At 56.5% G+C, this 56033-nt stretch carries 55 protein-coding genes and 1 riboswitch (2 of these 56 running past the window's edge); of the genes, 30 read left to right on the forward strand and 25 right to left on the reverse strand.

Annotation, left to right across the window (positions count from 1 at the left end):
- Positions 1–456 carry the beginning of a DUF4331 domain-containing protein gene (locus tag FFI90_RS12965; RefSeq protein WP_144778494.1) on the reverse strand. It extends 1017 nt beyond the left edge of the window, so only the first 456 of its 1473 coding nucleotides appear in the window; its start codon is at positions 454–456; its stop codon lies beyond the left edge, outside the window.
- 151 nt (positions 457–607) lie between these two features.
- On the opposite strand from FFI90_RS12965, the gene FFI90_RS12970 reads away from it, so the two are divergent.
- From FFI90_RS12970 to FFI90_RS12995, 6 genes are all read left to right on the forward strand, one after another.
- Positions 608–1711, forward strand: a complete 1104-nt coding sequence (locus tag FFI90_RS12970) for a PLP-dependent cysteine synthase family protein (RefSeq protein ID WP_144778495.1) — start codon at positions 608–610, stop codon at positions 1709–1711.
- Positions 1712–1786: 75 nt separating this feature from the next.
- A complete protein-coding gene (locus tag FFI90_RS12975; protein ID WP_144778496.1) occupies positions 1787–2344 on the forward strand; it encodes a sigma-70 family RNA polymerase sigma factor in 558 nt (185 codons plus the stop codon).
- Positions 2341–3054 (forward strand): anti-sigma factor, encoded by a 714-nt coding sequence (locus FFI90_RS12980; protein ID WP_144778497.1) that lies wholly within the window; start codon positions 2341–2343, stop codon positions 3052–3054. The genes FFI90_RS12975 and FFI90_RS12980 overlap by 4 nt, the downstream gene beginning before the upstream one ends.
- 80 nt (positions 3055–3134) lie before the next feature.
- Positions 3135–4142: a methionine ABC transporter ATP-binding protein gene (locus tag FFI90_RS12985; RefSeq protein ID WP_144778498.1), complete on the forward strand. Its 1008-nt coding sequence runs from the start codon at positions 3135–3137 to the stop codon at positions 4140–4142.
- Positions 4142–4807 (forward strand): methionine ABC transporter permease, encoded by a 666-nt coding sequence (locus tag FFI90_RS12990; RefSeq protein ID WP_096782767.1) that lies wholly within the window; start codon positions 4142–4144, stop codon positions 4805–4807. Before FFI90_RS12985 ends, FFI90_RS12990 begins: the two co-directional genes overlap by 1 nt.
- 194 nt (positions 4808–5001) lie before the next feature.
- Positions 5002–5784, forward strand: a complete 783-nt coding sequence (locus tag FFI90_RS12995; RefSeq protein WP_144778499.1) for a MetQ/NlpA family ABC transporter substrate-binding protein — start codon at positions 5002–5004, stop codon at positions 5782–5784.
- Positions 5785–5859: 75 nt separating this feature from the next.
- Here FFI90_RS12995 and FFI90_RS13000 read toward each other — a convergent pair whose 3' ends face one another.
- On the reverse strand, positions 5860–6513 hold the full coding sequence (locus FFI90_RS13000) for a peroxiredoxin (protein ID WP_144778500.1): 654 nt from the start codon (positions 6511–6513) through the stop codon (positions 5860–5862).
- A gap of 217 nt (positions 6514–6730) precedes the next feature.
- On the reverse strand, positions 6731–8092 hold the full coding sequence (locus FFI90_RS13005) for an alanine/glycine:cation symporter family protein (protein ID WP_144778501.1): 1362 nt from the start codon (positions 8090–8092) through the stop codon (positions 6731–6733).
- Positions 8093–8305: 213 nt separating this feature from the next.
- On the opposite strand from FFI90_RS13005, the gene FFI90_RS13010 reads away from it, so the two are divergent.
- Both FFI90_RS13010 and fghA read left to right on the forward strand, forming a co-directional pair.
- Positions 8306–8737, forward strand: a complete 432-nt coding sequence (locus FFI90_RS13010; protein ID WP_144778502.1) for a CBS domain-containing protein — start codon at positions 8306–8308, stop codon at positions 8735–8737.
- A gap of 52 nt (positions 8738–8789) precedes the next feature.
- On the forward strand, positions 8790–9635 hold the full coding sequence (gene fghA, locus FFI90_RS13015) for an S-formylglutathione hydrolase (RefSeq protein ID WP_144778503.1): 846 nt from the start codon (positions 8790–8792) through the stop codon (positions 9633–9635).
- A 13-nt stretch (positions 9636–9648) separates the two neighbouring features.
- On the opposite strand, the gene FFI90_RS13020 is transcribed toward fghA, so the two are convergent.
- Positions 9649–10788, reverse strand: a complete 1140-nt coding sequence (locus tag FFI90_RS13020; RefSeq protein ID WP_144778504.1) for an HD-GYP domain-containing protein — start codon at positions 10786–10788, stop codon at positions 9649–9651.
- Positions 10789–11016: 228 nt separating this feature from the next.
- On the opposite strand from FFI90_RS13020, the gene FFI90_RS13025 reads away from it, so the two are divergent.
- Positions 11017–12045 carry a GGDEF domain-containing protein gene (locus tag FFI90_RS13025; RefSeq protein ID WP_144778505.1) on the forward strand — a complete coding sequence of 343 codons (1029 nt, stop codon included), beginning with the start codon at positions 11017–11019 and terminating at the stop codon, positions 12043–12045.
- On the opposite strand, the gene FFI90_RS13030 is transcribed toward FFI90_RS13025, so the two are convergent.
- Positions 12034–13437, reverse strand: coding sequence for an MATE family efflux transporter (locus FFI90_RS13030; protein ID WP_144778506.1), 1404 nt, complete (start codon positions 13435–13437; stop codon positions 12034–12036). The genes FFI90_RS13025 and FFI90_RS13030 overlap by 12 nt on opposite strands.
- Before the next feature lie 176 nt (positions 13438–13613).
- On the opposite strand from FFI90_RS13030, the gene FFI90_RS13035 reads away from it, so the two are divergent.
- From FFI90_RS13035 to msrB, 5 genes are all read left to right on the forward strand, one after another.
- Entirely contained in the window at positions 13614–14531 is a 918-nt protein-coding gene (locus FFI90_RS13035) for a carboxylate/amino acid/amine transporter (protein WP_144778507.1), read from the forward strand.
- Positions 14532–14593: 62 nt separating this feature from the next.
- Positions 14594–15991, forward strand: coding sequence for a sodium-dependent transporter (locus tag FFI90_RS13040; protein ID WP_144778508.1), 1398 nt, complete (start codon positions 14594–14596; stop codon positions 15989–15991).
- Positions 15992–16191: 200 nt separating this feature from the next.
- Positions 16192–16893 carry a response regulator transcription factor gene (locus tag FFI90_RS13045; RefSeq protein ID WP_144778509.1) on the forward strand — a complete coding sequence of 234 codons (702 nt, stop codon included), beginning with the start codon at positions 16192–16194 and terminating at the stop codon, positions 16891–16893.
- A gap of 3 nt (positions 16894–16896) precedes the next feature.
- A complete protein-coding gene (locus tag FFI90_RS13050; protein ID WP_144778510.1) occupies positions 16897–18402 on the forward strand; it encodes a sensor histidine kinase in 1506 nt (501 codons plus the stop codon).
- 78 nt (positions 18403–18480) lie between these two features.
- The gene (msrB, locus tag FFI90_RS13055) at positions 18481–19677 is read left to right on the forward strand and encodes a peptide-methionine (R)-S-oxide reductase MsrB (protein ID WP_144778511.1); all 1197 of its coding nucleotides are present in this window, start codon (positions 18481–18483) and stop codon (positions 19675–19677) included.
- Positions 19678–19699: 22 nt separating this feature from the next.
- Here msrB and FFI90_RS13060 read toward each other — a convergent pair whose 3' ends face one another.
- Both FFI90_RS13060 and FFI90_RS13065 read right to left on the reverse strand, forming a co-directional pair.
- Positions 19700–20428 carry a 3'-5' exonuclease gene (locus FFI90_RS13060; protein WP_144778512.1) on the reverse strand — a complete coding sequence of 243 codons (729 nt, stop codon included), beginning with the start codon at positions 20426–20428 and terminating at the stop codon, positions 19700–19702.
- Entirely contained in the window at positions 20421–22295 is a 1875-nt protein-coding gene (locus FFI90_RS13065) for a DUF294 nucleotidyltransferase-like domain-containing protein (protein ID WP_144778513.1), read from the reverse strand. Before FFI90_RS13065 ends, FFI90_RS13060 begins: the two co-directional genes overlap by 8 nt.
- 189 nt (positions 22296–22484) lie before the next feature.
- On the opposite strand from FFI90_RS13065, the gene cobU reads away from it, so the two are divergent.
- Entirely contained in the window at positions 22485–23000 is a 516-nt protein-coding gene (cobU, locus tag FFI90_RS13070) for a bifunctional adenosylcobinamide kinase/adenosylcobinamide-phosphate guanylyltransferase (RefSeq protein ID WP_144778514.1), read from the forward strand.
- Between the two features lie 12 nt (positions 23001–23012).
- Here cobU and FFI90_RS13075 read toward each other — a convergent pair whose 3' ends face one another.
- Both FFI90_RS13075 and cobT read right to left on the reverse strand, forming a co-directional pair.
- Positions 23013–23633, reverse strand: a complete 621-nt coding sequence (locus FFI90_RS13075; RefSeq protein ID WP_246123577.1) for a histidine phosphatase family protein — start codon at positions 23631–23633, stop codon at positions 23013–23015.
- Positions 23630–24700 carry a nicotinate-nucleotide--dimethylbenzimidazole phosphoribosyltransferase gene (gene cobT, locus FFI90_RS13080; RefSeq protein WP_144778515.1) on the reverse strand — a complete coding sequence of 357 codons (1071 nt, stop codon included), beginning with the start codon at positions 24698–24700 and terminating at the stop codon, positions 23630–23632. Before cobT ends, FFI90_RS13075 begins: the two co-directional genes overlap by 4 nt.
- 151 nt (positions 24701–24851) lie before the next feature.
- Between cobT and cbiB the strand changes: the two genes are divergently transcribed.
- The 9 genes from cbiB to FFI90_RS13125 all read left to right on the forward strand — a co-directional run bounded on the left by cbiB (position 24852) and on the right by FFI90_RS13125 (position 35178).
- A complete protein-coding gene (gene cbiB / locus FFI90_RS13085) occupies positions 24852–25799 on the forward strand; it encodes an adenosylcobinamide-phosphate synthase CbiB (RefSeq protein ID WP_246123579.1) in 948 nt (315 codons plus the stop codon).
- Between the two features lie 2 nt (positions 25800–25801).
- Positions 25802–26818, forward strand: a complete 1017-nt coding sequence (cobD, locus tag FFI90_RS13090) for a threonine-phosphate decarboxylase CobD (protein WP_144778994.1) — start codon at positions 25802–25804, stop codon at positions 26816–26818.
- A 29-nt stretch (positions 26819–26847) separates the two neighbouring features.
- Positions 26848–27057: riboswitch (cobalamin riboswitch) on the forward strand.
- 161 nt (positions 27058–27218) lie between these two features.
- Positions 27219–29039, forward strand: a complete 1821-nt coding sequence (locus tag FFI90_RS13095; RefSeq protein WP_144778516.1) for a TonB-dependent receptor domain-containing protein — start codon at positions 27219–27221, stop codon at positions 29037–29039.
- A gap of 146 nt (positions 29040–29185) precedes the next feature.
- The gene (locus tag FFI90_RS13100) at positions 29186–29962 is read left to right on the forward strand and encodes a cobalamin-binding protein (protein WP_144778996.1); all 777 of its coding nucleotides are present in this window, start codon (positions 29186–29188) and stop codon (positions 29960–29962) included.
- 33 nt (positions 29963–29995) lie between these two features.
- The gene (locus tag FFI90_RS13105) at positions 29996–30955 is read left to right on the forward strand and encodes a FecCD family ABC transporter permease (RefSeq protein WP_144778517.1); all 960 of its coding nucleotides are present in this window, start codon (positions 29996–29998) and stop codon (positions 30953–30955) included.
- On the forward strand, positions 30955–31746 hold the full coding sequence (locus tag FFI90_RS13110; RefSeq protein WP_144778518.1) for an ABC transporter ATP-binding protein: 792 nt from the start codon (positions 30955–30957) through the stop codon (positions 31744–31746). Before FFI90_RS13105 ends, FFI90_RS13110 begins: the two co-directional genes overlap by 1 nt.
- Positions 31747–31749: 3 nt before the next feature.
- Entirely contained in the window at positions 31750–33078 is a 1329-nt protein-coding gene (locus FFI90_RS13115) for a cobyrinic acid a,c-diamide synthase CobB (protein ID WP_144778519.1), read from the forward strand.
- Positions 33071–33682 (forward strand): cob(I)yrinic acid a,c-diamide adenosyltransferase, encoded by a 612-nt coding sequence (cobO, locus tag FFI90_RS13120; RefSeq protein ID WP_144778520.1) that lies wholly within the window; start codon positions 33071–33073, stop codon positions 33680–33682. The genes FFI90_RS13115 and cobO overlap by 8 nt, the downstream gene beginning before the upstream one ends.
- Before the next feature lie 2 nt (positions 33683–33684).
- Complete coding sequence (locus tag FFI90_RS13125; RefSeq protein ID WP_144778521.1) at positions 33685–35178, forward strand: cobyric acid synthase; 1494 nt, start codon at positions 33685–33687, stop codon at positions 35176–35178.
- On the opposite strand, the gene FFI90_RS13130 is transcribed toward FFI90_RS13125, so the two are convergent.
- On the reverse strand, positions 35170–36603 hold the full coding sequence (locus FFI90_RS13130; RefSeq protein ID WP_144778522.1) for an ATP-binding protein: 1434 nt from the start codon (positions 36601–36603) through the stop codon (positions 35170–35172). The genes FFI90_RS13125 and FFI90_RS13130 overlap by 9 nt on opposite strands.
- A complete protein-coding gene (locus FFI90_RS13135) occupies positions 36594–37280 on the reverse strand; it encodes a response regulator transcription factor (protein ID WP_144778523.1) in 687 nt (228 codons plus the stop codon). The genes FFI90_RS13130 and FFI90_RS13135 overlap by 10 nt, the downstream gene beginning before the upstream one ends.
- A gap of 235 nt (positions 37281–37515) precedes the next feature.
- Between FFI90_RS13135 and FFI90_RS13140 the strand changes: the two genes are divergently transcribed.
- From FFI90_RS13140 to FFI90_RS13150, 3 genes are read left to right on the forward strand one after another with little or no spacing between them, the layout of a single operon-like run.
- Positions 37516–38208, forward strand: coding sequence for a thermostable hemolysin (locus FFI90_RS13140; RefSeq protein WP_144778524.1), 693 nt, complete (start codon positions 37516–37518; stop codon positions 38206–38208).
- Positions 38192–40363, forward strand: coding sequence for an AMP-binding protein (locus FFI90_RS13145; RefSeq protein WP_144778525.1), 2172 nt, complete (start codon positions 38192–38194; stop codon positions 40361–40363). The genes FFI90_RS13140 and FFI90_RS13145 overlap by 17 nt, the downstream gene beginning before the upstream one ends.
- A complete protein-coding gene (locus tag FFI90_RS13150; RefSeq protein ID WP_144778526.1) occupies positions 40350–41132 on the forward strand; it encodes an SDR family oxidoreductase in 783 nt (260 codons plus the stop codon). The genes FFI90_RS13145 and FFI90_RS13150 overlap by 14 nt, the downstream gene beginning before the upstream one ends.
- 45 nt (positions 41133–41177) lie before the next feature.
- Here FFI90_RS13150 and FFI90_RS13155 read toward each other — a convergent pair whose 3' ends face one another.
- Genes FFI90_RS13155 through FFI90_RS13215 form a run of 13 tightly spaced genes read right to left on the reverse strand, consistent with a single transcriptional unit; the run spans position 41178 to position 52595 of the window.
- Entirely contained in the window at positions 41178–42077 is a 900-nt protein-coding gene (locus FFI90_RS13155) for a F0F1 ATP synthase subunit gamma (RefSeq protein WP_144778527.1), read from the reverse strand.
- Positions 42061–43653 (reverse strand): F0F1 ATP synthase subunit alpha, encoded by a 1593-nt coding sequence (locus FFI90_RS13160; protein WP_144778528.1) that lies wholly within the window; start codon positions 43651–43653, stop codon positions 42061–42063. Before FFI90_RS13160 ends, FFI90_RS13155 begins: the two co-directional genes overlap by 17 nt.
- Positions 43654–43688: 35 nt before the next feature.
- A complete protein-coding gene (locus tag FFI90_RS13165; RefSeq protein WP_144778529.1) occupies positions 43689–44459 on the reverse strand; it encodes a F0F1 ATP synthase subunit B family protein in 771 nt (256 codons plus the stop codon).
- Between the two features lie 8 nt (positions 44460–44467).
- On the reverse strand, positions 44468–44746 hold the full coding sequence (locus tag FFI90_RS13170) for a F0F1 ATP synthase subunit C (protein WP_144778530.1): 279 nt from the start codon (positions 44744–44746) through the stop codon (positions 44468–44470).
- The gene (locus tag FFI90_RS13175; RefSeq protein ID WP_144778531.1) at positions 44743–45441 is read right to left on the reverse strand and encodes a F0F1 ATP synthase subunit A; all 699 of its coding nucleotides are present in this window, start codon (positions 45439–45441) and stop codon (positions 44743–44745) included. The genes FFI90_RS13170 and FFI90_RS13175 overlap by 4 nt, the downstream gene beginning before the upstream one ends.
- Positions 45432–45755, reverse strand: coding sequence for an ATP synthase subunit I (locus tag FFI90_RS13180; protein ID WP_246123581.1), 324 nt, complete (start codon positions 45753–45755; stop codon positions 45432–45434). The genes FFI90_RS13175 and FFI90_RS13180 overlap by 10 nt, the downstream gene beginning before the upstream one ends.
- Complete coding sequence (locus FFI90_RS13185; RefSeq protein ID WP_144778532.1) at positions 45752–46054, reverse strand: AtpZ/AtpI family protein; 303 nt, start codon at positions 46052–46054, stop codon at positions 45752–45754. The genes FFI90_RS13180 and FFI90_RS13185 overlap by 4 nt, the downstream gene beginning before the upstream one ends.
- Positions 46051–46461, reverse strand: coding sequence for an ATPase (locus FFI90_RS13190; protein ID WP_144778533.1), 411 nt, complete (start codon positions 46459–46461; stop codon positions 46051–46053). The genes FFI90_RS13185 and FFI90_RS13190 overlap by 4 nt, the downstream gene beginning before the upstream one ends.
- Positions 46458–47837 carry a F0F1 ATP synthase subunit beta gene (atpD, locus tag FFI90_RS13195; RefSeq protein WP_144778999.1) on the reverse strand — a complete coding sequence of 460 codons (1380 nt, stop codon included), beginning with the start codon at positions 47835–47837 and terminating at the stop codon, positions 46458–46460. The genes FFI90_RS13190 and atpD overlap by 4 nt, the downstream gene beginning before the upstream one ends.
- A gap of 51 nt (positions 47838–47888) precedes the next feature.
- Positions 47889–48812, reverse strand: coding sequence for a carbamate kinase (gene arcC, locus FFI90_RS13200; protein WP_144778534.1), 924 nt, complete (start codon positions 48810–48812; stop codon positions 47889–47891).
- 34 nt (positions 48813–48846) lie between these two features.
- Positions 48847–49848, reverse strand: coding sequence for an ornithine carbamoyltransferase (locus FFI90_RS13205; protein WP_144778535.1), 1002 nt, complete (start codon positions 49846–49848; stop codon positions 48847–48849).
- A gap of 18 nt (positions 49849–49866) precedes the next feature.
- Positions 49867–51096 (reverse strand): arginine deiminase, encoded by a 1230-nt coding sequence (locus tag FFI90_RS13210; protein WP_144778536.1) that lies wholly within the window; start codon positions 51094–51096, stop codon positions 49867–49869.
- 14 nt (positions 51097–51110) lie between these two features.
- A complete protein-coding gene (locus tag FFI90_RS13215) occupies positions 51111–52595 on the reverse strand; it encodes a YfcC family protein (protein WP_342779383.1) in 1485 nt (494 codons plus the stop codon).
- 229 nt (positions 52596–52824) lie between these two features.
- On the opposite strand from FFI90_RS13215, the gene FFI90_RS13220 reads away from it, so the two are divergent.
- Together FFI90_RS13220 and FFI90_RS13225 are read left to right on the forward strand one after the other, a co-directional pair.
- The gene (locus tag FFI90_RS13220) at positions 52825–53493 is read left to right on the forward strand and encodes a DNA-3-methyladenine glycosylase I (RefSeq protein ID WP_144778537.1); all 669 of its coding nucleotides are present in this window, start codon (positions 52825–52827) and stop codon (positions 53491–53493) included.
- Between the two features lie 89 nt (positions 53494–53582).
- Positions 53583–54143 carry a lipid-binding SYLF domain-containing protein gene (locus FFI90_RS13225; RefSeq protein WP_144778538.1) on the forward strand — a complete coding sequence of 187 codons (561 nt, stop codon included), beginning with the start codon at positions 53583–53585 and terminating at the stop codon, positions 54141–54143.
- A gap of 25 nt (positions 54144–54168) precedes the next feature.
- Here the strand turns inward: FFI90_RS13225 and cobS are convergent, their stop codons facing one another.
- Positions 54169–54933, reverse strand: a complete 765-nt coding sequence (cobS, locus tag FFI90_RS13230) for an adenosylcobinamide-GDP ribazoletransferase (protein WP_144778539.1) — start codon at positions 54931–54933, stop codon at positions 54169–54171.
- A 192-nt stretch (positions 54934–55125) separates the two neighbouring features.
- Between cobS and FFI90_RS13235 the strand changes: the two genes are divergently transcribed.
- Positions 55126–56033, forward strand: partial view of a sensor domain-containing diguanylate cyclase gene (locus tag FFI90_RS13235; protein ID WP_144778540.1) — the 5' portion only. It continues 601 nt past the right edge of the window; 908 of the gene's 1509 nt are visible here — the first part of the coding sequence; its start codon is at positions 55126–55128; its stop codon lies off the right edge, out of view.

A 56033-nucleotide genomic window follows, 5' to 3' on the forward strand; every position in this document is an offset into this window, starting at 1 on the left:
AGAAACCGTGTATTCCTGGCTGAACTGGACGTTGGCACTGTTGGTGGCATCGCCAATGTTTTTCAGGGGAACTGAGACCATTCGCTGGTCGCCAGCGGGGCCGACCGGTAACTGGATGTCGTTCAAAGTGTTGGAGAACTGAAAGCGGAACGTAAGGTTTTCCTGGGCGTTGCCACTGTTGTCGATGTGGATTTCGTATACCGCGTCTTCATCAAGATCGAAATAGTTGGGGCCGCCATACGCATCCTGCAGAGGCAGGTAATTCGCGATCAGCGTGACAAAATCGTCGCGGCCGGTTTCGTAACTGCGAAACATGTAAAAGTCGGTTCCGTCGACTTTGGGTACTTCGGTGATAAATGGAGCTTCGCGATGGCTGGACGCGTTTGCTGAGCCGGCATTGATACAGAGTCCGGCAACCGCAATGGCGAGGCCGGAGCGTTTCAGAAAAGTTTTCATTCCGTTTTCCTCTTCTATTGTTGGTCTTGCAGAAGAGTTAACGGAGCGGTTGCGGAAAAAGATGCAGGTACTATCAAATTTTTTATCAGGACGCTTTTGTGGGCTACTCTTGAGCAGTGCACTTGGAAGATAACCATCAGGATTAACAACCATGTTTAATCGCGCCCAGTGGCTGTCCGATGCCATCGCCCGTATTGATGCGGACTTCAATCGTTCATCGGACACCCATCTGATCAAGCTGGACTTGCCCGGGCTGCAGCACATCGATATCTATCTCAAGGATGAATCAACCCATCCCACGGGCAGTCTCAAGCATAGGTTGGCGCGCTCGCTGTTTCTGTTCGGGCTCTGTAACGGCTGGATCACGCAGAGCACACCGGTCATCGAAGCCTCCAGTGGTTCCACGGCGGTGTCCGAGGCGTATTTCGCCAAGCTCCTGGGGTTACGGTTTATAGCCGTGATGCCCAGAACGACCTCGGCCCAAAAAATTGCCAAGATCGAATTTTATGGCGGTGAGTGCCATCTGGTTGATAACGGCAGCGAGATCTACACCGAATCGCAGCGCCTGGCCCATGAGCTGGGCGGTCACTATATGGATCAGTTTACTTACGCCGAGAGGGCGACGGACTGGCGTGGCAACAACAATATCGCAGAGAGCATTTTCGACCAGTTGCGGCGAGAGCCTCACCCCATACCTCGCTGGATTGTTGTCAGCGCCGGCACCGGCGGCACCTCCTCAACTATCGGGCGCTATATCCGGTACGGCGGCCACCTCGCCCAGGGCTGTGAGCTGTGCGTGGCCGATCCTGAAAATTCGGTGTTCTATGAGGCGTATGCCAGTGGCCGGTCTGATATTACCGGCCAGTGCGGCTCACGCATCGAGGGCATCGGCCGGCCAAGGGTGGAGCCCTCCTTCAACCCCTCGGTGATCGATCGCATGGTGCGCGTGCCCGATGCGGCCAGTTTTGCTGCGCTGCGCTATCTGGAACGCCACTTGGGGAGGCGTTGCGGCGGGTCTACCGGTACCAATCTGATCGCTACCTTGAATCTGGCCAGCGAGATGCAAAAAGCCGACGAAACAGGCTCGATCGTCACACTTCTGTGTGACGGTGGCGATCGTTACATCGATACCTATTTTAACCCCATCTGGGTTGCCAATCAGGGCCTGGGTTTAACGGAATGGGAGGCGGCACTGGATAGCTTTGACCTCAACGGCCTGTTTGAGCCGGGTCTGGAAACCAAGTCCACAGGTTAACCTGCGTGCATCTTTGTTTGAACGCCGTTCGTAGTGTTGTAGAAGACTCTGAAAACAAGACAAGGGATAGCAAAGATGGTGGCCAGCAACTCTGAACAGGATGAATTGATGGGGCTGTTAATTGCAGTTTCCCGCGAGGACCGGCAGGCCTTTCAGCAGCTTTATAAAAAAATTTCCGGCCGCATGTTCGGGCTTTGCCTGAAACTGGCGAGCCAGCAGGAGCTTGCGGAAGAAGCCTTGCAGGACGCCTTCATACAGATATGGCACCGCGCAGCAGAATACCATAGCGATCGTGGTGCCCCCCTGAGTTGGATGATGACTATTGCCCGGTATCGCACGCTTGATCTGATGAGGTCCAGAAAGGCAAAGCAGACGTCTGGTGACAGCTATCTGGAGCATGTGGAGGATCAGCGCGAAGGCCCGCTGGATGTCTCGCTCCGCAGCGCGGGGGCTGCGGAACTGACAGGCTGTTTTAACGAGCTATCCGATGTGCAACGGGACAGTATTCTGTTGTCCTACTACCGGGGCTTTACCCACGATGAAGTCTCCGAGGCTTTGAGCTCTCCCATTGGAACCGTTAAAAGCTGGATTCGCCGCGGGCTGATGGTTTTGAAGAGGTGTCTGGAGCGATGAAAAAGACACCTGAACGCATTGAAAGACTTGCCGCCGAGTATGTTCTCGGCTCCCTTCATGGCCTTGCCCGAAAGCGCTTCGAAAGCTGGATGATGGAATCCGCAAAGGTGCGGGAAGAAGTCTGGTTTTGGGAGCGAAAGTTTGGCCAACTACTTGGTGAAGTGCCCGAAGTCACGCCGCCGACTTCTGTATGGAGCTCTATCGAACGCCGGTTATGGCCGGCTGAGAGTCTGGTAGAGAGCCCGGCTGGCAAAGCCCAATCCCGTGCCAGCCAGCGCTGGTTCTGGCCCAGTTGGAGCATTTTGGCGACGGCAGCCGCCCTGGTTATGGCGGTTGTATTGATGCAGCCAGCGCCCCAGAGTTCCCAGGCGCAATTCTCAGGCGCGATTGTTCAAGCTGATACCAAGGACCCGCTTTGGCTGGTTAGCGAAACCGGGCAAGGTAACCTGCTGAAATTGCGTTCTGTCGCCGCCAGTGCCGCCGAAACGGGTAAGGATTACGAGCTCTGGATAGTGCCGGAGAATGGCCAGCCCCTGTCGTTGGGCGTCATTCCGGTCGGGGGGCTGCATCAGGTAACCCTGACAGACACGGCCAGGCAAGCGTTGTCACAAAGCCGCACCCTTGCCATCAGCCTGGAACCCGTCGGAGGCTCGCCAACAGGCAAACCGACCGGGCCGATTCTGCACGTAGCGCAGCTGTACGAGCTATAGTGTTGATATGTGGGTTCGGGTTTGGCCGGTGAATACGTTATAATCGCCGGCTTTATTCTTGCACCCACAAGGCGCTGATCGTGATTGTATTTGACCAGGTACAAAAGTCGTATCAGGTGGGCGGCCGGGCGATCCCCGCGCTGCACCCGACCGATATGACCATTGAAACCGGCGAGGTGTTCGGTATTGTCGGGCATTCCGGGGCGGGAAAATCCACTCTGGTACGCCTGATCAACCTGCTGGAACCTCCCACCGACGGTAATATTCTGATCGATGGCGAGAATATCACCCGTTACAACGCCACTGAACTGCGTGCCTTTCGCCGTAAAGTCGGCATGATTTTCCAGCACTTCAATCTGCTGTCTTCAAAAACTGTGTCGGATAATATCGCCTTCCCCATGAAGCTGGCGGGCATCTATTCCAAGGCGGAAATCCGGGATCGGGTGCAGGAGCTGTTGGCTCGCGTCAGCCTCACGGATCACGCCACCAAATACCCTTCCCAGCTGTCCGGCGGTCAGAAGCAGCGTGTGGGTATTGCCCGGGCACTGGCTTGCAGGCCAACAATATTGCTGTGCGACGAAGCCACCAGCGCGCTGGATCCACAAACAACCCAATCGGTGCTGCGCCTGCTGGCGGAAATCAACAAGGAACTTGGCCTTACCATCGTACTCATCACCCATGAGATGGACGTGGTGCGGCGTGTGTGTGACCGGGTTGCAGTGATGGACGGCGGCCGCGTGGTGGAGATGGGCGCCGTGAGTGACGTCTTCCTGCATCCGAAACATCCCACCACCCGGGATTTCGTGTTTGAAAGCGAAAGCATCGACAGCCAGGAGCGTCAGGAAGATCTGCAAAAGGCCAATGGCCGTATACTGCGCCTGACATTCAAGGGCGAATCCACGTACCAGCCTTTACTGGGTAGCGTGGCGCGCGCCTCTGGCGTGGATTTCAGCATTCTCTCGGGCCGAATCGACCACATCAAGGACACGCCATACGGCCAGTTGACGCTGTCTTTGGTAGGCGGTGATCTGGCGGTTGCCATGAACGCACTGGAAGCGGCGGATGTTCACGTGGAGGTGTTGCGCTGATGGAAGCTTTACTGAGTAACGTGGACTGGCCAGAGATTGGCATAGCGAGCTGGGACACCTTGGTGATGGTGGGCATGTCGCTGCTGTTCAGCGTGTTGGCGGGGCTGCCGATTGGTGTGCTTCTGTTCCTGACCGGCAAGCGTCAGTTGCTGGAACAGCCGGTGGCTTACGCTGTGCTGTCATTTGTAGTGAATGTGCTGCGCTCGGTGCCGTTCATCATCCTGTTGATCGTGATGATCCCGTTCACCGTAATGCTGATCGGCACCTCTTTGGGTGTGGCAGGCGCGATTCCGCCGCTGGTTGCCGGCGGTGCGCCGTTCTTTGCCCGACTGGTGGAAACGTCCCTGCGGGAAGTCGACCGCGGTATCATTGAAGCCACCCAGGCCATGGGCGCCAGCGTGCGTCAGATCATCTTCGGCGCCTTGCTGCCCGAGGCGCTTCCGGGCATCATCGCCGGCATTACGGTCACCGCCATTACGCTGGTGTCCTATGCGGCCATGTCCGGCGTGATTGGCGGCGGCGGCCTGGGTGACCTGGCGATCCGTTTTGGTTACCAGCGGTTTCAGACCGACGTGATGGTGATTACCGTGGCCTTGCTGGTAATTTTCGTGCAAGTGCTGCAGATGGTAGGTGATCGTCTGGTTCTGTATTTTAGCCGTAAATAGATTTTGAGTAAGCCTGCGATGGCATAGCCCTTCCGAAAAGCGCCCGTAAATACGTCCTTGTAGGGCTCGGTCGCGCCATCCCTGGCGCTCCACGTTTTCGGAAGGGCTATGCCATCGCAGGCTCAGAGTTGCGAGTAACCCTCATTTTAAAGCAAGTAAAAAATAGTCTCGTTTATTTACAGGAGAGTGTGTTTATGAACTTCAAAAAAGCCTTTGTAGCCCTGGCTGCCGCATCTGTTTTTTCTGCGGCGGTATCCGCTGAGAAGCTATCCGTAGCCGCAACGCCGGTACCCCATGCCGAACTTCTGGAATTTGTGAAGCCGAAGCTGGCGGAACAGGGCGTAGAGCTGGAGGTGAAGGTGTTCACCGACTATATCCAGCCGAATGTTCAGGTAGACCAGAAGCGCATGGACGCAAACTTCTTCCAGCACCAGCCTTATCTGGACGAGTTCAATGACGGCCGTGGCACCAGCCTCGTGACCGTTGCCGGTATTCACGTTGAGCCGTTTGGCGCCTATTCAAACAAGATCAAGTCTCTGGATGAGCTGAAAGAGGGTGCAGTCGTCGCGATTCCGAACGACCCCACCAACGGTGGCCGGGCGTTGTTGTTGCTGCAGAAAGCCGGGCTGATCACATTGAAAGAAGGCAGCAAGATCACCGCAACCCCGCGTGATATTGCCGATAACCCGAAAGATCTCGATTTCAAGGAACTGGAAGCTGCTACGTTGCCACGAATTCTTGGCCAGGTGGACGTTGCCCTCATCAATACCAACTACGCGCTGGAAGCGGGCCTGAATCCGTCGGAAGATGCGCTGGTGATCGAAGGTTCCGAGTCTCCGTATGTAAACATTCTGGTAGCTCGTCCTGATAACAAAGACAGCGAGGCTATGCAGAAGCTGGCGGCGGCGCTGAAATCGGATGAAGTTCGTGACTTCATCAAGGAAAAGTATAAAGGCGCGGTGGTTCCGGCGTTCTGATCAGAGTATAAGCCACAAAAAAGCCGGGCAGCTTGCGCTGCCCGGCTTTTTTGCATCAGGAGTTGGCACTGTTAATCAGTCGCCGCTCCAGTTGGTTGTGGGGTCCGGTGTCATCCGCAGGTAAGACTTAACTTTCTTGTATCCTTTCGGGAAGCGCTTCTTGATCTCTTCCTCATCCTGAAGTGATGGCACAATAACCACGTCTCCGCCGCGTTCCCAGTTGCCCGGGGTGGCGACTTTGTGTTCGTCGGTCATCTGCAGGGAATCAATTACCCGCAGAACTTCATTGAAATTACGACCGGTGCTGGCCGGGTAAGTGATCATCAGACGAACCTTTTTGTTCGGATCAATCACGAACAGAGAACGCACTGTAAGTGTGCTGTCGGCGTTGGGGTGAATCATGTCGTACAGCTCGGCAACTTTACCGTCGTGGTCAGCAATAATCGGGAAGTTCACCGCGCAGCCCTGGGTTTCGTTAATGTCTTTGATCCACTCATGGTGGGAATCAACGGGATCAACGCTCAGCGCGATGGCTTTCACGTTACGCTGCGCAAATTCGTCTTTGAGCTTGGCTGTGAGGCCAAGTTCGGTAGTGCAAACCGGCGTAAAGTCTGCAGGGTGAGAGAACAGCACACCCCAGCCATTACCTAACCATTCGTGGAACGAAATCTTGCCTTCGCTGGAATCCTGTTCGAAATCCGGTGCGGTATCGCCTAGACGTAAGCTCATGCTCGCTCTCCTTTGATGCTACCTGTGTTAGCGCGGTTCGAGATTCCGGCTGCTTGGCCGCCGAATCCTTTTGTTCAGTGTATACGACAATCATTGGTGCCGGTTGACGGTATTGCAAGGGTCAGTTGATTCACCTCATCTTGCGCTGCAATATTGTCATTCAGCCCCGCTGATTGTCGTATCGGGTCTCCTCTGGAGGCCGAAGCTTCCCTCTTTTTCAGAGGCCTACGGCTCTTTCTTTTTCAAAATACTCTTTGGTCAGTTTGAACACTACCGGGCTGAGTAACAGCAGGGCGACCAGGTTGGGCAGTGCCATCATGGCGTTCAGTGTGTCCGCTATCAGCCAGATCAGGCCCAGATTTACAGTTGCACCAACCGGGATGGCAAGCACCCAGGCAATCCGGTATGGAACTATGGCTTTTACGCCAAACAGAAACTCGACGCTACGTTCCCCATAGAACGACCAGCCCAGCAAGGTGGTAAAGGCAAAAACTGCAAGAGAAATGGCCACGATATAATCGCCGATTCCAGGCAGTGCGTGAGAGAAGGCCATGGAGGTGAGTGAGGCGCCGGATTCACCGGATGTCCATGCGCCGGAGGTGATGATCACCAAGCCGGTGATTGAACATATGATAATGGTGTCGAGAAACGTTCCCAGCATGGCGACCATGCCCTGACGAACCGGGTCTTTGGTTTGCGCCGCGGCATGAGCGATAGGCGCCGAGCCCAGGCCCGCCTCATTGGAAAAGATACCCCGTGCCACACCAAACCGGATAGCTGCCCAGACTGCGGCACCGGCAAATCCGCCTTCGGCGGCCGTCGGGCTGAAGGCATGTTTGAAAATCATGGAAAAGGCGGCTGGGATCTCTGCGTAATTAATGGACAGGACAACCAGGCCTGCAACCAGATAAGAAAGCGCCATAAAGGGAACCAGGGCACTGGCTACCCGCCCGATGCGCTTGATACCGCCAATCAGTACCATACCAACCAGCACCATCAGAATAATGCCGCTGATCCAATGCGGCAGGCCGAAGGTCGTTTCCATTACATCTGCAACCGAGTTGGCCTGCACCGTATTGCCAATGCCAAAGCCGGCGATGGCTGCAAAAATTGCGAACAGCACACCCATCCAGGCCCATTTCTTGCCAAGGCCGTTGCGAATGTAATACATGGGGCCACCAACATGGGCACCACGCTCATCCACCTCGCGGAAACGCACGGCAAGAACGGCTTCGGAGTACTTTGTGGCCATGCCCACGAGCGCGGTCAGCCACATCCAGAACAACGCGCCTGGCCCGCCGAGGAAAACAGCGGTCGCAACACCGGCAATATTGCCTGTTCCGACGGTTGCAGATAGAGCGGTCATTAGCGCCTGGAACGGTGGGATTTCACCGTCTGACTCCGCCCCTGCGCTACTGCGGCCACCCCACAAAAGGCGGAAGCCGGCGCCAATCTTGAGTATGGGCATAAGCTTCAGGCCGAGGCTGAGAAACAGCCCGGCGCCAAGAATCAGTATCAACATGGGTGGCCCCCAGACCAGCCCGTTGATCGCTCCAAAGATATTCTCAATTGCTTCCATGGGGATCTCCTTATTATATGCCATGGCTTGAGGCTGTGATTTTACCCGAAGGGGTATAACTGGTTGAGTTTAGTCAGATATTCGCCTAAGTAAACTATAGCGCAATGAAAATTGAGGATTAGGCGCCTATTGCCTATGTTTACAGTACAGTACAGTAGAGAGTGTGGCTCCAGTCGGTGCTGTCGGATTAACCAGAAATGCGAGGAGTTAGCCATGTGTGCGCTCAGAGTTTCCAATATTATGTCCAACCACATTGAACCCATCCGATGCGGAACGCCGCTGACTGAAGTGGTCAAGGCGCTGCTTGAGAATCATATCTCCGGGTTGCCGGTGGTTGATGCGAATCGGCATTTGCTGGGTTTTGTTTCCGAGCAGGATTGCATCCATGCGTTGCTTGTAAGCAATTATCACTGTGAGGGAGATCCGGTGGTGGACGATGTAATGTTCCGGGAGCCTTTGCCAGTGTCACCGGGCATGGCGATTGTCGACCTTGCGCAGAAGCTCGGCTCTGGCAAGCCAAAAGTGTACCCTGTTGTTGAACACGGAAAACTCATTGGCATCGTCACGCGCACGGCGGTGCTTGCGGAGCTTGCCCGTATTGGTTGCGGAATCGAGCTTTCGAGGCATACAAGCGCTGACGATTGATCAGGCCATACTCTCAAGCCTGATTCTCAAGCCGCATTTCACAGAGGATACTATGGAACTCTTGTCCACTAACGTCTGTTTCGCCGGGGAGCACCGACGCTACCGCCACACATCTGCCACGTTGGAATGCACGATGGAGTTCGCCGTGTATCTGCCGCCGGCCGCGGTGGGTTCGAATCCGCAAAAGGTGCCAGCGCTCTGGTGGCTGTCCGGGCTGACCTGCACGGATCAGAATTTCATGGAGAAGGCGGGAGCTCAGAGGAAAGCAGCGGAATTGGGTGTGGCTATTATCTGTCCGGATACCAGCCCTCGTGGTGTTAACCTGCCGGGCGAAGACGATAGCTACGACTTCGGGAGCGGGGCGGGGTTCTATATTAATGCCACTCAGCAGCCTTGGGCACCGCACTACCGCATGTATGACTATGTGTTAAAAGAGCTTCCGCAGCTGGTTGAAAGCGAGCTGCCGTTGACCGACAGACGTAGCATCAGTGGTCACTCCATGGGAGGCCATGGTGCGCTGATATGCGCACTTCGTAATCCGGGTCTCTATGCATCCGTATCGGCTTTTGCGCCCATTGCCCATCCCACCGTTTGTCCCTGGGGGCAAAAGGCATTCAAAGGCTACCTTGGTGACGATCCGGCGAGCTGGGAAGAGTGGGATGCTACCTTGCTGATTCCGAAAACCAGTGAACGACTGCCCCTGCTGATCGATCAAGGCACGGCAGACGGTTTCCTGGAAAGCCAGCTCAATCCAGAAGCGCTGGTAACGGCGTGCGAACGGTACAACCACCCCATCAACCTGCGGATGCGCAATGGTTACGACCACAGCTATTTCTTTATAGCTTCCTTTATTGATGACCATCTGAACCACCACGCCCGGGCTTTGGGCCTGAGCTGAGCGATTCAAAGGATCAAGCGGGCGAGTCGGGGAAGCCCCAAATCTGGCTGAAATTCATGGATGGCATTATGTCCGGCTCTTCCAGAGCCTGGATATTGAAACCGGGCTCGCTGGTGTCACGTTCCTGGCGGGTCTCGTAGTTGTTCCCCGAAGGATCGAAAACAACCTGAGCAAACGGGCCGCGGGCACGTACTGGCCTGCCTGTTATTACACCAACCTCGTTATTTTCCAGCCGCACAAGGGTTCCTGGCGGATACTCTCCCAGAACCTGCAACAGGGCTTTGGACAGGGCTGGCCGGAAGGTGCCGTCTGCGAGGTTGGCGATCAGCTTGCGCGCAGCGGTTACGTTCATTCGCTGGCGATACGCACGCTTTGTGATCATGGCAACATACCGTTCGGCGAGTGCAAGGATCTCCGCCTCGGGCCGGATGTCTGCACCGCTCAGCCCCTCCGGATAACCGCTGCCATCTGCCTGCTCATGGTGCTGCGCGATGATGGTAAACAATAGCTCATTCTCAATACCCATAGCTTTCAGGGCGCGCACGCTACGTTGTGGGTGCTTGCGAATGACGCTTCTCTGCTCTTTGCTGAGCACCTTGTTGAAGGCGTTGAGTTTGTCGGCAACAGGTACCAGAGCGAGATTTGCGCTCAAGGCAGCTTCAGTCAATAGCGGGATACGTTGTTCATCGAGCCCGAATTGTCTGGCGATAAGCTGGCAAAGAATGGCGTAAAAAATGATCTGTTCGTGGATGGTCGGCCCGACCGAGTATAGGTGTATCAGCGCAAGGCTGGAGTCCGGCGAGCGGACGCAGGCTTGTTCTAAAGCATAGGCCAGGTCTTGCAGGTGTTTGCGGGCTTCGGGCTTGCCACTGGCAATCATCGCCAGAGTGTTTTCAAGCGCATGAAGATAATCCGGGTAGCGGGCAAACGGGTTGCATTGGGCTTCATCGCCAGATGCCTCGGTGTCTTCCCGCGGCACCTCAATAACCCGCGGTTTGAAATGACCGCGCTCAAAAAGTTGCTCAAGCTGTGAATCTGTTTGAATGACATAGCCCTGGCAAAGCAGAACGTTGCCGTCGGCGTCATATACGTCCCAAGGTAGGGCGCGGCCTATGGTCAATGCGCCGGGGGCGATTCGAACGAGATCACTCAACTTTCTGTTGATTCCTGTATGGTATGTCGGGTTTGAACACAGTTATGGACATAGTAAAGGTATTCGATTTGTAAGGGCTACCCGTCCAAGCGCAAAAAATCATCGAAAATCTTTCTTTATTATGACATTTCGCGGGCATTTTGTTAAAAAACGTAGAAAGTGGCGCTTATTGTGCCGCACTGACTTATGCTTGAAGAGTAAGCTCTGCCTGGCAGGAAAATGGCAAATATGCTAACGCGTCTCAAAACCGATTTCCGGTTATCGATTATTACTCTTTTGGGTGCCAGTGCATTGCTGGGGATTACCCCATTTGCAGTTATGCGCTTTTTGCAGGGTGATTTGGTTGCCGGGGGCATAGATACCACGATTCTGCTGAGCATATCGGGGGGAATGGTCTACGCCTGGATAACAGGAGATACACGCCGCAGTGGCATGGTTCTGGCCACCGTTGCGTGTTTTGGTGCCGTTATGGTGGCGGCGGTTGTAGGTGAGGTGGGGTTGTTCTGGTTGTATCCTTGTCTGGTCACTACGTTTTTTTTGGCCAGCCCGCGTATGGCGGGATTTCTCAACCTCGCCTCGATTTCAGCCATGGTAGGTTTGGGCGATGTTTTTCAGTCTGATGTTCAGATGTGGACATTTACTGCAACCGCAGTAGTGGTCAGTGCCGCGGCCTATGTTTTTGCGCAACGTAACGACAGTCAGCGCCATAGCCTGGAACATTTGGCGACCATCGACCCTCTGACCGGCGTAAAAAATCGCCGATCCATGGACGAAGAGCTTAATCTGGCGTCAGCCCATGCTGAGCGCACTGGCTTGCCTTATGCGCTGGTGATGCTTGATATTGATCACTTCAAGAAGATCAACGATGAGTATGGTCATGGCGTAGGCGATGGCGTGCTTATTGATCTGGCAACACTGATTCAGCACAGCACGCGAAAATCTGACCAGCTTTTCCGATACGGCGGTGAAGAGTTTGTACTTGTGCTGCCCGGTGTAGACGGCGCAGGCCTGACAGCGGTGATGAATAACCTGCAGCATACCTTGCGGAAAAAGATTAGGCATCCGGGTGGCGCAATCAGCGCGTCGTTTGGCGTCGCGCTGCGCAGACCCGGTGAGCGTGTGGAAAATTGGCTGGAGCGTGCAGATACGGCTCTCTATGAGGCGAAGGAAGCTGGCCGCGACAGGATCGTGTTTTCCGATGCAATGCCAGCGGCCAATCCGGACCTGTCTGTTGGCAGCACCGAGCTAGTTGGCTAGTTGGCCGGTGGTTGCCGGGCGATATCGGAACAGCCTCCACCCCAACAACACACTGGCCGATGCCAGCCCACCGGTCAGCCCTATCCAGAACCCTGCAGCTCCCATAGCCGGAGCAATCACATCAGTAAACGTCAGAATATAGCCTAGCGGTAACCCCACACCCCAGAATGAGAACAGCATGATCAGCAAGGGGATTCCCGTATCCTTGTAACCTCTCAGGGCGCTGATGCACGTCACCTGGATAACATCGGCCACCTGGAAGAGTGCCGCGAACATCAACAAGCGAACGGTCACCGTCTGAACATCCGCGTCGCTGGTATAGAGCGCTGCAATGCCTTGTGAGAAAACAAACAGGAGAATGGCGAAAACCAGGGCTGTGCAGGCCGCAAGAATCAGTGAACTCCGGGAAATCAGGCGTGCGGTATCCGGTGCGCCGGCACCGATGAGAAAGCTGACTCTTAAGGTCAGAGCCATGCCAATACTTAGCGGCAGCATGAACAGCAGAGACACCACGTTCAGTGCAATCTGGTGCCCTGCGACAACTACTGGGCCCAATGGTGCGAGAAAAAGCGCGATCACAGAGAACACACTGGCTTCTACAAATATCGTGAATCCGATAGGTATGCCAATGCTCAGGATGTAGCGAATCAGGGTGGCATTGGGCTTTGCCCAGTCTGCAACCAGGTGGAATTTTTTGTAGAGCTGGCTTCGGCTCAGGTAGGTCAGTAACGCTATTGCGGCAACTCCGTTGGAAATAGACGTTGCCCAGCCACAGCCAACGCCGCCCATTGCAGGTAACCCGAGCTTGCCGTAAATGAATATATAATTCAGGGGCAGGTTGATCAGTGTGCTCAGTACCGAGAATGCCATAATCACGCGGGTGTGCCCCAGCCCATCCGTCAGGCCGCGAAGAGCTGTCATCAACAGTAGGGCAGGAATGCCCCACGCAAACGCGTTCAGGTAGCCTTGGGTTATGCTTGCGGTAGTGGCCTCGAGCTTCAGCCCTTCCAGAATCGGATGCACGTTTGTCAGCAACAGGATCATTACAACAGAGCCGACACCGGCGATGTATAAGCCCTGCCAGGTGGCCGGCATTATTTTTTCCGGTGCACGCGCGCCGTTGTAACCGGAAATAATCGGCTGCAGTGCTCCGAGCATACCCATAAAAAACAGGAACAACGGCATCCAGAGGCTGCTGCCAATGCCCACGCCCGCCAGGTCTTCAGCGCTGGCATGGCCAGCCATAACCGTATCGATAACGCCGTTGGCCATTTGGGCGATTTGTGCGATCAGAATCGGCCCGCCGAGTATCGCCAGAGTCTTCCACTCGGTCAGCGTTCGCGAGACGAGAGACTTGCGAACTTCCGGCAGTGGCTGATGTGTGTCATCCATAGAGTACTGTTCCGAAGGGCCTGAGCGGATAGTCATCAAGGGCGGGATTGGCGGGGCGCATATTCTACTTGATCTTCACGATGTACATCATAGGGGTTTGCCACGAAAAGGCGCTGAAAATAGCCTTGAAACCCGTTAAAGTAGGCGCCCGCTAACTCTCACGGACAGCATGCATTATGGGACTCCTGGTCTTCGTCACGGTACTCTGGGCTTTTTCTTTCAGCCTGATTGGTGAGTTTCTCGCCGGCCAGGTAGACAGCGATTTTGCAGTGCTCAGCCGTGTGTTACTGGCAATGTTGATATTCCTGCCGTTTACCCGTTGGCGAGGCGTGCCAGGAGGGTTGAAACTGGGTGTGCTGATAACCGGCATGCTGCAGTTCGGCATTACCTATCTGTGCCTGTACCGCTCGTTCAGCTATCTGACGGTTCCGGAAGTATTGCTGTTCACCATCTTTACGCCCCTGTACGTAACCCTGCTTGATGACACCCTGTCTCGCCGATTTTCCCCTATTGCTCTGGTTGCGGCTGCAATAGCGACGTTCGGTGCCGGTGTCATCCGCTATGACGGGCTCAGCGAGGATTTCATTACCGGCTTCCTGTTGCTGCAAGTTGCGAATTTCACGTTCGCAGCGGGCCAGGTGGGCTACAAGCATGTTATGCAACGCTTCCCGGTTGATATCCCCGCGTACCGCACATTTGGTTATTTCTTTATTGGCGCGCTGATTATCGCATTGCCATCGTTTATGGTGTTCGGCAATGTTGAGCGCTTGCCCAGTACAGCGTTGCAATGGGGCATTCTGACATGGCTGGGGCTTGCAGCTTCCGGGCTTGGCCTGTTCCTCTGGAATCGAGGAGCCTGCCGTGTCGATGCTGGAACACTCGCGATCATGAACAACGTTCTGGTACCCGCGGGATTGCTGGTGAACCTGCTTATCTGGAACCGGGATGCGGATTTGCTGAGGCTTGCGGTCGGTGGGGGCATTATTGCTCTGTCACTTTGGATCAATGCACGCCTCCACCCCCGGGCCCGGTTGGTCGGAACTGGCATCCCGGAACCGGTGCTGGCAGAATCGCCCCCCAACCGCCGGGGGTAGTGACGGATTAGTCACGCCGGCTCACTTTGACGACTCCTTAGCCAAAAGCACAGGAAAATGAAATGACTCAGCTCAACCCGGCCTCGGGTAACGACACAGAAGCTTCTCGCGGCCTCTGGTCTTCCCGTTTCGCGTTCATTCTCGCAGCAACCGGCTCTGCCGTAGGCCTCGGCAACATATGGAAATTTCCTTATGTCACGGGCGAGAATGGAGGCGGCGCGTTCGTTCTGGTTTACCTGCTGTGTATTGCCATTATCGGTGTACCCATCATGATGGCGGAAATATTTGTGGGTCGCAGCGGCCGTCATAACCCGATTGGCAGTATGCGCCTGGTGGCCGAACGCAACCTCAGTTCGCCGGCGTGGCGTATTTCTGCTGTTATCGGCATGATCGCGGCGTTTGCGATTCTTTCGTTTTATTCGGTTATTGGGGGTTGGGCTGCCTCTTACATCGGCCATGCGGCCATGGGTGATTTCACCGGTGGCACAGCGGATTCCATCGGCGGGCTTTTCAGTGGTTTGCTGGCCAGCCCAAAGCAGCTGCTGGCATGGCACACTCTGTTTATGGCGCTGGTGATACTGGTGGTGTCCCGGGGGTTGAAGAGCGGCCTGGAGCGCGCAGTCACGATTCTGATGCCGGCGCTTTTTGTGCTGCTGCTGATTGCGGTGGGCTACGCCACCACCACAGGGCACTTCGGTGAAGCTGTAAGCTTTCTGTTTACGCCAAACTTCGGTGCACTGACCATCAACGGCGTGCTGATTGCTTTGGGTCATGCGTTTTTTACGCTCAGCCTGGGTATGGCCATCATGATGGCGTATGGCTCCTACCTTGGGCGTGATGTGCCTGTGGGGCGTACGGCGGTGAGCATTGCCTTGATGGACACGGTGGTAGCGTTGCTGGCTGGCCTGGCAATCTTCCCGGTGGTTTTTGCCAACGGTCTTGAAGCCAGTGCTGGCCCCGGACTGATTTTCCAGACCTTGCCTCTGGCGTTTGGCAACATGCCCATGGGCGGCCTGTTCGGCACGCTGTTCTTTTTATTATTGCTGTTCGCCGCCTGGACATCGGGTATCTCCCTGCTGGAACCCGTGGTTGAGTGGGTGGAAGAAAACACCAATATGGAGCGTGTGGGCAGTGCCATTGTAGTCGGCGTGCTGTGCTGGCTTCTGGGCATTGCGTCTATTCTGTCGCTGAACGTATGGGCGGATTTTGCGCCACTCGACATGTTTGCGCGTTTTGAAGGCAAGACGATTTTCGACCTGCTGGACTTCTTTACAGCCAACATCCTGTTGCCTCTGTCCGGCTTGCTGACGGCGATCTTTGTGGGCTGGTTTGTTGCAAAAGAATCCCTGAAAGCTGACGTGAGGCTGAGCCGTGGCGCGTTTGCCTTATGGCTGATTCTGCTGCGCTACGTGTCTCCTGTGGCAGTGGTGATTGTGTTTGTTTACAACCTGATGGCGTAATCGCACAGGCAAACAGAGAGCCCGGAAAGCAGCGATGCCTTCCGGGCTTTTGTGTAAAGGGGTGTCAGTTTTCGTCATCCCGAAGGCAGCTTTCATCGAGGCTCTTGTGACAGATTCGTGAAGTTTTCGCGTTAGACTGCAGAAAAGGACACACAGCAGATGGGCTGTTCGCACAGCCCGGACAAACGAGCCTGAGCACCATGACACGAACGGTACTGATAATTGAGGACAACCCCGGGATTGGCGAGCTGGTCAGCATGCAGATCAAGGATCTTGGCATGCAGCCGGTTCTGGTGGATCGAGGGGATGACGGCCTTGAGCGATTTCAAAAGGGCGGCATTGATCTGGTGGTTCTCGACTTGATGCTGCCGGGGCTGGACGGGCTGTCGGTGTGCCGGGAAATTCGCGCGATCCCGGGTTATGTCCCGGTGCTGATGCTCACTGCCAAAAGCACCGAGCTGGATCGGGTGCTTGGCCTTGAAATGGGCGCAGACGACTATTTGACCAAACCCTTCAGCGTCGCGGAGCTTGCTGCCCGCATCAAAGCCCTGTTCCGGCGGGTGGATGCGCTTTCTTCACGCAGTTCTGAGCAGGCAAAAGCTGAGGAACTGGAAGTGGACGGTCTCCGCATCGACCCTGTGCGCCGTCGGGTGTTCGTTCATGGCAGCGAAGCGGAGCTCACTGCCCGTGAGTTTGATCTTCTCTGGCACTTTGCCTGCCACCGCGGGCGCGTATTCAGCCGCGCGCAGCTGCTGGACGCAGTGTGGGGCTATAATCACGAGGGTTACGAACACACCGTAAACACCCATATCAACCGGTTGCGCAACAAGGTCGAATCCAACCCGGCCGAACCCCGTTACGTGCAGACGGTGTGGGGCGTCGGATACCGGTTTCTGGACTGATCCATGACTCTACCCCTGTTTCAAACCCTTTATGCGCGCCTGGCCATCGGCCTGTTTCTGTTGCTGGTGATTGTTGGCGGACTGTTTACCGCGCTAAGCCTCTACTCCGTACGTGAGTACAGTGCGGCGGTGAGTCAGGAGCTCAACCGCGACCTGGCCCGTCATTTGGTTTCAGATCGCAACCTGGTTACCGATGGCAAGATCAACCACAGCGAGCTGGAGCGGCTGTTTGATCTCTACATGAGCATCAATCCCAGCATCGAGATTTACCTGCTGGATCAGACGGGGCGCATTCTTTCCTATTCCGCCGACCCGGCCAAAATCAAGCGCAAGCACGTATCCCTGGAGCCAGTTCACGAGTTGCTGGAAAATCCGGACGCCTATCCATTGCAGGGTGACGATCCTCGCAGCCACGATCGCGGCAAAGTGTTCTCGGTCACGCCGATACCCAGCGCCGAGAACACGGCGGGCTATCTCTACGTTGTGCTCAGAGGTGAGGAATACGATTTTGCCGAAAGCATGGTGCACAGTGATCGTCTGTTGCAGATGGGCGGCGGCGCCCTTGCCATCAGCCTTTTCGTGGGACTGCTGGCGGGTCTGGTATTTTTTCGGCTGCTGACACGAAGGCTGTCCCGGTTGACGGCTCGGGTGGAGGCGTTCGAAGCGGAAGCAAAGGGTGCCGTAAACACGGGCGGCGCACACGAAACCGGTGTCCCCGGAGACGATGTGGACTATCTGTCAGCCCGGTTCGATCAGATGGCTGCCCGCATTGCCGCTCAGTTGGAGCTACTGAAAGACAAGGATCGCCAGCGCCGCCAATTGGTGGCCCAGGTGTCACACGATTTGCGCACACCGCTGGCGTCCATTCAGGGTTACCTGGAAACACTGGGGATGAAGCAGCAGGTGCTGAACCCCGACGAGCGCCGACGTTTTTTGAGTGTGGCACTGGCTGAAACCCTTCGCCTCAGCAAACTGGTTGATGAACTGTTTGAGCTGGCGGCATTGGACGCCCGCGAACGGCAGCCGTTGGCGGAGCCGTTCATGCCCGCGGAATTGCTGCACGATGTGGTGCAAAAGCATAGGCCGAAGGCAGAACAGGTGGGGGTTGCCCTGAGCATAACCGTTGCACAGCCGGCGATGGTGCTTGCAGATATCGCCATGACCGAGCGGGTGCTGGACAACCTGATCGGTAACGCTGTTGACCACTCACCGAAGGGCGCCGAGGTAAAGCTGAGCGTTGCGGCGGGCAACGAGGGCGTTGAAATCTGCGTTCTGGACGCCGGAGAGGGCATCAACCCGCAGGATATTGATCACGTATTCGATCCGTTTTATCAGGCGCCGGGAGCCATCCGCACTGGACATGCCGGGCTGGGCCTCGCCATTGCGCGCCGGATGGCGGAATTACAGCAGGGGCGGGTTTCCGTAGAAAGCCAACCGGGGTCTGGCGCAGCCTTTCGTTTCTGGTTGCCGCAGGCCGCGGCAACGGCAAATGAATCCACGGAGTTATAGATTCGTAAGAATTAAGGAACGTTTTGGTGAAGTCACAGCGATAGGATGGCTTACGATATTACTCGCAGGAGAGTTGTTATGAATCGAAAAATACTCGCTATGGTCACCGCATTGCTTATTGGGGCCACGGGCGCTTTCTATGCGGCCGTTGCCACGGCGGAAAAGACGACGGCCAAAACCAGTGAATACGCGCCGTCAGATCCGGGCCTGAAAGTCGCGACCTTTGCCGGTGGCTGCTTCTGGTGCGTGGAAGCCGGTTACGAGAAGATCCCCGGTGTAGCTGAGGCCGTTTCTGGCTACGCGGGCGGAGATGAGCCCGACCCGAACTACCAGCAGGTCTCTTCCGGCCGTACCGGGCACACCGAGGCGGTGCAGGTTTATTACGATCCTGATGTGATTACCTACGAAGGCTTGCTGCAAGGCCTTTGGAGAATGATGAACCCGACGGATGCCAAGGGTCAGTTTGTTGATCGCGGACAGCAGTATCGCCCCGCAATTTTCTATCATAATGCCGAGCAGAAACGTTTGGCAGAAACCGCGAAACAAGAGCTGCAGGCATCAGGTGTTTACAAGAATCCGGTGGTGATCGAAATTACCCCGCTGAAGACCTTTTATGCGGCTGAGAAGTATCACCAGGATTACTACAAAAAGAATCCGGTGCGCTACAACCTTTACACCTTCAACTCAGGCCGCTATCAGTTCATCGAAGACGTATATGGAAAAGACTACGAGCTGGATTTCAGCCAGTTCAAGCCAGAGGCAAAGGCTGCCGACAGCGCTGAAAAGACTGCGGAAAAGAGCGCGGGGATGAAAGGGTTTGATCCGCAAACGTTCGTCAAGCCGGATTCAGACACCCTTAAGCAGAAGCTGACCAGTACGCAGTATGAAATAACCCAGAATGACGGTACAGAACGGGCGTTCAGCAATCCGTATTGGGACAACAAGCAGCCAGGAATCTACGTGGATGTTGTGTCAGGTGAGCCCTTGTTTTCCTCCCGTGACAAGTATAAATCCGGTACAGGCTGGCCGAGCTTTACCCGCCCACTGAGCCCGGACATGGTTGTAGAAAAGGAAGACAACGGGTTCTTCATGAAACGCACCGAGATTCGCAGCCGCTTTGCTGATTCGCACCTCGGGCATGTGTTCAACGATGGCCCGGCGCCTACCGGCCTGCGTTACTGCATGAACTCAGCCGCCATGAAGTTCATCCCGCTGGAAGAAATGGCTGACGCCGGCTACGGCAACTGGGTTGCAGAAGTGAAGGCGGCCCGGTAAAGCCCGAGAGGGTCCCGAGCCCTCAAAGCCAAAAGTCGCCGATAGGCGTCTGCGGGCTGAAGTGATGTTGTATCTGAGCCTGCAGCAGCTCGGCAGTGGCAATGGCATCAATCAGAGCGTTATGGGCCGCGTAATGAGGCAGCCCATAACGCGTTCTGCTGTCGGCCAGGCGTATGGATAGTGGCTTTTCACCCACCAGGCGCTTGAAAAAAGAAGGCTGTCGGCCCGGGTGTAAGTGCGCCTCAATCGCCATGGTGTCGACGACCGGAAAGCGAATGCCCTCACCAAGGCGATATTGCAGCGCCACATTCAGGAATCGCCGCTCGATATGCCTGAAGTGCACCACCGGAACACGGCCGTTCAAGCTGGCAAAAACCTCCTCAAGTATTTCTGACAGATCCGGAGCTTTGTTGATATCGGCGTGGGTGATGCCATGAAAGGTAACCGACGCCTGATGCAGTGGCAGCCTTGGGCGAACGACCCAGTGCTTTGCCTTGCCAAGCTGAATGGCATCCAGCGTAAAAGGCACCAATCCGATACTGACAATTGAGTGTGCCTCCGCCTCCAGGCCGGTAGTCTCAAAATCCAGAGCCACCATGGGAGCCTCGGATACCGGTGTATCCGCGGGAACGCAGCCGGCCTCATAAAAGGCCTTCAGTACGGGCGCCTTGGCACTGCTGGCCAGAGCCTGATACTGCTCTGGCCAGGGCAGATGCTTGACCGCTTCTGGCATGGCCGGGCTCTCAGACATGCCGGGTGGCCTGTGAGGTATAGCGGAACCTCAGAAACTTCTGGGCGTTACTCACAACCTGGAACGCATCTTTGAGGTGACTGCGCTCAAACGGCGACAAGTCCTCCGGCCGCACGTTGTTGTCCGGCTCTTCTCCTGCCTCGAGAGACAAGGCTTGATGGCGGATTCGCACAATAGATATGAATTCGAGTGCATCTCTCAGGTTGCCCAGATCGTCCTCAAGGATCAGCTTGGTTTTGCCGATGCTTTTCAGCCGCTCGAAGGAGTTCTGCGCCCGCGATCCGCAGGCCAGCGCGTGAATCCGGATCAGGTCGGATAGTGGGGCAGTACCCCGACGCTTCAGGTTAAAGGTTTTTTGATGCTTACCGTCTTCCTCAAGTACAAAGGTGCGGAAGAAACCAAGAGGAGGCGTTCGGTTGAGTGCGTTACGCGCCATAAGAGTGAGGAAAAGCTGGCTGTTGCTGGCCTTTTCGCTGATCAGGGTTTTGAGCTCTTCCGCGAACTCGGTACGACCGTATATGCCGTCCAGATCAAAGAAGATATTACTGTTCAGCAGAGCTTCTGCCTTGGGGTTTTCAATCCAGTCGGTAAAGTAACTTCGCCACACCTTCAATGGCTGGCGCCATTTTGGATTGGTGGCCATGATGTCCCCGGTACAGTAGGTATAGCCGCACTCCGACAGGCCGTCGGACACAAACTTCGCCAGAGCCAGAAAGTACCCATCGTGTTCCTCTGGCACAAAACTGTCGTCCAGAATCATGGCGTTGTCCTGATCTGTCACGACCAGCTGCTCGTCCCGTGCCATGGAACCCAGTGCCATGAAGCAATATGGCACTGGCGGCGGCCCCAGCTTTTCTTCTCCCAGTTCCAGCAGGCGTTGAGTAAAGCTGCGCCCAATGCCTGCCATGGCACTGCCAATCATGTGTGAGTTGGCGTCTTCATTGACCATGCGTACAAAGCTGTCGCGGACATCGAGACTGATCTTCTTCAGGCCCTTTACATGCTGCTGATGGTAGATATTGCTCACCAGGTACAGGCTGCTCTGGCTTTCATACTTCACAATGTCTGCAAGCGCGATCACGCCCCGGACTTCATAGCCGTCCATCACCGGTAGGTGGTGCACGTTGTTATGCAGCATGGTGAGCATGGCTTCGAAGATGTAGCTGCTGGTACGTATGGTGATTAGCCCCTCGGTCATGATGTCGCTGACGGGCGTTTCAGATGGCAGTGCTTCGGTCACAGCTCGGGTGCGCAGGTCACGGTCGGTGATAATGCCGGTAAGGCGCTCACTGTCGCCTTCGCCGTCCATCAACAGCAGGGCAGATACGCCGTTATCTGTCATAATGCGCGCTGCTTCCTGCAATCGCACCGTAGTGGGCGCAGAGACCGTTTTACGGGAAATCAGCCGGGTAACGCGGGAGGTCATCAGTGCGTTGGATTTTTCCCGGCGAGAGAGCGCCGAGCGTAAACGGCTGCGGTCTTCTATCTCTACAAAATCTGCAAAGTTCTCATCGTTTTCAAACAGGTAGTGAAATGTGTCGGCAGGAACGCGGTACAGCAGGCTGTCTTCCAGTGCCCGGGCCGGGAATCGAACCTGCCGCTGCATCAGCAGACCAAACTGGCCAAAAATCTCGCCCTCACCTATGCGGTTATAGAGTTCGCCAGAGCGCCGAAAAATCTCCACCGCCCCGCTGCGGAGATAGTACATGCAGGTGCTGGGCTGTCCGGTTTCCAGTATCTGGGCCCCAGCCCGCACATAACTGATTTCAATACTGGCAGTTAGCTGATTGACCAACTCCTCCGGCATGTCATCAAATGGAGCATGCTGGATAAGGTGGTTTCGGATGTCGATCAGTTCAGCCTGCATGCTGTCTCCCGGATGGAATGAATAGTGCCTCCGCAAAACTATAGCAGAAACCGGTGCTTGGGCGGCGGAGCCTGCACCGAAAGGCTATATTGGTGTCATCCCGTTCAAAAGCTTGGCCCGGTCCTTTGCTTTGCGGCCTGTTCGCCGGTTAGCATTCGCGTCTGGCTTTTCGGGAAACAACCAAACATCATGCACACTCTGGTTCTTGGCGGTGTTCGTTCAGGCAAAACTGCGCTTGCGGAGCGCTTGGCATCTGACACAAACAGCTCAGTCATGTACCTTGCCACCGCAGCAGCGGGGGACGATGAGATGCGGGCGCGCATTCAGTATCATCAACAGCAGCGCCCCGCTGACTGGGGGCTCGAGGAAGAGCCGTTTGCTCTGGGGCAGGTGATTGCCTGTTGTGCACAAAAGCAGACCCCGCCGTGTATTCTGGTAGACTGCATGAGCCTGTGGCTGAGTAACCTTCTGCACGCAGGTGAAGAGACATTTACCCGGGAACGGGCTGCGTTTCTGGAACAGGTGAACGGCTATCCCGGCGAGCTGGTGATTGTCAGCAACGAAGTCGGGCTGGGCATTATCGGGATGGATCCGCTCACACGCCGCTTTGCGGATGAGCTGGGCTGGCTGAACCAGTCGCTGGCAAAACTGTGCGGCAAGGTGGTCATGAGTGTTGCCGGGTTGCCTGTGGTTTTAAAACCGTGAAAGCCTGAGCATTTAACAAACTCCGTGCGCTACAAGGCTTTGAAACACACCATAGTCTGAGGTATCAACCTGAATCCTGCTACGGCAGGCATAGGGCGTGGTCAGTCCTGAGAACGCGTGTTCCAGGGGAATGTTCATAGTGGCTGCGACGATCATCCGTATGGTGCCGCCATGGCAAACGATCAGCACACTCTGGCCCGCAAGCTCTAGTTGCCAGTGGTGCCAACTTTCAATAACGCGCCGGTTGAAATCCACGACCTGTTCACCACCCGGAGGTGTATTGCTCACCGGATCGGCCCAAAACCGGTTTAGCCTTTCCCCATCACTTGCCATCACATTTTCAACGGTGCGTCCTTCCCACTCTCCGAAGTTGATTTCTCGCAGACGCTCATCCTTGTGCAGGGGGATTCCGTGGCGATCAGCCAGCTCCCGGGCAAAATGAACGCAGCGCAACATGGGTGAGGTAACGATGGCATCCCAGGTATCGACTTTGGTAATGGCACTACGCATCTGATGCCAGCCGGTTTCGCTCAGCGGGTCGTCTTTGCTGCCCCGATACATGGGCCCGCCCTCGGGTTCGCCATGGCGGATGAGGTCGAATACCGTTGTGCTATCCATCGTTGTGTTATTCATTGCTGGTCTTTGTTACTGACGCCGGCATCAGCAAAGCTGGCCATGCCGTTATGAAGCTCGCAGGCAAGCCTTAGCAAGGGAACTGCGGCTGCTGCGCCGCTACCCTCCCCGAGGCGCATTCCCAGATCAAGCAGTGGTTCTGCGTTCAGGGCCTCAAGAACGGCCTGGTGGCCTGGCTCTGCGGAACGGTGGGCGAACAGGAGCCAAGGGCGGATGTCGGGTTGCTGGTTAACGGCGATCAGTGCTGCAACAGATACAATATAGCCATCAATCAACACCGGAATGGATCGTGCGGCACACCCGGCAATGGCGCCTGCCAGAGCTGCAATCTCAAAACCACCGAAGGCTTTTAGAACCGCCATCGCATCCTGACCTTCATCGTCGTTATCGTGGCGCTGAAGTGCAGTGATAATAACTTCGGCTTTATGGCGAACACCGGCAGCGTTCATGCCCGTGCCGGGACCGGCCAGCTTCATGGGGTTCTTGTTCATCAGTGCACACGCAATGGCGGTTGCCGAAGTGGTGTTGCCTATGCCCATTTCCCCGCCAATAAACAGTTGGCTGCATTTGTCTGCCGCTCGCTGAGCCGCCGCGTCGCCGTAGTTCAGGGCTGCACACACCTGCTCGGTTATCATGGCGTCGGTTGCCGAAAAGTTACGGGTGCTGGGCGCAATGCGGGCGTCTATAACGCCGGGTAAACCAGGTGCAACATCCGATACGGTGCCAAGATTTACAACTTCCAGCCCTGCACCCAGGGACTTGGCCAGCACGCTTATCGCCGCGCCTCCATTGGCGAAGTTGGCAATCATTTGAGCAGTAACCGCTTGAGGGAAGGCGGAAATTCCTTCATCACAGATACCGTGATCACCTGCAAACACGCTGATCTGGATGCGGTCCAACTCGGGCTTGTCAGTGCCCTGAAGACCAGCAAGCTGAACGGCAACGGTTTCCAGCTTGCCCAGGGAGCCAGCGGGTTTGGTCAGCACACTCTGTCGCTGCATGGCCTGTTCAAAAAAACGTGCTTCGGGTTGCCGGGGAGGGGTGGTCCAACTGCGTGGAAAAGACATTGCACATACCTTCATACATCAACAGATCGAAACGCAGGATCTGATAGCGGGGGAGTGGCGCTCGAATTCAATATAAAGCGGGATCATACTCCGGCTGGGCGCAATCAGGTAGGCTTGAGGGCATCACTTTCGTTCTGACTCGGAAATTCCTGTGTTGCTATTCGCCCCGTTCATCGTGTGTGTGTTTGCTCTCGTCCTTGATAATTTGATCGGCGAGCCCCGCCGGCTGCACCCGGTTGTCGGATTCGGGCGATTGGTCACTGCCTTGGAAAAAAAGCTCAATAGCTCACCGGGCACCCCCTTGCGAGCTGTTTCTGCGGGGGTGTTAGCGGTGTTTTTGGCCACGGTGCCCATGCTGCTTCTGGCTGTTTGGGTTTCTGTTAGGCTGGAAGGGCTGATTTTGTTGTTGGTTCAGACAGTAGCGCTCTGGCTGGCTATTTCGCTACGCGGGCTGGCGGAGCATGGTCTGGCGGTCGCTACACCGCTCCATCAGGGCAACCTCGAAACTGCCCGCGAACAGGTCAGCCGCATTGTAAGTCGCAAGGCCTGCGAACTTGACGGGCATGGTGTGGCTGCGGCTGCAACGGAATCCGTGCTGGAAAACGGAGCTGATGCCGTTTTTGCCAGTTTGTTCTGGTTTCTCATTGCAGGCATTCCCGGTGTGGTAATGCACCGGATGGTGAACACCCTGGATGCCATGTGGGGTTATCGTAATCCGCGATTTCTGTATTTTGGCCGGGCTGCTGCGCGGTTGGATGACCTGATGGGTTGGGTTCCGGCCCGGCTGACCGCGCTTACCTATACGCTGTTGGGTGATCGCAAACTTGCTTGGCGATGTTGGCGAAAGCAGGCCCCGCAATGGGATAGCCCCAATGCGGGGCCTGTTATGGCGGCGGGAGCGGGGGCCTTGAATGTCCGGCTGGGTGGGCCTTCGCCGTACCCCTCTGGCGTTAAACAACGCCCGACTCTGGGCGGCACGCAGGATGCGAGTTCCACGAGTATTGAAGCTGCGGTCAAACTGGTCCGGCACGGAGTCTGGCTCTGGCTCGCTGTTGTCTGGGCAGTCACAACACTTGGCTTTGTGGTGGTGCACTTATAATGATGCTGGAACATGGTGGTCAGTTGAATGACGCTGCAGAACGCTGGGGTATTCCCCGCTCGGAGTGGCTTGATCTGTCCACCGGCATAAACCCGATTGGCTGGCCGGTACCTAATATACCGGCTGAGGTATGGCAAAGACTGCCGGAAGCCGATGACGGGCTCGACGATATCATTCGTGAGTGGTCAGGTGCGTCTTCAGCAGCCTGTGTTCCCGTGCCAGGTAGTCAGGCGGCCATTATGGCCTTGCCCCGGTTGCGCAAACCCTGCCGGGTCGGCATACCTGTGCCGGGTTATCGTGAGCATGGACATAGCTGGCGGCATGCCGGGCACCGGATTGTCCCCATAGCGCCTGAGCAAACCGGTGGTGGTTTTTCAGGTTGCGATGATCGCTGGCTCGATCAGCTGGATGTGCTGGTCTGGATTAATCCTAATAACCCAACCGGAGCAATAATCCCGCCCTCTACATTAATGCGCTGGCATCAGCGGTTGCAAAAGCGCGGTGGCTGGCTAGTGGTCGATGAGGCGTTTATGGATGCTACACCGGCGTTCAGCCTTTGCTTCCATGCCGGGCTGCCAGGTTTGGTTGTGCTTCGATCGCTGGGGAAGTTTTTTGGTTTGGCTGGGGTGCGGGCGGGGGTTGTACTTGCAGATAACAGAATTGCAGAGGGTCTGAAACAGGCGCTTGGCCCCTGGGTGCTCAGTGGTCCAGCGCGTTATGTGATGCGGCAGGTGTTGACCGATACAGCCTGGCAGTGGCAAGCCCGCACCCGCTTGCAGCGGAGTGCCTGCACATTGCGTGAGATGCTGCAGGCCGCCGGGCTGACGCTTGCGGGTGGTAGCGCTCTGTTTCAGACAGTTCGTATTGATAACCCCAAGATTCTGGCGGATCAACTGGCCGCACGAGCGGTGCTGGTCAGAGTGTTTGATCAACCGGGAATGGTCCGGTTTGGTTTGGCAGCAGATGAGAGGCAATCGCAAAAACTGATGGAGGCTCTTGCGGCCAGGAAATGTGATTAGTCATTGACCATACATTAACGCATTGTTAGCCTTGGGGCTCGTTTGTAGGTGCTGCTGTAGCGCAATCATCGTCGCTGCCGCAGTGAAACGGGAAGCCGGTTAAAGTCCGGCACTGCCCCCGCAACGGTAAGTGAGTGAACGGCGAAGAGAGATGCCACTGTGCGCATGCATGGGAAGGTTACGCCGGTCAGTTTTACAAGCTCACAAGTCCGGAGACCGGCCTGTAAACACACCGAGCGCTGCGGAGGGCAGTTGCGGTGGGTAAACACCGGCCTGTCTTACGGAATTTTCCCACCTTAGAAAAGCTTTATTCTGGATTTTTGCCAGAACCAACCTCCCTTTGCAGAGCACCTAACAATCAGCCATGCGGGTGCGCGTGGTGAGTCTGTGAGTGCGTTTCATGAAAGTCTCCCGTTCAGTTACCAGTGCTCTGGTAGCCCCTTTTGCCTTTAGTCCCCTCTCAATTGCGGTCGCGCAAGAAGCCGAGGTTTCGCAGTTAAATCCGATTGTTGTCACGGCAACCCTGGGCCCTAAAACGGTGGGTGAGAGCCTGGCATCCGTTACCGTGGTTGATGAAGAAGAGATTCGTTCGAAAGCACCGGCTGAGTTTTCCGATCTGCTGCGTGGCCAGCCAGGTATCAGCGTGACTGGTAACGGCTCCTTCGGCAAGACAACGAGTGTGTATACCCGTGGCGTCCAGAATGCCGGTACGGTTTTACTTGTTGACGGTGTAAAGCTGCATTCTGCGACCGGAGGTGGTGCTCCATGGCAGTATTTTCCGACAGAGCTCATTGAGCGTGTGGAAATTGTGCGGGGGCCCCGTAGTTCGCTCTATGGTGCAGATGCCATGGGTGGCGTGGTACAGGCTTTCACACTGGACCCGCAACAGGGCCAGCAAGGTTGGGTTGAGGTTGGTGCAGGAAACTTTGATACCCAAAAGGCCAGCGCGGGGGCATCCGGCTCGGTTGGCAATACACGCTTCAGCTTGAGCGGTTTGCACAAAGAGAGCGACGGAGCTGCGATCGTTGAAAACGGCGAAGACAAGGGCTTTCGCAATACCGCCGGGCTTGGCCGGGTTGTGCATACTCTGGATAACGGTGGTGAAGCGAGCATTATGCTGCTGCAATCCGAAGGGAACACCGAGTACGAGGGCGGCAACATTGATTATATGATTCGCACCATCGGCCTTGGGCTGATGACGCCACTGAGCGAAAGCTGGCAAATGGGCGTTCAGTTCGCGGAATCACGGGACGAATCGGAGTCGTTCACAACCTTTGGTAACAGCACGTATAACACTCGATTGCGAGAGGCCAGATGGGAGAATACCTTTTCTTTCGATGTTCATGAACTGGTTGTGGGTACCGAGCTGCAGCAGGATGAGGTCAGCAGTTCGCAGAACTATGCTGAAACCAGCAGAACCAATACGGCGTTGTTCAGTCAGTTACGCCTGAATTTTGGACCGGTTGACGCGCAGCTGAGCCTTCGCGGCGATGATAACGAAGCATACGGGACCAATGAAACTGGCGGTTTGGCGCTGGGTTACAGCGTTGACCGATCTCATCGAGTGCGTGCGAGTTACGGCACAGCGTTCAGAGCCCCCACATTTAATGACCTGTACTGGCCTCTGTCCTTCAACTATCAGGGCAACCCTGACCTGAAGCCTGAGGAATCAGAAAGCTATGAGCTTGGTGCCAGTGGCAACTATCAAAGATGGTTTTGGGATCTGGCCCTGTATCAGATGGACGTTGACAACCTGATTGGTGCTGGACAGATTGGCGGTGTCAGTACACGAGTCAATGTGGATGAGGCGCGAATCCGTGGTGCAGAATTTGCCGGTGGATATGAACATAACGGGTGGCGCGCAGGGGTAGCGTTAACCTACATGGATCCGGAAGATCGTGATACCAACAAACAGCTGGCCCGCCGCACCAGGCAGTCTGCCCGTATTGATTTGGACAAAGACGTTAATAACTTTACATTTGGCGGCTCTGTCGTAGCTGAGGGCCATCGCTATGATGACGCTGCCAATACCGACCGATTGGCTGGGTTTGGAACGTTTGATCTCCGTGCCGGCTGGAATTTCGCGCCCAACTGGAGCGGCCGCCTGACCCTTGCCAACGTGCTTGATAAGGAATACTCAACTGCGAGGTATTTTGATGGTCGAAAATACATCGCCGCTGGTCGCACGGGCATGTTGTCGGTTCGTTACGACATACAGTAAACCTCGAAGACGGGAGTAAGTGTGTGCGTGTTCACCGGCGGAATTTCGGAATTGCACTGGGTTTTTTGATATTGATCGTGGTGCAGCCCCTGTTTGCCGCCGGGATACCGCGTTGTGCTGTCGATGACGCACGGCAGGAACTCTGCATGTCTGCTCCTGCGCAGCGTATCGTCACCTTGTCCCCTGGGGCGACGGAACTCACGTTTGCGGCCGGCGCCGGTGACAAGGTGGTTGCAGCCGTAAATTACAGTGATTATCCCCCGGAAGCTCTCAAACTGCCTTTGGTTGGCAGTCACACCCGGGTGGATATGGAAGCGCTGCTCGCGCTCAAGCCGGACCTGGTAGTAACTTGGGTAACAGGAAATCCACCGGCACAGATTGAGCTGTTAGAGGAATTGGGTATTCCCATGTTTGCGATCGAACCTCGTACCTTCGAAGGGGTTTCCAGTGTTATTGAACGGCTTGCCACCCTGGCGGGAACCGAACAAGCAGGCTTGGCTGAAGCCGAGCGTTTCCGTTCCGGTATTGCCGCTTTATCAGAGCAGTATCGCAATGCTGAACCGATATCGGTTTTTTATCAGGTGTGGCAGCAGCCGCTGATGACCATTAATAATGACCATCTGATAGGGAAGGTGCTCCAGTTGTGCGGTGGAGTGAATGTTTTTGGTGACATGCCGCGGCTGGTTCCCCGAATCAGCGCGGAAGTGGTGCTGCAGGCAGACCCCCATGCAATTCTTACCGGCAGTGCAGAGGGTGTCGCCGACGATCAGCTGGATGGTTGGAAGCGCTATTCCGGGCTCACTGCCGTGAAAAAAAGCAACCTGTTTTTCGTGCCGGCGTCACCAATTTCACGCCCTACCCCCAGACTGCTTGAGGCCACCAGAATCATCTGTGACTATCTGGACAGCGCCCGTGAGCGTTGAAAACACAGCGACGAACCGTCAGGCATCCGAGCGATGATCCGCCCACTGCTCAGTCTTGGACTGCTGGCGTGCGCTGCAATGGTGCTGGCTTTGGGGCTGGGCAGTGTGACTGTCCCGCTGCCTGATCTCTGGCAGGTCGTGCAGGGCGAAGGCAGCGCGCTGAACCGCACGTTGCTGATGGATTTACGCCTGCCTCGTACCCTGGCGGCGTTTGCAACGGGAGGTCTGTTAGCAGTGGCGGGAGCGCTGATGCAAGTGTTGTTACGCAACCCCCTGGCAGACCCTTACGTGCTCGGACTATCTGGCGGCGCGGCAGTAGGCGCGCTGCTGGCTATGCTGGCGGGAATGGGGACGTTGCTGATCTCAGGGTCGGCCTTTGCTGGCGCCTTGCTGGCAACCCTTTTGGTCTTCGGTCTCGCCCATGGTACAGGTAGTTGGACCCCTTCTCGTCTGTTGCTGACCGGCGTTGTGGTGGCGGCCGGTTGGGGCGCTGTCATTACGCTTATGCTGGCAATCACGCCCTCTTACAAACTCCCTGGCATGCTTTACTGGTTGATGGGAGATGTCTCCTACGCCCGCACGCCCTGGCCAGCAATGGTTGTTCTGGTTTTCTCCATTGTGCTGATTATGCCCCTCGCCCGTAATCTGAATGTTCTTGCGCGCGGGCCTATGCAAGCCGCAGCACTGGGCGTCGCCGTGCGCCCACTGGAATGGACGATTTACCTTCTTGCCAGCCTGTTGACAGCTACCGCAGTTACCACTGCGGGTAGCATCGGGTTTGTAGGCTTGATTGTTCCCCATATGCTCCGGCTGGTTCTTGGGAATGATCAGCGCATCATTCTGCCAGCCAGTGCCTTGGCTGGCGGGACTTTACTGGTGTTGGCGGACACGCTTGCACGTACGGCGATTGCTCCGGAGCAACTGCCTGTTGGCGTGATCACTGCGTTGTTGGGCGTGCCCACATTCCTTTATCTGTTGCACCGGAGCCGATGATGAGCACGCTGCACAGCCGCGATCTGGTTATTAATATACCGGGTCGATCTGATGGCTTCCCTCTGAACCTGAACATTGAATCCGGGCAGACCTGGGGTGTGCTCGGCCCCAACGGAGCCGGCAAAACCACACTGTTGCACACTCTTGCCGGCCTGCTACCGGCCCGTAGCGGCCAGGTCGTGCTCAATGACGCCTCCCTGAAAGAACTGAAACGCCGGGATATAGCCCGGAAAATGGGTCTTGTGTTTCAGGAGCGTCAGGACAGCTTCCCGGCAACCGTGATGGAAACGGCTCTTATTGGTCGTCATCCATGGTTGTCGCCGTGGGAGAGCGAGCAGGGCGAAGATCAGGCTCTGGCGGAGCAGGCGCTGGCAGCACTGGAAGTCGATCATTTGTCAGATCGTATGCTGAACACTTTGTCTGGTGGGGAGCGTCAGCGTGTTGCCATCGCAACTCTGATGACCCAGAACCCTGATGTGTGGCTGCTGGATGAGCCCACCAACCACCTGGATCTGCACCATCAGGTCAAAGTGATGAACCTGCTACGAGACCAGGCTCAATCCGGAAAGGCTGTTTTCATGTGCCTGCACGACCTTAATCTGGCCGCTCGGTGGTGTAGCCATGTACTGCTGCTATACGCCAACGGCGATGCCTGTTGGGGTCGAGCAGACTCGATGCTGGAGCCCTCTGCGCTCGAGCAACTGTATAACCAGAAACTTGTCACCGTTGTGGCCGATGGCGCGTCGCTGTTTGTGCCCGTGCGTTTCGGATCGAAACTCCAAAATGGTTAATTGATGGCTATATCCGTACCAGCAGTAATGATTACCGCCCCAGCCTCCGGGCAGGGTAAATCCATGGTGACGGCCGCGTTGGCTCGCCTGCACCGGAACGCTGGCCGCAAGGTGCGGGTGTTCAAGCACGGTCCGGATTATCTGGACCCGATGATGCTTGAAGTAGCGTCAGGCCAGCCAGTTTATCAGCTGCACCCGTGGATGACCGGCGAGCACGAATGTCGCTGGCGCGTGGCGGAGGCCGCCCGTGAGGCCGATCTGATTCTGGTAGAAGGTGCGATGGGGCTGTTTGACGGCGACCCGTCGAGTGCTGACCTTGCAAAGCTGCTGGGTATTCCCGCGTTGCCGGTGATTGACGCCGGCGGCATGGCGCAAACCTTTGGCGCGTTGGTGCTGGGACTGGCTCATTTTGATCCCGAGCTGTCGGTGCATCAGGTAATTGCCAATAAAATCGGCAGTCCCCGCCATGGCGATATGCTAAAAGAGGGCTTGCCCCGGGGCATCACCTTGCTGGGTGCCATTCCCCGAAACGAGGCGATGCATATTCCGGATCGGCACCTGGGCCTGTTGCAACCGGCTGAACTGGGCAATCTTGATCAGCAGCTTGATGCGGCGGCCGCAGTGCTTGAAGCTGCAGGCCTTGGTGAGTTACCCAAGGCTGTTACGATTGCTCCGGTTGATCCGGTCAAACCAGAGGCTTTGCTGAAAGGTGTGCGTATTGCGATTGCCCGCGATCTCGCGTTCAGCTTTATCTACCGTGCCAACACAGACCTGCTTTCGGCGATGGGGGCTGAGCTGCAGTATTTTTCCCCGCTGGCGGATTCGCAGCTACCGCCGGCAGACGCCCTTTGGCTCCCCGGTGGTTACCCCGAACTTCATGGCAGTGCGCTGGCCAAAAATACTGCTATGGCTGAAGCGATCCGTGAGTTTTATGACGCCGGCAAGCCGATACTCGCGGAGTGCGGCGGCCTGATGGCCTGTGCTGAAGAACTGTCCGATAAAGACGGCATTGTGCACAGAATGCTGGGGTTGATCCCGGGCCGTTCGACTATGGAAAAACGCCTCCAGGGTATAGGCCTGCAAAGCGTGACCACCCGGGAAGGTGAGCTCCGTGGGCATACCTTCCATCGCTCATCACTGGATACGCCTTGGCAACCCGTCGCCCAGGCCTGGAAACAGGCAGGCACGGGTGGTGAAGCGGTATTCTGTGAAAAAGGCCTCGTAGCCAGCTACTTCCACGGTTATTTCCCATCGGCTCCTGCACTTGTTGCTGCATTGTTCAGAGGCCAGCCGCTGACATTTCACAATGATACGGAGAAGACTCATGCGTGATCGCGCAAAAGACCCTGAACGCCATGCCAAACGTATGGCAGCCAAGCAAAAAATCATGCAGGAACGCATCGCCAACGCCCAGAACGAGCAGGGTGTGTTGCTGGTATTGACCGGTCCCGGTAAAGGCAAGAGCAGCTCCGGCTTCGGCATGGTCGCCCGCGCGCTTGGTCATGGCATGAAAGTCGGTATTGTGCAATTTATAAAAGGTGCCTTCAGCACCGGCGAAGAAGCTTTCTTCCGGGATCTGCCCAATGTGGACTACCACGTGATGGGACAGGGCTACACGTGGGAAACCCAAGACCGCGAGCAGGACATGGCGTCCGCCAATGCTGCCTGGGATATCGTTGCCGGCATGTTGAAAGACGACAGTTATGATCTGATTTTGCTGGACGAGCTCAACATTGCTCTGAAATACGACTACATAGATCTGGATCGTGTGCTGGATGATCTGCAAGCACGGCCAGATATGCAGCATGTGGTGGTCACCGGCCGTAATGCTCCGCAGGAACTGATCGACATCGCAGATACCGTCACCGAAATGGGCGTAGTGAAGCATGCCTTCAAGGATCAGGGTATCAAGGCTCAGAAGGGCGTCGAGCTCTAGCCATGACCACACTGATGATTCAGGGGACCACCTCCGACGCGGGGAAGACGACCGTGGTTGCGGCCCTGTGTCGCTGGCTTGCCCGGCAGGGTGTTTCAGTGGCTCCGTTCAAGCCACAGAATATGGCCCTGAACAGCGCAGTGACCACAGGCGGTGGCGAAATTGGCCGTTCTACAGCTCTGCAGGCACTGGCTTGTGGCCTTGAGCCCCATAGCGATATGAATCCAGTGTTGCTGAAGCCGCAGAGTGACTGTGGTGCTCAGGTGATTTTGCGCGGGCAGGTACACGGCAATATGGATGCTCTGGATTATCACGCATACAAAGCCGAGGCCAAGGTGGCCGTCATGGACGCCTGGCGTTCACTCAGTGAACGCTATGATGTGATCATCGCCGAAGGCGCCGGCAGTCCCGCGGAAATCAATCTGCGCACCAACGACATCGCCAATATGGGGTTTGCCGAAGCGGCAGATTGCCCGGTGCTGTTGGTCGGAGATATCGATCGCGGCGGTGTGTTCGCTCAGTTGGTGGGCACGCTGGAGCTGATTGCAAAAACCGAACAAGAGCGTACCAAAGGGTTCATCATCAATCGCTTTCGTGGCGATATCAGCTTGCTGGAGCCGGGTCTGGAGTGGCTCACCGAACGCACCGGCAAGCCGGTGGTTGGTGTGCTGCCATACCTTCACGGCCTGATTATCGACTCAGAGGACAGCATTGGTATCAGTGGCTCCAGCGACGCCGGCGCTCTGAATGTGATCGTGCCCGTGCTGCCGCGCATCAGTAATCACAATGATTTTGACCCCCTGCGTCTGCACCCTGGCGTTAACCTGCAATTCATCGGTCCGGATCAACCCATTCCTGCGGCTGATCTCATTATCCTGCCCGGCAGCAAAAGCACTCGCACTGACCTGGCTTTTCTGCACTCTCAGGGCTGGGCGCAGGCAATTCGCAAGCACTTGCGTTACGGCGGCAAGGTATTTGGTCTTTGCGGCGGCTTTCAGATGCTGGGTGAACGTGTGGATGATCCGGAAGGCCTGGAAGGTCAGAACGGCACAACTGAAGGCTTGGGGCTGCTGGAAATGACCACCACCATGGTTGCCGGCAAACAGCTGAGGAATGTCAGCGGCTCCCTGACCTTTCTGGCGGGCGAACCCAGCGGTAATGCTTTGGTTTTCAAAGGTTATGAAATGCACAACGGTGTGAGTCAGGGAGCGGCGCTTGCGCACCCGTTGGGCCGGATGAATGACAACAACGAAGGTGCGATCAGTGCTGATGGACAGGTGGCTGGCACTTACGTGCACGGGATATTTGACGAGCCGGCGGCCTGTGAAGCATTGCTGCGTTGGGCAGGGCTGAACCGGTCAGGCGCGGCGATAGATTACCAGCAGCATCGTCTTGCCCAGCTTGACCGGCTGGCGGACCAGATTGAACAACATCTGGATACAGACTGGTTGCGCGAACTTCTGGGCGTGAAAGCCGCGGCTGACTATTTATTGTGAAGGTCGACGGAGTGTTGTTGTTTGTTCCCGACATTCGTAGGAGTACAACCAGAGGCTGACGCAGAGCCCTGCCTGCCCGTCAGGTCGCGCGTTCAGAGTGAGCTGGCCGCCGTGGAGCTCCGCAATTCGGCGCGCAATGGCTAGCCCTAAACCTGCGCCATCACCGAGTCGCTGGTCCAGCCGGACAAAGCGGCTGAGGGCCCGTTCCCGGGCTTCCGGAACAATGCCTGGCCCTTGGTCACACACGGTGATGTGATAGCCGTTCGCGGAGGGCGCCAGGCGGGTTTCCACAACTGTGTGTTCCGGGCTGTATTGAATGGCATTGGCCAACAGGGAGCGCATTAGAGTATTGATCAGTGCATCGTTGCAGCATGCCAAAGCTTGTCCGGCATCGTCATGCAACACCGGTTCGATGTTCTTTTTCAGGGCCAACGGCGCCACGTCTGCAATGCTCTGTTCGAGTATGGTGGAAAGATCGTGATATTGCTTCGGGAAACCGGCCCCCGAGTCTACCCGGGTGAGCAACAGCATCTGTTCCACCAGGTGCGTCATGCGGTCAACCGAATGGATGAGGGGCTGGAACTGCTGCGGGTTGTCTTCGCAGGCTTTTTCGAGATTCAGCCGCAACGCTGCCAGCGGAGTCCGCAGCTCATGAGCGGCATCTGCCGAAAAACGTCGTTCCCGTTCCAGAGCCTGATTCAGCCGTTTGAGCAGGCTGTTTACCGCCTGGACCAGGCCTGCGACTTCCTTCGGCGCCTGCCGGTCATCAAGTGGATGGATACGTTCCGGGGCCATGTTGCGGATCGGGTATTCCAGCCGGCGTAGAGGGCGGAATCCAATCTGAATGGCGGCGCTGGCGGCCAGTAGCAGCAGGGGTAATGCAACGAGTAAGGGCAATACGTTACCCAGGGCCAATTCCTGGCTCAACTCCTGGCGAATTTCCTCGCGCTGGGCGGTACGAATCCAGAAGCCCGTGGTTGGATCCTGGAGTGTGAATACACGCCAGCGATAGCCCCGGGATTCGGCCCACGAGTAGCCCGGGGCAAGACCTTCAGCGTCATCAGCTTTCAGGGTGTCCAACAGAGCGCGGCGGTCGGGCGTCCAAACTTCAAAGGCCAGCTTTTTCTCGTATTTGTGCCCGGCACCATCGGGCAGTATTTCGTTATCATCGGTTTCCACGTCGACATCCGCAACAAGTGGCAGGCTCAGTGTTTCGTGGAGGGTTTGCGGTAACTGCTCCATGGACTGGGTGTCCGCCAGATGGCGAACTAGGCCCTGCACAATTCGCGTGCTTTGAGCCAGTTCGGCGTCGAACAATTCTTCCAGTTCGTGATTGCTCTCAATGTAACTCCAGGCAGCAGCGATCAGCGCAATCAGCAGCACAGTGGAGGTAACAAGTAACGTCAGGGTGCGGGTCAGGGACATTCAACAACTCCGCAAGCTGCCTGGCTGTCCAGCAGGTAACCAACCCCACGGATGGTTCGAATGGTCGCCTTGCCCACCCGGCGCCTCAGATGGTGGATGTGCACTTCCAGAGCATTGCTCTCTGCGCCGGGTTCCCAGCCATAAAGCTGTTCTTCCAGCCGCCTGCGAGTGGCAACCTGGTCTGGGTGACGCATCATGTACTGGAGAATCTGGAACTCACTGCGGGCTAATATCGCGGACTCCGTGCCGACAGTTAGCTGGCTGGAGGCCGGGTCCAGTGTCAGCTGACCAATAATCAGTTCATCGCGATTTGTTGATGACCTACGGCGGGTGATCGCCCTGATCCGAGCCTTGAGTTCAGCCATGGCAAAGGGTTTGGTCAGATAATCGTCTGCGCCGGCATCCAGACCCTGCAGTTTCTCCTCCAGCTCTGCCCTGGCAGTCAGAATGATAATGGGAAGCTGGTTGCCCTGTTGCCGGGTGTGTCGAACGATATCGAGACCGTCTACCCGGGGCAGGGTCAAATCCAGTATGGCGAGATCAAAATGCTCATCCACAAGCGCATTCAACGCCTGTTGGCCATCATCGAGCCAGTCTACTGTGTGCTGGTCTGCCCGCAGCATCTCCAGCATGGTTTTGCCCAGTGGATGATCGTCTTCTACCAGTAATATGCGCATTAACCGGAATCCGTGTTGGGAAAGTTCTTCAAATTAGCTCTCTCCAAAAACATTCTACACAGGCTTTCTTAAGCCAGCCTTAAGCTCCTGTGGGACAAACCTTAAGGCCCGTTTAAGAATTTTGGCGCCGGAGCTTAAGGCTGGGTTAAGGCTTGCTCTCTAATCTGACGGTTCACTATCACGGGTGCCATGCCCTGAGAGCTGTTGGAGAGCGCATATGACGGACCCGCTAACGATGTCCACACACTGCCCACCGGATTCGCCGGAGCTGGTTCCCGCCCTTCGTTGTGCTGGCCGCTGGTTGAGTGAGATTAATCCGGGCACCGGGCTGGCGGTTACGGTCACGGAGTTTATTCAGCGACGGTTTCTGCAGGCCTACGGAGCAGAACCCGCGTTGCGGATTCCGTTGCTGTTAGCCCTGACCTCGGCGCAAGGCACGCTTTTGGCCGCAGTGGGGGTTCGCAATGCGGCTGTGGAACGCCTGTTTCTCGAAGATTACCTGTCTGTTCCAGTGGAAACTGTGATGCCGGTGGCGGGCGTACCGCGCAGTAAAATTGCAGAGATCGCCCACCTTGCCGGTGTGGAGGCCGGTGTTAGCAGGCATCTGTTTGCGTCGCTGACGGTGTGGCTGGAAGGCGCCGGTTACGACTGGGTGGTGTGCACTGGCACCGATCAGTTACGCAACAGTTTTCATCGGCTGGGGATTGCCACTCGGGTTCTGGCTCGTGCCAACCCGGAAGATTTGCCGGGTGGTGGTGCCGGTTGGGGCCGCTACTACGACCATCAACCGGTGGTGATGGCGATCAGAGTGGCTGATAGCCTCAGTGCCCCGCGGCAGGCCGACTTGTTGCGGCGAATTCAGCCAGCACTGCCCGGTGCAGGATCAGGCGGTTCAGAGCAGGGAGGCGCTTATGGTCGCCTTGCCTGAACTGCTACACCGCCAAGCGATGACACACCCGTCGCGTATTGCCTTGCGCGGGCCAGGATCAGAATTCAGCTACCAACAGATGATGCGTGTTGCAGAGGCAGTCGCAGAACAGCTGCGCCTGCATGACGTAAAGCGTGTGGGTGTGTGTGGAGACAACACCCTTGCCTGGATACTGGCCGACCTCGCCTGCCTGCTGGCTGGCGTTGTGTGTGTGCCTGTGCCGGCGTTTTTCTCAGAAACCCAAATCGCACACCTGATTGAACAGGCAGGTCTGGAAGGGCTGTTATCCGGCGACGAATCAGAGGTAAGCAAGCCCCTGGGCCAGGGCGTCTGGTTGCGCCGGATGCCAGGTTTTGCAGCGGTACCACGGATGCCGGAAGGCACAGCTAAAATCACCTTCACCTCTGGCAGTACCGGCAGCCCCAAGGGGGTGTGCCTGTCGCTGGAGCAGATGACTGCTACCACCCTGGCCCTGAAAGAGCGCCTGGCGGGCGTCGAACTGCAAAGCCATCTATGCATCCTGCCACTGGCCACACTGCTGGAGAATATTGCCGGGGTGTATCTACCGTTGCTCATGGGTGCCTGTGTCAACGTGGCGCCGCTGGAACAGCTGGGGATGACTGGCAGCAGTGGGCTAAATCTGAATCGGTTGGTTGGGGGTATTCACCAGTGCCGACCCCAATCGCTGATTCTGGTGCCGGAGTTGGCAATGGCATTGGTTAGCGCTGCTGAACACGGGCAGCTCGACAGCCGCTCACTGCGGTTTCTGGCGGTTGGTGGAGGCCGGGTCTCCCAAGAGCTTCTGTCTCGCGGCCGCGCCGTGGGGTTGCCGTTGTATGAAGGCTACGGTTTGTCGGAATGCGGTTCCGTGGTGGCATTGAATGTGCCGTCCGCCGAGTGTGAGGGCAGTGTGGGTAAACCACTTTCCCACGTTCAGGTCAGGGTGGATTCTCACGGCCATATTCGGATTCGTGGCAATACTCACCTGGGCTATCTCGGCGATCAGAAAGCGCCGTGTGAATGGCTGGATACCGGTGACTTGGGGGCGCTCAGCGCGGGCGGTTTCCTGTCGGTCAATGGTCGTTCAAAGAATCTGCTGATTACCAGCTTTGGCCGCAATATCAGCCCGGAGTGGCTGGAAAGTGAACTGGCTCAGGGGCTGGGTATTTCCCAGGCTGTCGTGTTCGGTGATGGTGAGCCGCAGTTAATGGCGCTGGTAACAGTGACCGATGGGCGTTCACCAGAGGCTCTTGCCCGATCTGTAAAACAACTCAACCAACGCCTGCCGGATTATGCCCGCCTGGTTGCGGTGTACATCCGCCGGAAACCGCTCAGGCAGTCGGAAGGTTATATCACAGCAAACGGTCGCCCTGTGCGGGCGCGCATACAGGCCCATTTGCCGACGCTGTTGGCAAAAGCCTACCCCCTGTTTATTTCAACGTCGTTTAACCACCCGTCAGGAGAATCCCACATGGCATTTTTTGACAGATTGCAGCATGAAACCGCCGAAGCGCGGGCCCATGTTACCGGCGCGCCGGTCGTCAAAGCGATTGGCGAGGGCGATTTCAGCCTCGAGTCTTATATCTGGTTTCTGACCCAGGCTTTCCACCACGTAAAGCATACGGTGCCTTTAATGATGGCCTGCGGTGCCAGGTTGCCCCGGCGGATGGAGTTCGTTCGAAAGGCACTGGTCGAGTACATTGATGAAGAGTACGGGCACGACGAGTGGATACTGAATGATCTGGAGGCCTGCGGTGCCGACAAGGAAGGCATTCGCACCGGCAAACCGGATCTGTCCATCGAGCTTATGGTGTCTTACTTGTATGACCAGATTAATCGGGGCAATCCGGCCGCGTTTTTCGGGATGGTTCAGGTGCTTGAGGGCACGTCAGTAGAGCTGGCGACACCTCTGGGCGAACAGATCCAGAAACTCCTGGGGCTGCCGAATCAGGCATTCAGCTATCTGTATTCCCATGGGGCTCTCGATCAGGATCACTTCGAGTTTTTCCGCAACCTGATGGACGGTATCACTGACTCGGACGATCAGCAGGCGGTTATTGAGGCTGCCCGTGTGGTTTACCGGTTATACGGTGACATGCTGCACAGCATCCCGCTGCCAGCCACTCGCAAGGAGCGGCAGCATGAGGCTGCATGATCGCGTTTTTCTGCTGTTGGGGGGAACTGGCGGCATAGGCAAGGCTCTGTTGGATGCGCTGGCTCGGGCCGGTATTCATGTCATCGTGGCTTCCCGACACCCTGAACGTGTTGGCCACCGGGAGAAGGTATCGCCGGTGTGCCTGGATCTTGCTGCTGCAGATCTGGACCAACAGCTGGTGCGCCTGAGTGATGCCTACCCGGATATAGACAGCGTGATCCATTGCGCGGGCCAGAACCGTTTTTCCGGGCTGGAGAATATGTCGGTTGCTGAGCTTGATGCCCAGCTTGGCGTAAACCTGAGATCTGCCATGCTTGTGGCCAGGCATTTTGCCCCTAAGTTCGAGAAAGCCGGCAGCGGTGCCCTGGTGTTTGTGGGTTCGACGTTCGGCAGCATCGGTTTTCCCGGCTATACCGCCTATTGCGCCACCAAATTCGGCCTGAGGGGGTTCACCGAAGCCTTACGCCGGGAACTGGCAGATACTGCGGTTCAGGTGGTGTACGTGGCGCCCCGGGCCACAGCCACAGAAATGAATCCGGAAGTGGTAAATGAACTGAACCGTGCGCTTGGTAACAGCGTTGATACGCCAGAGACGGTGGCATCTGAAATTCTGAAAGCCATGGAAAACGGTGATCGCCGCAGGTTCCTCGGCTGGCCCGAGAAGCTGTTTGTGGTGATTAACGGGATACTGCCACGCCTTGTTGATAACGCCATGCTCAAGAAATTGCCGCTGATCCAGCGTTTTCTTAACGGGGGCCGATTGTTATAAGGTGGCCGGTTCTGATCATGGCCCGGGCAGTCGCCCTGTCGCAAGTCAGTCTGGTTGATTGCGCGGCTTTCGTGGCTTTTTCAGTGCCTCAAAGCCGATAATGACATCCATCAGCTCATTGGTGATCTCCGTTTGCCGCACAGATCGAAGTTCTCCTGTTACCTCCTCTATGCGCTCATCCACTGACTGCTCGGCCTGCTGCATCAGAGCCAGCCGTGCGGAATTTTCGGTCACCATGGCTTCTGCCGAAGCGCGGAAAACACTGGCAAAGATATGGCTGCGAATCAGCGATGACAGCAGCGCGTCAGCTTCCATGCTGTAATCCGGGAGTGAGCGTGAATCCCAGTGCTTTTCGCGCTGCAGCAGCGAAGGCGCCAATGGCAGAAGGCTTCGCGTTACCGGCTCGCGGGCGCCATGGTCGCCGCGTTGGGTAAACGCCAGGGTGACGGCCAGATGATGCAGCGACTGGCCCTGACTGAAACGGTCCATGCGGGTAACAATATCGCCGGCGAGGCGACCAATGCCGTCTGCAGACGCCGGCGGCAACAGGATGGCTTCCGGTGCTAAGCCCAGATCATCCAGTGCATCGTTCATCTGCGCGCCAATGCAGAGCAGGCGCTGTTTGCCAGTGGTTTGGCCTTCGCAATGCTGTCTGACCTCTTCTGCGAGCACCTCGTTGTAGTTGCCACAGAGGCCGTGGTCGGAGCCGAACACGATAACCAGATGCTCGAGAGAGTCGTCCTGGCGCAGATTGATACCGCCGGTTCGGTAAGCGAAGGCAGCAAAGCTCTGAAGTATGGTTTGGTGATAGGCCTCAATTGAGCGGGCTGCGTGCTCATAAGGTGCCGCGTTAATTGCGGATAGGGTTTTCATGGTGTGCACGATGCCGCGAATGCTGGTCAGAGTATCGCTGTGGCGGGTAAGCGTCTCAAGCGTCTGGGCCATGGCTAATCCCACCTGCACTGGGTGTTTGGTCTGTTCGGTTCCTGGACAGCGCGGTGCGAGCGGTTGTGATAATCCGTTCGCGGTCCTCCTCGCTCAACCCTTTGTTTTCGCTGATACGCTCGTCAATGAATTGGAAGTGCTTCCGGGCAGTGGCACGGATGCGTGCCATGGCATCGTTCAGTTGCTCCTCCGGCAACGCATCGAAAAGCCCTTCCATTGACGCCATCAGAACCGCCAGTTGCTCAACGGCAGGCATGGGATCACGCTCGGCCTGGCGCAGGGCAGTGCGAACGGCCGCGCCGCGGGTGAGGCGGGCGCGGGTGGTGTCGTCCAGCCGGGTGCCGAAGCGGGCAAAGTCTTCCAGTTCTTCGAACTGCGACAGAGTAACCCGCAAGTTACCGGCCACTTCGCGCAGGGTGCGGCTTTGCGCTTTGCCGCCCACGCGGGAAACGGACAGGCCCAGATCCACAGCCGGGAACTGGTTTCGGCGCACCAGTCGTGGCGACAGGTAGATCTGCCCGTCGGTAATGGAAATCAGGTTGGTGGGAATATAGGCCGACAGGTTCTCCGCCTGGGTTTCCACCACAGGTAAGGCGGTTATCGAGCCGCCACCGGCTTCCTGGGTGAACTGGCCGGCTCGTTCCAGCAGGCGGGCATGAACGTAGAAAATATCTCCGGGAAACGCTTCGCGCCCTGGTGGTCGGCGCAATAGCAACGACAATTCCCTGTAGGAGCGGGCGTGGTGGGTAAGGTCGTCAAAAATGACCAGCACGTCCCGGCCCTGATCGGAAAAGTACTCGGCCATGGCCATAGCGGCGTAAGGCGCTATGTAGGCCAGCCCCGGTGTTTCTTCGTCACCGGCCGACATAACGATACTGCGGGCCAGCATCTCGCCTTTTTTCAGGGCAGCGATAACTCGGGAAACGGCATCACCGCGCTGGCCAATGGCGCAATAGATACAAGTAACGTCTGTCCGTGCCTGATTGAGCATGGTGTCTATGGCGATGGAGGTTTTGCCGGTTTGGCGATCACCGATGATCAGCTCACGCTGGCCCAGCCCGACGGGCACCGCAGCGTCGATGGCTTTGAGGCCGGTTGCCAGCGGCCGAAAAATAGCCGAGCGGCTCAGAATGCCCGGCGCTTCTGTTTCAATGGGGGTTTCTGCCACGGCGGCGATTGGCCCCAGGCCGTCTCTGGGGCGGCCCATGGCATCGACGACGCGCCCGAGCAAAGCGGGGCCAACAGGCACACTCACCACCTTACGGGTGCGGCGCACGTCCTCTCCCAGAGTAATGAGTTCGGACGGCCCAAGCAGAATCACCCCGAGCCGTCCAGGCTCCAGATCCAGCACTATGCCGCGCACACCGCATTCGAACACCAGTAATTCATCGGCCAGTGCCCGGGCGAGGCCGGTCACGATGGCAACACCGTCGCCCACTTCGGTTACCCTGCCGACTTCTGTTATTACCGGCGCCGGCGCCGGTGCAGTCAGCAGGGATTCTCGCCATGCATCGAACTGCTCGGCGGAGTGACGTTCGGAAGGGTTTTCCGGGGCGCTGTGATCGATTTCGGACATAGCGTGTTATCTATCCTTTTTACGCACAACCGGGTTTATGTCCCGGCGGGCTGAATCCGCCCGGAAGCACCGGCGGCCATGCGCTCGTTTAACAGCGCATCAAATTCTTCGGTGTAGCTATCCACAGTCCAGGCAACCTGGGCGCCGCCAACCCGCAGAACCAGGCCTGGCGCCTGTTGGGGGTCGGTTTCAAAGCGCAGGTTAATGCCTGGAAGCAGATTTTTGATATCAGCCTGCATCAGCGCCTGTGCAGCCGCGGGCAAGGTGTCGCGAGTGGTTGCGACAGCTTCTTTGCTGTCACCCGCGGCGTCGGTAAGCTCGCTGGCAATCGGGCGCAACCGTGCACTGACGTGGCGAACGATGGCTTCTTCCAAAGATTCATCCGCAAGATCCCGTAGCGCTTTGCGGGTGAGCTCCAGCAAAGTTTCTTCTCCGGCTCGCTGCAACTGCGCGGTGAACTTCTGACGCTCACGTTCAAGGTGCTTGTACCAGTCTTGCTGTTCCTGCGCCAGCTTGGCGCGGGTTTCGGCCATCAGGCTGTCGCGCTGATCTTCTGATTCCCTCAGGGCCTGTGTGACCACTGCATCCTGATCAGACGCCAGTTGTTTTATCTGCTGGCGAAACTCCGCTTCGGCGGCCTGTGCTTTTTTCTCCGCCTCTCCGGCTTCGGTCATGCGACGGGTTATTTCAGCTTCGCGGGCATCAATGCCGTCAAGTATCGGGCGATAGAGGAAGCGCTTCAGTAACCAGACCAGCACGAGGAAGTTGGCGATCTGTGCAATAACGGTAATCCAGTCAATGGACATGATCGGTTCTAGCCTCCTGCGGCACCCTGCACGGCGCTCCAGAACGGGTTGGCAAAAAGCAGAATCATGGCTACCACAAAACAGTAGATAGCGGTGGACTCGATCATCGCCAGGCTCACAAACAAGGTTCGGGACAGTGTTGGGGCGGCGTCCGGTTGCTGGGCCATGGCGGCAATCGCAGCCGCGGCGGCTCGGCCTTCGCCGAGGGCCGGGCCGAGAGCGCCGAAGGAAACGGTCAGGCCTGCCGTAAAAATGGATATGACTGCAATAATGGCGAGATCTGTCATGGTTTGTCCTCGTGTTTTGGCAATGAAGGGTCAGGCTCTGCGGTAGCAGAGGAGATGTAAACGGTGGCGAGCATGGCGAAGATATACGCCTGGATCATGCCGGTTAATAACCCGAGCAGGTCCATGACCACGGGAAAGAAAAATGGCGCGACGGTCAGAAGAATGGCAGCGATAACGGCGCCGCTCATTATGTTGCCGTAAAGGCGTATGGCCAGCGAAATGCCCCGGGAGAACTCACCGATAATGTTGAAGGGCAGCATGATGACTGAAGGCTGGACAAATGTTTTCAGGTAGCTTCCCACCCCGCCAGTGGCTATTCCGAACACCGGTACCGCCACCAGTACAGACAACGCCAGAGCCACGGTGGTGGACAAGGATGATGTGGGCGGCGAAAACCCCGGTATTACCAGCATCAGATTTGACAAGGCAATGAACAGAAACAGTGTGCCGGAAAAATACATGACATGACGTGCGGAGCTCCGGGCCACCTCCTCAATCTGGCCCTGAATCATCTTGACGATCACCTCCAGCGCCGTACGCCAGCGATTGGGGGGCACGTCAGCGCGCAAATTGCGGGTAACAAGCATGGATACGCCCACCAGCAGCGCCATTACGATCCAGGTATTAACGATGGTGGCGTTGATCTTCCAGCCAGCCAGTGTAAAAACAACAATGTCATCGGGGGTTAGCTGCATTCTGTACCCTCCTGTCCGGCGGTGGTGGCCGGTCTGCTGATTCTGGCCCAAAGCACGGCAATCAGCCGTGCCAGGAAAAATGCCAGCGCGTAGCCGGCTACTGCCCAGTTACTTCCAGCGACCGCCGTTACCGAGAAACCGACAGCCAGGAGTGCCGCAATCCTGCCGAAGGCGCTAATCATCAGCCAGATTCCGGGTCGTTCAGATCCCAGAGCGCGTTGCATTCCCCAGGCCAGGCCCACAAAGAAGAGTGCGCTGGCGGGGACGCCCACTGCCAGGCCCAACAGTACTGCATGCCAGTCGACGGTTATCATCGCTTGTCTCCTTTCTGATCCGGCCCTTCTTTACTGATCCAGTTCCAGGCAATAATACCGCCGATCACGACACCGCCGAGGATCAGCGCGATAGGCCAGGAAAATTCCTGCGGTGCGACCTTGTTCAGCCATAAACCCAGGAATGCTCCGCCCACCGTTGGTACGGCAATCGACCAGCCAATGATTCCGAAGGCCCCCAGCCCCCGTAGAGGGCTGAGACCCGGAGAACTGCGTGCGAGCTTCATGCGCTCGGCACTGCGACGGATGTTTTCCTCTGAGCGGTCGCTGTTTCTGGTCACATTGTGGGTTTCCGCAAGTCGCCAAAATGTCGGACGATGCCCGCTTCAAGCCTGGACAGCGCTGACCGTGCCACGCGTTCCTCTTCATCCACTTCGATAAACGCGGCCTGTATGGTGTCGTTCAGGGAATTGAGATCCTGGCCCCGAACTCCACGGCGTAGTGCAATATCCACCCGATGGCCTTTTTTCATGAGTATGCCCTCGTCAATGCCAAAAAAAAGCTCTTCACCGTCGGCTGACGTGAGAATAAGCACCGAGGGCACCAGCGCCGTAACGAAGTCGGTATGATTTGGAAGCATCCCGAAAGCGCCGTTCTCCGCCGTGGCAAATAGCCGCAGCACCTTACCTTCAAACAGCGTGCGAGTGGGTAGCCGCACCGTTACCCGCATGTCGTCGGCAAGGCTCATGATCCCGCCCCCAGATCCTTTAGTGAACCAATCATATAATAGTCGGTTTCGTTATCGTGGAACTCGGTCTGGTTCAAAATGGTTTCGCAGCCATCCAGAGTATCTTTGATGGGTACACGCTTGCCGCCGGTGCCGGTAAACGAGCCGGTGGTAAAAAACGGCTGTGTAAGAAAGCGCTCGAGCCGCCGTGCCCGGGCTACTGTGGCGCGGTCAGCAGCGGAGAGTTCTTCCATCCCTAACATCGCAATGATATCGCGCAAGTCCTCATACTCAGCCAGGGTGCGCCTTACAGCCCGGGCGACATCGTAGTGACGCTGGCCGACTACGGTGGGCGTCAGCATCACTGACGCCGAGGCAAGCGGGTCGACGGCCGGATACAGGCCTTCACTGGCGCGCTTGCGTGAGAGCACTACAGAGGCTGAGAGGTGCGAAAAGATATGTGCCGCCGCCGGGTCGGTAAAATCGTCGGCGGGCACGTAGACCGCCTGGATAGAGGTGATCGCCCCGTTACGAGTACTTGTGATGCGCTCCTCGAGAGAGGCCAGTTCCGTTGCCAGGGTAGGCTGGTAGCCAACCCGCGAAGGCATTCGGCCCATCAGACCGGACACCTCTGACCCCGCCTGCACGAAGCGGAAAATATTGTCGATGAGCAACAGCACGTCCTGTTTCTGATCGTCACGAAAATACTCCGCCATGGTGAGAGCTGTTTTGCCCACCAGAAAGCGCACGCCTGGGGCTTCGTTCATCTGGCCGAACAACATGACGGTCTTGTCCCGCACTCCGGCATCGCCCATTTCGCGGTAGAGTTCCTCCGCTTCCCGCGAGCGCTCGCCAATACCGCAGAAAATGCTGACTCCCTGATAGTGCTGAACCGTGTTGTTGATCAGTTCGGTGATGAGAACGGTTTTACCAACCCCGGCGCCACCGAACAGCCCGGTTTTGCCTCCGCGCTCGATGGGCGACAGTAAATCGATCGCCTTAATACCGGTTTCGAGAATATCGCTGTGAACGACGCGGTCTTCCAGGGCTGGAGGGGGTTGATGAATGGAGCGCCGCACGGTCGCCGCAGGGGCAGGCTTGTCATCAATTGGTTCGCCAAAAACATTGAGCATACGGCCCAACACGGTATCGCCTACCGGAACCTGAACAGGCACACCTGTGGCGTGTACAGGCATTCCAAGGCCCAGCCCGCGCACTGGGGCCAGGGCCATGCAGCGCACTGCGCCGTTATCAAGCAGCGCCGAGACCTCCAAGGCAAGGGCGCCGGTGCGGATCAGGTCGTGAATGCGAGGGGCAATGCCAGGGAACTTTACATCCACAACGCCACCGCGAATGCCGACAATCTGTCCAACACTCTCGTTGTCGGAGTCCGGCATCAGATTCGCATTATTAATGACCAGATTGGACATACTAATGTGCCTGCATATTCATGAGTCTTTAGTGTCGGCTCTGGTAACCAGCGTACCGGCGCGCGCATCGAGAATGGCAAGAGCATCTTCCAGACGGCCAATGCCGCTAATCCCCCCGGTGTCCGCGAAATCAGCCGCCGCCGCCACTTTCGGCCCCATGGAACCGGCTGGCATATCCAACCTTCGTGCCTGTTCTGAGGTGATTCTGTGAATCGGGGCAGCGGCCTGTGTACCCAGGTCATCGTAAACCGCGTCTACGTCGGTCAGCAGTAACAGTGCGTCTGCGCCTAGCTGTCGTGCGAGCAGAGCGCTGGCTGCATCCTTGTCGATAACGGCTTCAACACCAGCCATGCTGCCGTCATTACGGCGCAGCACCGGGATGCCGCCGCCTCCGGTACAGATTACAATGACGCCCTGATCCAGCAGCAGCTTCAGCACGCGCATATCCGGAATTTCTTTGGGAGCCGGCGATGGCACTACTCTGCGCCATTTGTCGCCATCGGCTGCAATGTGCCAGCCCGCAGCCGCCGCCCGGCTCTCTGCTTCCTCTTTATTATAGACAGGACCAATGAATTTGGTCGGCCTGGCAAATGCCGGGTCATTCGGGTCAACCACCACCTGGGTGAGCAGAGTCGCTACAGGGCGGTCGTGGCCAAGGGCATTCTCGATTTCCTGTTCGATCATATAACCGATCATGCCGCCGGTCTCGGCACCCAGTACGTCCAGAGGGTAGGCGTCTTCAGGTTTGTAGGCGGCGCCCTGTAACGCCAGCAAACCTACCTGAGGGCCGTTGCCGTGGGTAATAACGAGCTGGTGTCCGGCGCGCACCAGCTCCGCCAGTGATTTCGCTGCGGTTCGTACATTGGCGCGTTGGGTTTTGGCTGTCAGTGGCTCACCGCGTTTTAGCAAGGCGTTGCCGCCCAGAGCTGCAACAATCAACATAAGGTGCATCCTTTATCAAAGACCCGCTCCGGAATCAGGCTCCGAGCGTGGCTACCAATACCGCTTTGATGGTGTGCATACGGTTCTCAGCCTGATCGAACACGATGGAAGCCGGGCTTTCGAAAACCTCGTCCGTCACTTCCATGGCCTCAATGCCAAACTCCGCCTCTATTTCTTTGCCTACGGTCGTTTCGGTGTTGTGAAAAGCCGGCAGGCAGTGCATGAAGCGGGCTCGGGGATTGCCGGTTTTTTTCATGACTTCAGCATTCACCTGATAAGGCATTAACAGCTCGATGCGTTCCCCCCACTTTTCTTTTGACTCTCCCATGGATACCCAGACATCGGTATAAACGAAGTCAACGCTCGCCAAGGCAGCGTCCAGATCGTCTGTAATCGTAAGGCGTGCACCGGTTTCCCTGGCTATCGCCTGAGCCTCATCCTGAACAGATTGGCGCGGCCAGCAGGCTTTGGGCGCGCATAAACGCACATCCATGCCCATTTTGGCACCCCCGATCAGCAGACTGTCGCCCATGTTGTTGGCGGCGTCGCCCAGAAAGGCATAAGCCACTTGGTGCAAGGGCTTCTCAACGTGCTCCTGCATGGTGAGGAAATCGGCGAGAATCTGAGTTGGGTGGAATTCGTCAGTCAGCCCGTTATAGACAGGTACGCCGGCATATTCCGCCAGCTCTTCGACGATCTTCTGGCCGAAGCCGCGGTATTCGATGGCATCGTAGACCCGTCCCAGCACCCGGGCAGTGTCTTTCACTGATTCCTTGTGTCCAATGTGGGTGCCCGTAGGCCCAAGGTAGGTCACCCTGGCGCCCTGGTCGTAGGCCGCGACCTCGAACCCTACCCGTGTTCGGGTGGAGTTCTTTTCGAAAATCAGGGCTATTTCCTTGCCGTTGAGCTGTGGGACCTCGGTGCCGGCGTATTTGGCCGCCTTCAGGTCTGTCGACAGCTTTAGCAGGAAACTGATTTCCTGCGGAGAGAAATCACGCAGGGTCAGAAAGTGACGGTTCTTGAGATTGAAAGCCATGGTTGTTGTCCTCTGTGGTCAGATGGGGTCGCGCATTGTGGGGCAGCTCATGCAACGCCCGCCACCTCGACCACGACCCAGTTCGGCGCCGGGAATAGACAACACCTCAACGCCTGCCGCTTTCAGCGCTGCATTGGTGTCATCGTTGCGATCGTACCCGACGACCACGCCAGGACTCAGTGCCAGCACGTTATTGCCATCGTTCCATTGTTCCCGTTCACGTTCTGCGGGGTTATCACCGCCAGTGGGGACAATCTCGAGAGATTGGTAGCCTAGAACATCAGCAACCACGTCAAACAGTGGTCTCGGGTCCTGGCGGAACGATAGGTGCTTTTCGCCTGCACCGGGACGCAGGTCATAGCAGATCACTTCGTCGGCGACCTCCTTGAAGGTGGTGACTACGTTGCCACCGCAGAAGGTGAAGATGGTGTCCAGGTGCATGGCGGAGCGGGATTTCGGAATCTGGCAGGCAATCACCCGCTCCACGGTGCCTCGTTCGAACAGGGTGTTGGCCAGTTGCCCGATAGCTTGCGGTGAGGAGCGCTCACCCATGCCCACAAGGAGGGTGCCATTGCCGACAGGCATGACATCGCCACCTTCGAGTGTCGCAAGCCCATGCTCTTGTGTCGGGTCACCCCAGAGCACATCGACCTTGCCGGCAAATTTCGGGTGGAACTGGTACACGCCAGCCATCAACAGGGTTTCGGGCTTGCGGGCTGCCCAATACATCGGGTTCAGGGTAACGCCGCCATAGATCCAGGCGCTGTTGTCTCTGGTGAAGAGATAGTTTGGCAGGGGGGGCAGCACAAACCCGTAGTGCCCCAGGTGATTGCCAAAAAGCCCCGTCGGATCAAAGGGCAGATCGGCCACCTCCAGCCCGCCAATAAGATATTCCGCGAGCTTGCTGCCGGGAAGCTCGTCCATCCAGGCGCGCAAATCGGAAATCATCCCGACACCGACCTGATTCCAGGTAATGCGGTGATCGAGGATCCATTTGCGGGCTTCCGGGATGGCCAGTGTTTCGGCCAGCAATTCGTTAACGTCCAGTACCTCGACGCCTCGCTCGCGCATTACGCTGACAAAGACATCGTGGTCTTTCTGGGCCTGCTTGACCCAGAAAACGTCATCAAATAACAGAGCGTCGCAGTTGGAAGGCGTCAGCCGACGGTGTGCCAGGCCCGGACGACAGACAATAACCTGTCGCAGAGTTCCGGTTTCGGAATGTACTCCAAGTGTGTGTTCAGACATGGTTTAATTCTCCGCTAAAACAGTGCTGCTGCACTGATGACCAAAGTTATGAAAAGGGTAAGAATCAACAGTAAGGGCCAGATGAACGCGAGCCAGCGATCATAGGACACGCGGCCAATTGCCAGCCCCCCGACCACGACAGCAAAAGTGGGATTGATCAGGTTGACCAGCCCGTTGGCAGACTGAAAAGCGGTTACGACCAGATCACGCCCCACGTTGGCGAAGTCGGCAAGGGGTGCCAGAATCGGCATGGACAAGACAGCCAGTCCTGAGGACGATGGCACAAAGAAACTCATGCCCACCTCTATCCAGAACATCAGGTTAATAAATGCAAGTTCGGGCAACCCGCCTAGAGATGTTTCCGCGCTGTGCAGGATGGTGTCGGCAATCATGCCTTGATCCATGATCACCACAATGCCCCGCGCCAGCCCTACTACAAGTGCGACACCCAAAAGGTCTCGGGCGCCGTCAACAAAGCTGCCGGTGAGTGTCTTCTCGCCAAGGCGCGCGATGATGCCGATCACAATGGCCGAACCAAAAAACAGAGCACCCATACGGGCCATCCACCAGCCCTGCGACGATACTCCCCAGATCATGACAACGAAGGTGGCGGCAAATATCAGCAGGGCAATTATCTGGGTTCTGTTGAGAATGGAGTCTTCTACATCAGAGTCATGCCTCGCCAGGAAGAGCCTGCGATGGGCATCCCACTGCTTGGATACCACAGAGCGCGAAGGGTCCGCCTTGACGCGCATGGCATAGCGCATAACGTAAGCCGCACAAATCAACAGTCCGCCAATAAGCAGAATAAAACGCACAACAATGCCATCGGTAAACGGTATGTCTGCAGCGTTAGCTGCAATAACCGTAGCAAACGGGTTGATGGTGGAGCCCAGTACGCCAACACCTGCTCCGATGAGAATAATGGCCACGCCGGTTATGGCATCGTATCCTGCAGCCATCATCACCGGGATCAGAATGGCGTAAAATGCCAGTGTTTCCTCGGCCATCCCGTAGGTAGTGCCGCCGATGGCAAACAGAGTCATGAGGATCGGGATCATCCAGATTTCATGGCCTTCAAGATGACGCATGGCACTTCGTATGCCCGTATCGATGGCACCTGTTGCGTTCATCACGCCGAGGAAACCGCCCAGGAAAATCACGAACAGCGCGACATCAATCGCATTGGCAACGTAACTGTCAGGATCGTAAAATCCGGCCGTGGGCGCGAGCATGATGTCCACAAAGCCCTGAGGGTTGGGGTCGACCGTTTGGTAAGTGCCCGGGACAGCGACTTCGCGACCGACTTCTTCGTTCATGGCACGGTCGTACTGGCCAGCAGGTATAATCCAGGTCAGGGCTGCAACGAGTATGATCAGCAGAAACAGGATCGTATAGGCAGTTGGAAATCGTGTTGCCAAATCCTGCTCAGGGTCGTTTAACGAGTTATTAGCGGGTTTGTCAGAAGGGTTCTCAGGGGAATAGTTCTTATCATTCACAGTATACCTCCTTTATCCACACCGACGGGTGTGTATAGAGCCAATGAAAGGTCCCGATCCTGGCTGCGAATGCTGTTGCTCTTACCCAGCCAACAGGGAGCACGATTTCTGAATCGTTACTTGTCAGGGTAAACGAGCGGCGGTTGACTCGTATTGAGTTAGGTCACTATTAATACACATCCGGTATTAATTTCCGGGCGCCCACCCACGTTCTGGAAGAGGAGGTACTATGCGGTTTTCAGATATTCATGAGCGTGCGATTGTGCGCAAGGGTGGCACTGAGGAGCTGAGTGCTTTGCTGCCAAAAATGCCGCCGGCCATGGAATTGGAGGCGCAAACGGATGACCGATACCTCTCGGAGATTACCCGTTGTGTGTTCAAAGCCGGATTTGTCTGGCGTGTGATTGAGAACAAGTGGTCAGGTTTCGAAGAGGCTTTCCATGGTTTTGTGCCCGCCTACTGGCAGCAGGTGCCGCCGGACGTTCTCGAAGAACTCGCTCGTGATGAGCGTATTGTACGTAATATGCAGAAGATTCGTACGGTGCCTGAGAACGCCCGCATGATTATGGATGCCGTTCATGAACACGGCAGTTTTGGTGCCTTCCTGAAGCAATGGCCTTCAGACGACCAGGTTGGACTGTTGCTGTGGCTCAAGCGCCATGGGTCACGCCTCGGCGGCAACAGTGCGCAGTATTTCCTGCGCCGTGTGGGCTGGGACGGGTTTATTCTGTCGAGCGACGTGGTGTCGGTTTTGCGTCATGCAGAGCTGCTGGACGCATCGGCAACCAGCAAAAAAGGCCTGCAACAGGCCCAGACAGCGTTCAACAACTGGCATCAGGAGACGGGTATGCCCTACAGCCATCTTTCGCGGATTGTCTCCTGTTCGGTGGATAGCTAACCAAGCCCCAGCGCTGCATGTCTCACCTGTAACGGTCAATTTTTATCCAACTGATTTATAGTTCGATGATCAATCAGGAGGGCTGTGTCATGACCATACTGCGTAACACGTTTTTCGGATTTGCACTCGCATTTGCTTCCATTATCGCGATCACAGGCGCAAGCCAAGCCATGGCTGCGAGCGCCGAAGACCTTGACCGCGATGCCAGACAAGCACTGGAAACGCTCTACAAGGCACACCCCGTTGCCAAAACCCTGTCTGGCGATGCCAAGGCCATACTGGTGTTCCCCAACATCGTTAAAGCCGGGCTGGTGTTTGGTGGTAGCTACGGCGAGGGCGTTTTGCTGAAGGACTCGGAGGTGGCGGATTACTACAATTCGGTCACTGGCTCCTGGGGGTTGCAGGCAGGGGCTCAGTCCTATGCCTATGCGGTTTTTCTGATGACGGACAAAGCGGTGTCCTATCTTGAAAAATCAAATGGCTGGGAGATAGGTGTCGGCCCAACGGTGGTATTGGTTGACGAGGGCGTAGCGAAAAATCTCTCAACCTCGTCGCTTAAAAACGACGCCTATGCGTTTATCTTCAGCCAGCAAGGTCTGATGGCCGGGCTGAGTATCGAAGGTACCAAAATATCCCGTATTGACCGCTGAGTCATATTAACCTGCTGCTGGGCACTTACATGCCCAGCAGCAGCGCCAGTTCACAAAACACAACGCTGGCTCCCAGAGTATCGCCGGTATAACCGCCCAGTTGTTGTTGCAAATACCAACCCCAAACCAGGGCAACCGTCAAAATGGCGGTTATGGCCACCAGCCATAGTCCCGGCAGCCAAGGACTGAAAACCAGAACTATCACAACGGTAAACACAACGCTGACAAGCAGGCGTTTGCGAGAGAAGCCCTCCGCCACGGGCTTGCTTTTACTCTTGTCCGGGTCTGTTACATAAGGCAGCCAGGCCATTAGAAGAAGCGGTGTCAGACGGCTGATTGCGGGAGCGACCAGTAACGCCAGCCAAATGCTTTGTGCATCTAGCAGAAGCGCCGCTTTCAGGCCCAGAGCCATCACCAAAGCCACGGTGCCGTAGGTGCCAATGCGGCTGTCTTTCATGATTTCCAAACGCTTCTCAACGGTATAGCCGCCACCCAGCGCATCTACGCTGTCGGCAAGGCCGTCTTCGTGGAAGGCGCCGGTAATAAACAGATGGAAGCATAAAACCAGCAGCACACAGACAAGTGGGTTCCAAGCCAGGCTAAGGAGGGTGAACAATCCAGCGTAAAGTGCGCCCAGTAACAGGCCGACCAATGGCAAATATACGCTGCACTGGTTCATGAGTTTCTGGGAATAATCAATACGCACCAACATCGGAATGCGGGTGAGAAACCCAACCGCTAACCAGAAAGCCTGCCATTCATTGGTTATCGATTTTGCTTCAGTAGGCACTTGCGACTCCGTTCAGCAGAGGGTGTTCCCTCGGGCTATAAAACGCCGGCTATCGGGAAAGTCAGAAAGGTATCATGGCTCCTGATTGTTTTCCCGGTTTTGTAGTTCTCCACATTTGAAATAGCTGTGCATGACACGGTGCGCTACACTTTTTCTATCGTGGCTGACTTTGTGCCAGGAGGCGAGTGGCTCATGACGGAACAGTTCAAACAAAGCCAATGGCATGCAGACCCGGATTATTTTCTCCGGAAGCTGGCTTCGGCGATTCCCGGTTTACTGTGTGCCTACTGGCTGAGCGCTGATGGAGAGTCTCACCGATATCTGCTTATCAGCGAGCAGGTGCAGAACGTACTGGGCCTCGACCCGGCTGCATTGCGCGAAAGTGCGGATCTCATGTTTGACGCGGTTCATCCTGATGACCTGGCCGGTTTGAACGCCAGTGTTGCGGAGTCTGCCCGCGCGCTTGCACCTTGGCGCTACCAGGCGCGTTTAAAATTGAGAGCCGGCCATTATGAATGGTTTGAAGCCCACTCAAAGCCGGAACGGCAGGCCGACGGAAGTACAGTCTGGTATGGCCAGCTTCACAACATTCAGCATTATAAGGATCTGGAGATTACCCTCAGGGAAAGCGAGGCAGAGTCGGCGTTTCAGGCAAATTTTCAGAAGCTGATTGCCAGACTGTCGACGGAGTTTATCAATCTGGGATTTGGCAGCATTGATGAATGTATATCCGAGCTGTTGAGAGCGATCGGCGCATTTTTCGAGGTGGATCGGGCGTATTTATATGAATTTTCGCCAGATTATTGCGTTATGGATAACACTCACGAATGGTGCTCTTCCGGCGTGCCATCTCTCATTGACAGCCAGCGTGATGTGCCAACTGATGGTTTCGACTGGTGGCGGGGCAAGATCGATGAAATGGTCAGTGGCAATCGGGTCATTTTTGTCGAAGCGACCGAGCGGATACCGGCGGGCCCAGAGCGCACCCTGCTGGAGCAACAGGGTGTCAGCTCCATGTTTTGCGTACCGGTTCGCGTCCGGGGCCTTGTAACCGGCTTTTTTGGCGTCGACTCCCTACGCAAACGTGCCTGGCGAGAAGA

Origin of the sequence: Marinobacter maritimus (assembly GCF_007671675.1) — a bacterium.
GTDB classification, from domain to species: Bacteria; Pseudomonadota; Gammaproteobacteria; order Pseudomonadales; family Oleiphilaceae; genus Marinobacter; species Marinobacter maritimus.

What these genes read in the sequence shown, in the direction of transcription:
- FFI90_RS13135 (WP_144778523.1), bottom strand. Translation starts at nt 37,280, where the DNA reads ATGCGCATATTACTGGTAGAAGACGATCATCCACTGGGCAAAACCATG.
- FFI90_RS13190 (WP_144778533.1), bottom strand. Translation starts at nt 46,461, where the DNA reads ATGAGCCTTGCCGACGACATGCGGGTAACGGTGCGGCTACCCACTCGC.
- fghA (WP_144778503.1), top strand. Translation starts at nt 8,790, where the DNA reads ATGGAACTCTTGTCCACTAACGTCTGTTTCGCCGGGGAGCACCGACGC.
- FFI90_RS13025 (WP_144778505.1), top strand. Translation starts at nt 11,017, where the DNA reads ATGCTAACGCGTCTCAAAACCGATTTCCGGTTATCGATTATTACTCTT.
- FFI90_RS13160 (WP_144778528.1), bottom strand. Translation starts at nt 43,653, where the DNA reads ATGTCCGAAATCGATCACAGCGCCCCGGAAAACCCTTCCGAACGTCAC.
- FFI90_RS12975 (WP_144778496.1), top strand. Translation starts at nt 1,787, where the DNA reads ATGGTGGCCAGCAACTCTGAACAGGATGAATTGATGGGGCTGTTAATT.
- FFI90_RS13125 (WP_144778521.1), top strand. Translation starts at nt 33,685, where the DNA reads ATGACCACACTGATGATTCAGGGGACCACCTCCGACGCGGGGAAGACG.
- FFI90_RS13210 (WP_144778536.1), bottom strand. Translation starts at nt 51,096, where the DNA reads ATGTCTGAACACACACTTGGAGTACATTCCGAAACCGGAACTCTGCGA.
- FFI90_RS13060 (WP_144778512.1), bottom strand. Translation starts at nt 20,428, where the DNA reads ATGTCTGAGAGCCCGGCCATGCCAGAAGCGGTCAAGCATCTGCCCTGG.
- FFI90_RS13115 (WP_144778519.1), top strand. Translation starts at nt 31,750, where the DNA reads ATGGCTATATCCGTACCAGCAGTAATGATTACCGCCCCAGCCTCCGGG.
- FFI90_RS13150 (WP_144778526.1), top strand. Translation starts at nt 40,350, where the DNA reads ATGAGGCTGCATGATCGCGTTTTTCTGCTGTTGGGGGGAACTGGCGGC.
- FFI90_RS13075 (WP_246123577.1), bottom strand. Translation starts at nt 23,633, where the DNA reads ATGAATAACACAACGATGGATAGCACAACGGTATTCGACCTCATCCGC.
- FFI90_RS13110 (WP_144778518.1), top strand. Translation starts at nt 30,955, where the DNA reads ATGAGCACGCTGCACAGCCGCGATCTGGTTATTAATATACCGGGTCGA.
- cobD (WP_144778994.1), top strand. Translation starts at nt 25,802, where the DNA reads ATGCTGGAACATGGTGGTCAGTTGAATGACGCTGCAGAACGCTGGGGT.
- FFI90_RS13155 (WP_144778527.1), bottom strand. Translation starts at nt 42,077, where the DNA reads ATGGCCCAGACGCTTGAGACGCTTACCCGCCACAGCGATACTCTGACC.
- FFI90_RS12970 (WP_144778495.1), top strand. Translation starts at nt 608, where the DNA reads ATGTTTAATCGCGCCCAGTGGCTGTCCGATGCCATCGCCCGTATTGAT.
- FFI90_RS13105 (WP_144778517.1), top strand. Translation starts at nt 29,996, where the DNA reads ATGATCCGCCCACTGCTCAGTCTTGGACTGCTGGCGTGCGCTGCAATG.
- FFI90_RS13140 (WP_144778524.1), top strand. Translation starts at nt 37,516, where the DNA reads ATGTCCACACACTGCCCACCGGATTCGCCGGAGCTGGTTCCCGCCCTT.
- FFI90_RS13065 (WP_144778513.1), bottom strand. Translation starts at nt 22,295, where the DNA reads ATGCAGGCTGAACTGATCGACATCCGAAACCACCTTATCCAGCATGCT.
- FFI90_RS13050 (WP_144778510.1), top strand. Translation starts at nt 16,897, where the DNA reads ATGACTCTACCCCTGTTTCAAACCCTTTATGCGCGCCTGGCCATCGGC.
- cobT (WP_144778515.1), bottom strand. Translation starts at nt 24,700, where the DNA reads ATGTCTTTTCCACGCAGTTGGACCACCCCTCCCCGGCAACCCGAAGCA.
- FFI90_RS13145 (WP_144778525.1), top strand. Translation starts at nt 38,192, where the DNA reads ATGGTCGCCTTGCCTGAACTGCTACACCGCCAAGCGATGACACACCCG.
- cobO (WP_144778520.1), top strand. Translation starts at nt 33,071, where the DNA reads ATGCGTGATCGCGCAAAAGACCCTGAACGCCATGCCAAACGTATGGCA.
- FFI90_RS13165 (WP_144778529.1), bottom strand. Translation starts at nt 44,459, where the DNA reads ATGTCCATTGACTGGATTACCGTTATTGCACAGATCGCCAACTTCCTC.
- FFI90_RS13175 (WP_144778531.1), bottom strand. Translation starts at nt 45,441, where the DNA reads ATGCAGCTAACCCCCGATGACATTGTTGTTTTTACACTGGCTGGCTGG.
- FFI90_RS13205 (WP_144778535.1), bottom strand. Translation starts at nt 49,848, where the DNA reads ATGGCTTTCAATCTCAAGAACCGTCACTTTCTGACCCTGCGTGATTTC.
- FFI90_RS13040 (WP_144778508.1), top strand. Translation starts at nt 14,594, where the DNA reads ATGACTCAGCTCAACCCGGCCTCGGGTAACGACACAGAAGCTTCTCGC.
- FFI90_RS13030 (WP_144778506.1), bottom strand. Translation starts at nt 13,437, where the DNA reads ATGGATGACACACATCAGCCACTGCCGGAAGTTCGCAAGTCTCTCGTC.
- atpD (WP_144778999.1), bottom strand. Translation starts at nt 47,837, where the DNA reads ATGCCGGACTCCGACAACGAGAGTGTTGGACAGATTGTCGGCATTCGC.
- FFI90_RS13010 (WP_144778502.1), top strand. Translation starts at nt 8,306, where the DNA reads ATGTGTGCGCTCAGAGTTTCCAATATTATGTCCAACCACATTGAACCC.
- FFI90_RS12990 (WP_096782767.1), top strand. Translation starts at nt 4,142, where the DNA reads ATGGAAGCTTTACTGAGTAACGTGGACTGGCCAGAGATTGGCATAGCG.
- FFI90_RS13130 (WP_144778522.1), bottom strand. Translation starts at nt 36,603, where the DNA reads ATGTCCCTGACCCGCACCCTGACGTTACTTGTTACCTCCACTGTGCTG.
- FFI90_RS13005 (WP_144778501.1), bottom strand. Translation starts at nt 8,092, where the DNA reads ATGGAAGCAATTGAGAATATCTTTGGAGCGATCAACGGGCTGGTCTGG.
- arcC (WP_144778534.1), bottom strand. Translation starts at nt 48,812, where the DNA reads ATGTTGATTGTTGCAGCTCTGGGCGGCAACGCCTTGCTAAAACGCGGT.
- FFI90_RS13000 (WP_144778500.1), bottom strand. Translation starts at nt 6,513, where the DNA reads ATGAGCTTACGTCTAGGCGATACCGCACCGGATTTCGAACAGGATTCC.
- FFI90_RS13220 (WP_144778537.1), top strand. Translation starts at nt 52,825, where the DNA reads ATGCGGTTTTCAGATATTCATGAGCGTGCGATTGTGCGCAAGGGTGGC.
- FFI90_RS12995 (WP_144778499.1), top strand. Translation starts at nt 5,002, where the DNA reads ATGAACTTCAAAAAAGCCTTTGTAGCCCTGGCTGCCGCATCTGTTTTT.
- FFI90_RS13035 (WP_144778507.1), top strand. Translation starts at nt 13,614, where the DNA reads ATGGGACTCCTGGTCTTCGTCACGGTACTCTGGGCTTTTTCTTTCAGC.
- FFI90_RS13170 (WP_144778530.1), bottom strand. Translation starts at nt 44,746, where the DNA reads ATGACAGATCTCGCCATTATTGCAGTCATATCCATTTTTACGGCAGGC.
- FFI90_RS13225 (WP_144778538.1), top strand. Translation starts at nt 53,583, where the DNA reads ATGACCATACTGCGTAACACGTTTTTCGGATTTGCACTCGCATTTGCT.
- cobU (WP_144778514.1), top strand. Translation starts at nt 22,485, where the DNA reads ATGCACACTCTGGTTCTTGGCGGTGTTCGTTCAGGCAAAACTGCGCTT.
- msrB (WP_144778511.1), top strand. Translation starts at nt 18,481, where the DNA reads ATGAATCGAAAAATACTCGCTATGGTCACCGCATTGCTTATTGGGGCC.
- FFI90_RS13100 (WP_144778996.1), top strand. Translation starts at nt 29,186, where the DNA reads ATGTCTGCTCCTGCGCAGCGTATCGTCACCTTGTCCCCTGGGGCGACG.
- FFI90_RS13180 (WP_246123581.1), bottom strand. Translation starts at nt 45,755, where the DNA reads ATGATAACCGTCGACTGGCATGCAGTACTGTTGGGCCTGGCAGTGGGC.
- FFI90_RS12980 (WP_144778497.1), top strand. Translation starts at nt 2,341, where the DNA reads ATGAAAAAGACACCTGAACGCATTGAAAGACTTGCCGCCGAGTATGTT.
- FFI90_RS13045 (WP_144778509.1), top strand. Translation starts at nt 16,192, where the DNA reads ATGACACGAACGGTACTGATAATTGAGGACAACCCCGGGATTGGCGAG.
- FFI90_RS13095 (WP_144778516.1), top strand. Translation starts at nt 27,219, where the DNA reads ATGAAAGTCTCCCGTTCAGTTACCAGTGCTCTGGTAGCCCCTTTTGCC.